Origin of the sequence: Comamonas thiooxydans (genome assembly GCF_000964545.1) — a bacterium.
Lineage (GTDB): Bacteria > Pseudomonadota > Gammaproteobacteria > Burkholderiales > Burkholderiaceae_C > Comamonas > Comamonas thiooxydans.
Map to the genome: position 1 here is coordinate 224690 of NZ_BBVD01000010.1, position 57021 is coordinate 281710.

49 protein-coding genes (1 of these 49 running past the window's edge) are annotated in these 57021 nt (G+C 61.3%); 15 read left to right on the plus strand and 34 right to left on the minus strand.

All coding sequences use genetic code 11. The features are described 5' to 3' along the window. The 3 genes from Cth01_RS17695 to kynU form a co-directional block, all read left to right on the plus strand. A protein-coding gene (locus Cth01_RS17695; RefSeq protein ID WP_034391411.1) for an amino acid permease crosses the window boundary here: on the plus strand, nt 1-977 show its 3' portion. The gene continues 403 nt to the left of window position 1, outside the view; 977 of the gene's 1380 nt are visible here — the last part of the coding sequence; its start codon lies beyond the left edge, outside the window; its stop codon occupies nt 975-977. Between the two features lie 135 nt (nt 978-1112). Further along, nucleotides 1113-1745: an arylformamidase gene (kynB, locus tag Cth01_RS17700; RefSeq protein ID WP_045839949.1), complete on the plus strand. Its 633-nt coding sequence runs from the start codon at nt 1113-1115 to the stop codon at nt 1743-1745. 163 nt (nt 1746-1908) lie between these two features. Further along, the gene (gene kynU / locus Cth01_RS17705) at nt 1909-3216 is read left to right on the plus strand and encodes a kynureninase (protein ID WP_045839950.1); all 1308 of its coding nucleotides are present in this window, start codon (nt 1909-1911) and stop codon (nt 3214-3216) included. Nucleotides 3217-3250: 34 nt separating this feature from the next. Here the strand turns inward: kynU and Cth01_RS17710 are convergent, their stop codons facing one another. After that, complete coding sequence (locus Cth01_RS17710; RefSeq protein WP_034353596.1) at nt 3251-4666, minus strand: L-lactate permease; 1416 nt, start codon at nt 4664-4666, stop codon at nt 3251-3253. Between the two features lie 97 nt (nt 4667-4763). On the opposite strand from Cth01_RS17710, the gene Cth01_RS17715 reads away from it, so the two are divergent. After that, a complete protein-coding gene (locus Cth01_RS17715; protein ID WP_034353600.1) occupies nt 4764-5339 on the plus strand; it encodes a helix-turn-helix domain-containing protein in 576 nt (191 codons plus the stop codon). A 35-nt stretch (nt 5340-5374) separates the two neighbouring features. Here the strand turns inward: Cth01_RS17715 and Cth01_RS17720 are convergent, their stop codons facing one another. Together Cth01_RS17720 and Cth01_RS17725 are read right to left on the minus strand one after the other, a co-directional pair. After that, nucleotides 5375-6367, minus strand: a complete 993-nt coding sequence (locus Cth01_RS17720) for a DNA-3-methyladenine glycosylase 2 (RefSeq protein WP_052703383.1) — start codon at nt 6365-6367, stop codon at nt 5375-5377. Nucleotides 6368-6457: 90 nt separating this feature from the next. Beyond that, nucleotides 6458-7336, minus strand: a complete 879-nt coding sequence (locus tag Cth01_RS17725) for a methylated-DNA--[protein]-cysteine S-methyltransferase (RefSeq protein ID WP_052088300.1) — start codon at nt 7334-7336, stop codon at nt 6458-6460. A gap of 155 nt (nt 7337-7491) precedes the next feature. Between Cth01_RS17725 and kynA the strand changes: the two genes are divergently transcribed. Together kynA and Cth01_RS17735 are read left to right on the plus strand one after the other, a co-directional pair. Beyond that, a complete protein-coding gene (kynA, locus tag Cth01_RS17730; RefSeq protein WP_034380659.1) occupies nt 7492-8367 on the plus strand; it encodes a tryptophan 2,3-dioxygenase in 876 nt (291 codons plus the stop codon). A 114-nt stretch (nt 8368-8481) separates the two neighbouring features. Continuing rightward, nucleotides 8482-9747, plus strand: coding sequence for an MFS transporter (locus Cth01_RS17735; RefSeq protein ID WP_045839989.1), 1266 nt, complete (start codon nt 8482-8484; stop codon nt 9745-9747). Nucleotides 9748-9808: 61 nt separating this feature from the next. On the opposite strand, the gene Cth01_RS17740 is transcribed toward Cth01_RS17735, so the two are convergent. The 3 genes from Cth01_RS17740 to Cth01_RS24360 form a co-directional block, all read right to left on the minus strand. Beyond that, nucleotides 9809-10999: an FAD-dependent monooxygenase gene (locus tag Cth01_RS17740; protein ID WP_045839951.1), complete on the minus strand. Its 1191-nt coding sequence runs from the start codon at nt 10997-10999 to the stop codon at nt 9809-9811. Nucleotides 11000-11121: 122 nt separating this feature from the next. Further along, nucleotides 11122-11412, minus strand: coding sequence for an H-NS histone family protein (locus Cth01_RS17745; protein WP_003052529.1), 291 nt, complete (start codon nt 11410-11412; stop codon nt 11122-11124). Nucleotides 11413-12231: 819 nt separating this feature from the next. Beyond that, entirely contained in the window at nt 12232-12546 is a 315-nt protein-coding gene (locus Cth01_RS24360) for a hypothetical protein (protein WP_233425218.1), read from the minus strand. Between the two features lie 273 nt (nt 12547-12819). Here Cth01_RS24360 and Cth01_RS17755 point away from each other — a divergent pair, with 273 nt between their 5' ends. After that, complete coding sequence (locus Cth01_RS17755) at nt 12820-13674, plus strand: symmetrical bis(5'-nucleosyl)-tetraphosphatase (protein WP_045839952.1); 855 nt, start codon at nt 12820-12822, stop codon at nt 13672-13674. Nucleotides 13675-13735: 61 nt separating this feature from the next. Here the strand turns inward: Cth01_RS17755 and Cth01_RS17760 are convergent, their stop codons facing one another. From Cth01_RS17760 to Cth01_RS17770, 3 genes are all read right to left on the minus strand, one after another. After that, nucleotides 13736-15157, minus strand: coding sequence for a DEAD/DEAH box helicase (locus Cth01_RS17760; RefSeq protein WP_034353612.1), 1422 nt, complete (start codon nt 15155-15157; stop codon nt 13736-13738). 211 nt (nt 15158-15368) lie between these two features. Beyond that, nucleotides 15369-16244 (minus strand): KPN_02809 family neutral zinc metallopeptidase, encoded by an 876-nt coding sequence (gene ypfJ, locus Cth01_RS17765; RefSeq protein ID WP_034353614.1) that lies wholly within the window; start codon nt 16242-16244, stop codon nt 15369-15371. A 143-nt stretch (nt 16245-16387) separates the two neighbouring features. Beyond that, the gene (locus Cth01_RS17770) at nt 16388-16717 is read right to left on the minus strand and encodes a hypothetical protein (RefSeq protein WP_034380505.1); all 330 of its coding nucleotides are present in this window, start codon (nt 16715-16717) and stop codon (nt 16388-16390) included. Nucleotides 16718-16874: 157 nt separating this feature from the next. Between Cth01_RS17770 and Cth01_RS17775 the strand changes: the two genes are divergently transcribed. From Cth01_RS17775 to nadB, 3 genes are all read left to right on the plus strand, one after another. Continuing rightward, nucleotides 16875-17834 (plus strand): delta(1)-pyrroline-2-carboxylate reductase family protein, encoded by a 960-nt coding sequence (locus Cth01_RS17775; protein WP_045839953.1) that lies wholly within the window; start codon nt 16875-16877, stop codon nt 17832-17834. 204 nt (nt 17835-18038) lie between these two features. Next, nucleotides 18039-19181 carry a quinolinate synthase NadA gene (nadA, locus tag Cth01_RS17780; protein ID WP_486701328.1) on the plus strand — a complete coding sequence of 381 codons (1143 nt, stop codon included), beginning with the start codon at nt 18039-18041 and terminating at the stop codon, nt 19179-19181. Nucleotides 19182-19196: 15 nt separating this feature from the next. After that, nucleotides 19197-20723: an L-aspartate oxidase gene (nadB, locus tag Cth01_RS17785; protein WP_045839954.1), complete on the plus strand. Its 1527-nt coding sequence runs from the start codon at nt 19197-19199 to the stop codon at nt 20721-20723. Nucleotides 20724-20800: 77 nt separating this feature from the next. On the opposite strand, the gene dcd is transcribed toward nadB, so the two are convergent. The 3 genes from dcd to Cth01_RS17800 form a co-directional block, all read right to left on the minus strand. After that, a complete protein-coding gene (gene dcd, locus Cth01_RS17790; protein WP_003052512.1) occupies nt 20801-21367 on the minus strand; it encodes a dCTP deaminase in 567 nt (188 codons plus the stop codon). 63 nt (nt 21368-21430) lie between these two features. Beyond that, a complete protein-coding gene (gene guaD, locus Cth01_RS17795; RefSeq protein WP_045839955.1) occupies nt 21431-22723 on the minus strand; it encodes a guanine deaminase in 1293 nt (430 codons plus the stop codon). 242 nt (nt 22724-22965) lie between these two features. Then, the gene (locus tag Cth01_RS17800; RefSeq protein WP_012839484.1) at nt 22966-23862 is read right to left on the minus strand and encodes a LysR family transcriptional regulator; all 897 of its coding nucleotides are present in this window, start codon (nt 23860-23862) and stop codon (nt 22966-22968) included. 104 nt (nt 23863-23966) lie between these two features. Between Cth01_RS17800 and glaH the strand changes: the two genes are divergently transcribed. The 3 genes from glaH to Cth01_RS17815 all read left to right on the plus strand — a co-directional run bounded on the left by glaH (nt 23967) and on the right by Cth01_RS17815 (nt 26725). Then, complete coding sequence (gene glaH, locus Cth01_RS17805; RefSeq protein ID WP_034353626.1) at nt 23967-24890, plus strand: glutarate dioxygenase GlaH; 924 nt, start codon at nt 23967-23969, stop codon at nt 24888-24890. Nucleotides 24891-24990: 100 nt separating this feature from the next. Further along, nucleotides 24991-26232, plus strand: coding sequence for an alpha-hydroxy acid oxidase (locus Cth01_RS17810; protein ID WP_045839956.1), 1242 nt, complete (start codon nt 24991-24993; stop codon nt 26230-26232). A 52-nt stretch (nt 26233-26284) separates the two neighbouring features. Further along, nucleotides 26285-26725 (plus strand): HIT family protein, encoded by a 441-nt coding sequence (locus Cth01_RS17815; RefSeq protein ID WP_034353633.1) that lies wholly within the window; start codon nt 26285-26287, stop codon nt 26723-26725. A 105-nt stretch (nt 26726-26830) separates the two neighbouring features. Here the strand turns inward: Cth01_RS17815 and Cth01_RS17820 are convergent, their stop codons facing one another. The 20 genes from Cth01_RS17820 to Cth01_RS17915 form a co-directional block, all read right to left on the minus strand. Beyond that, nucleotides 26831-27874 (minus strand): adenosine deaminase, encoded by a 1044-nt coding sequence (locus Cth01_RS17820; RefSeq protein WP_045839957.1) that lies wholly within the window; start codon nt 27872-27874, stop codon nt 26831-26833. A 186-nt stretch (nt 27875-28060) separates the two neighbouring features. Beyond that, complete coding sequence (locus tag Cth01_RS17825; RefSeq protein WP_045839958.1) at nt 28061-29035, minus strand: aromatic ring-hydroxylating dioxygenase subunit alpha; 975 nt, start codon at nt 29033-29035, stop codon at nt 28061-28063. Between the two features lie 181 nt (nt 29036-29216). Further along, a complete protein-coding gene (locus Cth01_RS17830; RefSeq protein ID WP_003067156.1) occupies nt 29217-30374 on the minus strand; it encodes a BMP family ABC transporter substrate-binding protein in 1158 nt (385 codons plus the stop codon). 194 nt (nt 30375-30568) lie between these two features. Then, on the minus strand, nt 30569-31714 hold the full coding sequence (locus Cth01_RS17835) for a BMP family ABC transporter substrate-binding protein (protein ID WP_003067155.1): 1146 nt from the start codon (nt 31712-31714) through the stop codon (nt 30569-30571). 52 nt (nt 31715-31766) lie between these two features. Beyond that, complete coding sequence (locus Cth01_RS17840; protein WP_003073332.1) at nt 31767-32687, minus strand: ABC transporter permease; 921 nt, start codon at nt 32685-32687, stop codon at nt 31767-31769. 3 nt (nt 32688-32690) lie between these two features. After that, nucleotides 32691-33785 (minus strand): ABC transporter permease, encoded by a 1095-nt coding sequence (locus Cth01_RS17845; RefSeq protein WP_034353645.1) that lies wholly within the window; start codon nt 33783-33785, stop codon nt 32691-32693. Beyond that, nucleotides 33778-35337, minus strand: coding sequence for an ABC transporter ATP-binding protein (locus tag Cth01_RS17850; RefSeq protein WP_034380525.1), 1560 nt, complete (start codon nt 35335-35337; stop codon nt 33778-33780). The genes Cth01_RS17845 and Cth01_RS17850 overlap by 8 nt, the downstream gene beginning before the upstream one ends. Before the next feature lie 76 nt (nt 35338-35413). Further along, a complete protein-coding gene (locus Cth01_RS17855; RefSeq protein WP_045839959.1) occupies nt 35414-36346 on the minus strand; it encodes a LysR family transcriptional regulator in 933 nt (310 codons plus the stop codon). Between the two features lie 155 nt (nt 36347-36501). Beyond that, nucleotides 36502-38577 (minus strand): sensor domain-containing diguanylate cyclase, encoded by a 2076-nt coding sequence (locus Cth01_RS17860; RefSeq protein WP_034409605.1) that lies wholly within the window; start codon nt 38575-38577, stop codon nt 36502-36504. A 248-nt stretch (nt 38578-38825) separates the two neighbouring features. Continuing rightward, nucleotides 38826-39464, minus strand: a complete 639-nt coding sequence (locus Cth01_RS17865; protein WP_034353656.1) for a Crp/Fnr family transcriptional regulator — start codon at nt 39462-39464, stop codon at nt 38826-38828. Between the two features lie 165 nt (nt 39465-39629). After that, nucleotides 39630-42047: a TonB-dependent receptor gene (locus Cth01_RS17870; RefSeq protein WP_233425219.1), complete on the minus strand. Its 2418-nt coding sequence runs from the start codon at nt 42045-42047 to the stop codon at nt 39630-39632. A gap of 266 nt (nt 42048-42313) precedes the next feature. Continuing rightward, entirely contained in the window at nt 42314-43267 is a 954-nt protein-coding gene (locus Cth01_RS17875; protein WP_045839960.1) for a FecR domain-containing protein, read from the minus strand. Between the two features lies 1 nt (nt 43268). Next, the gene (locus tag Cth01_RS17880; RefSeq protein WP_045839992.1) at nt 43269-43748 is read right to left on the minus strand and encodes a sigma-70 family RNA polymerase sigma factor; all 480 of its coding nucleotides are present in this window, start codon (nt 43746-43748) and stop codon (nt 43269-43271) included. A gap of 313 nt (nt 43749-44061) precedes the next feature. Next, entirely contained in the window at nt 44062-46266 is a 2205-nt protein-coding gene (locus tag Cth01_RS17885) for a TonB-dependent receptor (protein WP_045839961.1), read from the minus strand. A 98-nt stretch (nt 46267-46364) separates the two neighbouring features. Further along, nucleotides 46365-47306, minus strand: coding sequence for a siderophore ABC transporter substrate-binding protein (locus tag Cth01_RS17890; protein ID WP_045839962.1), 942 nt, complete (start codon nt 47304-47306; stop codon nt 46365-46367). After that, a complete protein-coding gene (locus Cth01_RS17895) occupies nt 47303-48079 on the minus strand; it encodes an iron ABC transporter ATP-binding protein (protein WP_045839963.1) in 777 nt (258 codons plus the stop codon). Before Cth01_RS17895 ends, Cth01_RS17890 begins: the two co-directional genes overlap by 4 nt. After that, nucleotides 48076-49032 carry an iron chelate uptake ABC transporter family permease subunit gene (locus Cth01_RS17900; RefSeq protein ID WP_045839964.1) on the minus strand — a complete coding sequence of 319 codons (957 nt, stop codon included), beginning with the start codon at nt 49030-49032 and terminating at the stop codon, nt 48076-48078. Before Cth01_RS17900 ends, Cth01_RS17895 begins: the two co-directional genes overlap by 4 nt. Next, a complete protein-coding gene (locus Cth01_RS17905) occupies nt 49032-49973 on the minus strand; it encodes an ABC transporter permease (protein ID WP_034353672.1) in 942 nt (313 codons plus the stop codon). Before Cth01_RS17905 ends, Cth01_RS17900 begins: the two co-directional genes overlap by 1 nt. Continuing rightward, nucleotides 49973-51742, minus strand: coding sequence for an ABC transporter ATP-binding protein (locus Cth01_RS17910; RefSeq protein WP_045839965.1), 1770 nt, complete (start codon nt 51740-51742; stop codon nt 49973-49975). The genes Cth01_RS17905 and Cth01_RS17910 overlap by 1 nt, the downstream gene beginning before the upstream one ends. Beyond that, the gene (locus Cth01_RS17915; protein ID WP_370688566.1) at nt 51736-53430 is read right to left on the minus strand and encodes an ABC transporter ATP-binding protein; all 1695 of its coding nucleotides are present in this window, start codon (nt 53428-53430) and stop codon (nt 51736-51738) included. The genes Cth01_RS17910 and Cth01_RS17915 overlap by 7 nt, the downstream gene beginning before the upstream one ends. A 243-nt stretch (nt 53431-53673) precedes the next feature. On the opposite strand from Cth01_RS17915, the gene Cth01_RS17920 reads away from it, so the two are divergent. Then, on the plus strand, nt 53674-54315 hold the full coding sequence (locus Cth01_RS17920) for a TetR/AcrR family transcriptional regulator (RefSeq protein ID WP_034380552.1): 642 nt from the start codon (nt 53674-53676) through the stop codon (nt 54313-54315). Between the two features lie 59 nt (nt 54316-54374). On the opposite strand, the gene Cth01_RS17925 is transcribed toward Cth01_RS17920, so the two are convergent. Further along, on the minus strand, nt 54375-55046 hold the full coding sequence (locus tag Cth01_RS17925; RefSeq protein WP_233425220.1) for a pyridoxamine 5'-phosphate oxidase family protein: 672 nt from the start codon (nt 55044-55046) through the stop codon (nt 54375-54377). Between the two features lie 94 nt (nt 55047-55140). Between Cth01_RS17925 and Cth01_RS17930 the strand changes: the two genes are divergently transcribed. After that, the gene (locus Cth01_RS17930) at nt 55141-55938 is read left to right on the plus strand and encodes an AraC family transcriptional regulator (RefSeq protein ID WP_045839967.1); all 798 of its coding nucleotides are present in this window, start codon (nt 55141-55143) and stop codon (nt 55936-55938) included. Between the two features lie 657 nt (nt 55939-56595). Here the strand turns inward: Cth01_RS17930 and Cth01_RS24190 are convergent. Beyond that, on the minus strand, nt 56596-57021 hold a 426-nt coding region (locus Cth01_RS24190; protein WP_217997472.1), incomplete at its 5' end, for a hypothetical protein.

A 57021-nucleotide genomic window follows, 5' to 3' on the forward strand; every position in this document is an offset into this window, starting at 1 on the left:
CGCTGTTCTCGGCCCTGCTGGCCGCCGTCAATGCCACCAGCGTCAAGGCCTTCGGCCAGGTCGAGTACTGGTTCTCCATGGTCAAGGTGATTGCCATCGTGGCCTTCATCCTGATCGCTGCCTATGTGGTCTTCGGCACCCGACCCGAGGGTGTGGGTTTCGACAACTACTTTGTCGATGGCGGCTTCTTCCCCAACGGCTGGTGGGGCACCTGGGTCGGCGTGATCGTGGCCATCTTCAGCTATCTGAGCCTGGAATCCATTGCCATTGCTGCCGGCGAAGCCCAGAACCCCAAGCAGGCCGTGACCCGCGCCTTCCGCACCACGGTGCTGCGCCTGGTGCTGTTCTATCTGCTATCGCTGGCACTGATGCTGGCCGTCGTGCCCTGGAGCCATGCGGGCACGGACAAGAGCCCGTTCGTCAAGGTGATGGAGATTTTGCAGATCCCCGGCGCGGCCGCGGCCCTCAACTTCGTGGTGCTGCTGGCCTCGCTGTCGGCCATGAACAGCCAGCTCTACGTCACCTCGCGCATGATGTTCAGCCTCTCGCGCGGCGGCTATGCCCCCAAGGGTCTGAGCAAGCTCAGCAAAAGCGGAGTGCCGCTGGGCGCGATTGCCGTCTCCTGCCTGGGCATGGCCGTGGCCATGGTGCTCAACGTGCTCAAACCCGAGCAGTCGCTGGAGCTGATGATGTCGATCGCCATGTTCGGCGCCATGTTTGCCTGGTTCATGGTGTTCGTGACCCATCTGTTCTTCCGCCCACGCTGGCAGCGCGAACACCCGGGCCAGAAGCTGGAGTTCCGCATGTGGGGCTTTCCCGTGCTGACCCTGGTAGGCGCCTTGCTGATGGCGGGCGTGATCGTCACCACGCTGTTTACCAAGGAGTTCCACACCACCGTGCTGGTGGGCGTGCCGTTTCTGATCGTGCTGGTGCTGGTCTATGCTCTTTGGTATAGAAAGAAGAAGGTGGCCCCCTGAGGCGCTAGCGCGCCTTCCCCCAAGGGGGACGACAGCCTTTGCTGCGGGGCGGCGCGGCCGGCCCCGGCCCTTGCTGGCTGTCCCGCACTCGGGCCTGTTATCGATCAAGAGTGACCGAACCCATTCATACACACCATGACACGCCAGATCTGGGATATTTCTCCTGCCATTCATCCTGCCGCCCCGGTGTTTCCGGGCGACACGCCCTATAGCCAGGAATGGGTAGCCAGCATTGGCCCGGGCTGCCCGGTCAATGTCAGTGCCATTCATCTCTCGCCCCATGTGGGCGCGCATGCCGATGCGCCGCTGCACTACGATCCGCAGGGCGCAGCCATCGGCGCCGTCGATCTGGACGCCTTTCTGGGCCCCTGCCGCGTGATCCACGCCATGGGCTGCGGGCCGCTGATCGAATGGCGTCACATAGCGCACGCCATCGATGCCGGCCTGCCCGCGCGCGTGCTGGTGCGCACCTACGAGAAAGCACCCACCGGCTGGGATGCCGAGTTGGCCGCCTATGCCCCCGAGACCGTGCAAAAGCTGGCCGACCTCGGCGTTAAGCTGATCGGCATAGACACTGCCAGCATAGACCCTGCCAGCAGCAAGAGCCTGGACAGCCATATGGTGATCCGCCAGCGCGGCCTGCGCGTGCTCGAGAACCTGGTGCTCGATGAAGTGAGCGAAGGCGACTATGAGCTGATCGCCTTGCCGCTCAAGCTCACCGAAGCCGATGCCTCGCCAGTGCGCGCCGTGCTGCGCAGCCTGCTCTGAAGCGCTTGGCGCAAAGAAACCGATGTCCTCGTTGCAAGGCGGCCGGGCCGACCCGGTCTCGGACACAATGGGCGAATTCGAGTCCAGCCATATTTGAATCAGAACCGGCTCTGACGTAGACACAATCATCGTCAGTAGCTATCAAAATGAGAGAAAGAAGACAATGACCACTTTGCAAGACTGCCAGGCTCTGGATGCCCAGGAGCCGCTGCGCGCGCTGCGCGAGCGCTTTGCCCTGCCCCAGGGCGTGATCTACCTGGACGGCAATTCCCTGGGCGCCCAGCCCAAGGCCGCCGCCGCGCGCGCGGCCGAAGTGGTGGCGCAGGAATGGGGCCAGGACCTCATCACTTCCTGGAACAAGGCGGGCTGGATCACGCTGCCCGAGCGCCTGGGCAACCAGTTCGCCCCCTGGCTGGGCGTGGGCCAAGGCGAGCTGGTGTTCACCGACACCACCTCCATCAATCTCTACAAGGTGCTGAGCGCTGCCGCGCGCATCGCCCGCGAAGATGCGCCCGGCCGCAAAAAGCTGATCAGCGAGCGCAGCAACTTCCCGACCGATCTCTATATCGCCCAGTCCGTCTGCCAGGAATACGGCCTGGAACTGGTGCTGCTCGAACCCGAGGAAATCGCCGGCGCGCTGCAGACCGATGTGGCGATCTCCATGCTCACCCATGTCAACTACCGCACGGGTGCCATGCACGATATGGCAGCCGTCACGGCCGCCGCCCATGCCAAAGGCATTCTCTGCGTCTGGGATCTGTGCCACAGCGCAGGTGCCGTGCCCGTGGACCTCAAGGGCGCTGATGCCGACTTTGCCGTGGGCTGCAGCTACAAATACCTCAACGGCGGCCCCGGCGCGCCGGCCTTTGTCTGGGCGCATCCGCGCCTGATCAACCGTTTCTGGCAACCGCTGTCGGGCTGGTTCGGCCACGCCGAGCCCTTCAAGTTCGTGCCCGACTACCACCCCGCCCAGGGCATACAGCGCTATCTCTGCGGCACCCAGCCCATGATCAGCATGAGCGTGCTGCAATGCGGTATCGACATCTACACCGAAGCCGAGGCTTTCGGCGGCATGGCCGCGCTGCGCAAGAAATCGCTGGCGCTGACCGATCTGTTCATCCAGCTCGTGGAAGAGCGCTGCCAGGGCCACGGCCTGGGTCTGGCGACACCGCGCGAGCATGCGGCACGCGGCTCCCAGGTCTGCCTGACCCGGGAAGAAGGCCTGGGCGTGAACGGCCAGGGCAGCGGCGCCTACGCCATTGTCCAGGCGCTGATTGCACGCGGCGTGATCGGTGATTTCCGCAAGGGCGACGGCGGCACGGGCAGGCACAAGGACATTCTGCGCTTCGGCTTCACGCCGCTGTATGTGGGCTTTGCCGATGTCTGGAATGCCGTCGAGCATCTGCGCCAGGTGCTGGAATCGGGCGAATGGCAACGACCCGAGTTCAATACCGTACACGCCGTGACCTGAAGCAGGCACCGGGGGCGGGCCGGGCGAGCTCCGATCAGGCCCGCGCCCAGCTCCAATTGAGCACGCCCATCAGCGCCACGGCGGCCAGGTCCAGCATCAGCACGCTTCGCTGCACCCAGCGCCGCTGGTCAGCGCCCTGCGCCAGCAACTGCACGGCCATCTCCACCTTGCCGGGCGAAGCCATGAGCAGCAGCGAGGCACTGACGTTGTGCACCGCCATGAATGGCAGCAGCGGCGCGCCCAGCGCATGGGCGATCTCGGCCTGCGTGGCCGCAAACATGGCATTGGCCCCGGTGTTGGAGCCGGTCACGAAGCCGCCCAGCGCGCCCACAAATGGTGCGGCCAGCAGATACAGCGGCCCGCTGCGGGCCAGTGCCTGCGCCAGTTGCGCGGCCATGCCCGAAACCGCCATCAGCACGCCCAGCACAATGAACAGCGCCGTGACCGGCGCCACCTGCAGCCAGGAGCGCCAGACCTTTGCCAACGATGGGCGCGCCGGCCGGCCTCGCGTGAAAAAAACCGCCGCTACCAGCAGCCACAGTCCCGGCGAAGCCAGCCCATGCAAGGCAGCGGGCAGATCCAGGGTGCGCAGCAGCGCTGCCGCCGCCAGCACGCCGCCCAGCAGCAACGCATAGGCCGCCAGCGCTCGCCGTCCCGGTGCACTCAGGGGCGGCTTGTCCGCGTCCGCTTGCGACACGCGCAGGCGCAGGCGCAGCAGATGCCAGCCCACCACCAGCAACGCCCCCAGCGCCCCCGCGGGTGCCGTGCCGGCCAGGGTATTCATCAGAGCCACGGCCGCCGTCAGCAACAGACCCGACAGCAGGCCCTGCAGCAGAGCCGGCCAGCGACGGCCCGGCGCACTCGCCAGAGCCGCCGCCGCCATGCCGATGATGACAAACGGAATCACGCTGACCAGGGCCGAAGCCTGACCCAGCTCCTTGAACGGCAGACCCGCCATGGTAGCCGCCACCAGCGTCCCCGGCCCCATGGAGCCCCAGGGCACGGCGCAAAGGCCCAGCAGGCCGATGAGCCCCACCTTGCGCGGCGGCAAGCCGAAGTGCGCGAGCAGCGGAATGCCTATGGTCACGCCCACGCCAAAGCCGGTGACCGACTCGGCAAACGGCGTGATGCCATGCACCACCAGCAGCACGGCGCCCGTGCCGCTGCCGGCCCTGGCCAGCAGCCAGTCGGCCAGAGCCTTCTGCGCTCCCGACGCGCGCAGCACCTCGGACAGCAGCAGCCCGCCTGCCACGATCAGCAACACTTCCAGCAGCACCGGCGCCCAGTGCATGCCGGCGGCCAGCCATGCTGAAGCGGGCTGCGCAAAGGCTGCGGCAATCACCAGCAGCGCCACCGCCACGCCCAGCGCTGCGGCATGCAGCGAGCGCCAGCCCGCCAGCAGGACGGCGATGACGGTGGCCACGGGCAAGGCACTGATAAACATGTACATTGCATTCATCCTCGAAAAATAATTTCCTATACGCAAAATTATTTTCTCATAGGAAAATTTTCAACACAAGCACAGACGCCATGACAAGGAGCCAGACTTGAACTCCACCACCGCATCGCAGGCATCGGAGCAGGATGCGCTTTTCGGCGCCGCCGTCCGCGCGCGCCGCGCCCAGCTGGGCATCACACTGGATCAGCTGGCCCAGGCCAGCGGTGTTTCGCCGGGTGCGCTGTCGCGCGTGGAGCGCGGCCTGCTGGCCACCAGCCTGCGCAATGCCATGGCGATTGCACAGGGCCTGGGCTGCGAGCTGGGCGAGTTGGTGCAAAGCGCGCCCAGCGCGCAGGTCACGCGCGCCGGCGAGAATCTGCGCTTTGTCGACGAGGCCAGCGGCGTGGAGCGCCTGGCCCTGGCCAGCCCCAGCGCAGGCGTGAATCTCGTGCATTACCGCTTTCCGCCGCATGCGGTCTCCAGCCATTTCGCGGCCCATCGCGCAGGCACGCGCGAGGTCTTTCACGTGCTCGAAGGCAGCATCGAAGTCTTCACCGCCCAGGAGCAGGTGCTGCTGCATGCGGGCGACACGGCCACTCTGGTGGTGGACAGCGAGCACCGGCTGGCCAACGCCTCGGGCCAGCCCGCACGCCTGCTGCTGCTGGTGCTGTCGCCGCCGCTCTGAAGCGCTGCCGCCTGTCGCCTCTTGCCTGTCGCCTCTTAATAGGCGCTGTCGGCCAGCGAGGCCCAGAGGTGCGCGGCCACCAGCGCGCGCCAGGGCTTGAACTGTTCCAGCCAGTCGCTGGCGGCACGCGCATCGGGTTTGTCGCCACCCGTGAGCAAGCCTATGGCCCGGCGCACCGCCACATCGCCGTGCAAGCTGCCGTCGGGCCAGCCATAGCCGCGCAGCAAGGTGTAGTTCACCGTCCACGGCCCGATGCCCTTGACCTCCAACAATTGCGCCGAGGCAGCGGCCACATCCTCCTCGCTCCAGCGCCCGGCGGCGCTGCGGGCGGCCCAGTCGTCCAGCGGCAGCCGGCCTTCGGCAACGGCCTGGGCCACGGCCAGCAGGGTCTGGGCCTTGGCCTGGGAAAAGCCCGCGCCGCGCAGTGCGTCCAGCCCCAAGGCCGCCACGCGCTGTGCATTGGGATAGGCGTGCAGGGCCGGCATGTCCCCGTCTTGCGCCAGCGGCTCGCCCGCCAGCGCGATCAGCTTGCGCCGCAGCGAAACGGCCACGGCCACCGTGATCTGCTGGCCGGTGATGGCCCAGGTCAGCGCCTCGAAGGGTGTGGGCGAGCCGGGCACATGCAGGCCGGCCTGGCGCGACAGCAGCGCGCCCAGCTCGGGGTGGTCGCCATGCGCCAACTCCAACTGGTCGGGCGCGTAGATCAGCCCCAGCATGCGTTTCACCATGGCCTGCAGCGCGGCCCGGTCTGCCTCGGCCGGCTCTGCGTGCGGCGCATGCAGGCTGGCCTGCACCTGTCCGGTCTGCCATTGCAGCTGCAGCAAGGCGGGACTGCGCTTCCACATGATGGCCTTGTGCAGGCTGTGCGCACCGGCATCGACCCGCTCAGCCAGTTGCTGCTCGTCGCGATCATGGAAATGCACGAATTCATCGAAGCGGTAACGCGCGGGCAGGACAATGGAGACTTCAAGCAGCATGCGGTTTTCTATCACAGGGGCAACGTCGGAGCGTGCCCGCGCTTCATTCATTAAATTCATAGCTGCTATCGCCCATCAATCAACGATTTCAGATAAATATCCATCCAAAAACGCATGATTAGCATGCGATAGCAGCTCTCTTTAAGAGAGCTTGAGTTGGGCCTGCTGGGCCTCGCGCAACAGCAGCGCACGCTTGCGCTCCACACCCCAGCGATAGCCCGAGATGCTGCCATCGTTGCGCAGCACACGGTGACAGGGCACTGCCACTGCAATCGGATTGGCCGCCACCGCGCTGGCCACGGCCCGCGTTGCGCTGGGCTGGCCCAGCTGCCGGGCCAGTTCGCTGTAGCTCACGGTCTGGCCGGCCGGAATGCTCTGCAGCGCCTGCCAGACGCGCTGCTGAAACGCCGTGCCCTGAATATCCAGCGGCAGGGCCAGCCCCAGCCTGGGCTGCTCCATCAGGGCCACCACCTGGGCCACGGTCTGTTCATACTGGGCGTCGGCCCCGATCAGTTGCGCCGCCGCAAAACGCTGCTGCAGATCGTCCACCAGCGCATGGGGATCATCGCCCAGCAGCACGCAGCACACGCCCTTGTCGGTGCTGGCCACCAGCAGGCTGCCCAGCGAGCATTCGGCCAGGGCAAAGCGGATACGCTGGTCCTGGCCGCGCCTGCGATAGGACTGCGGCGCCATGCCCAGCATGGCCGGGGCGTCCTTGTAGAAGCTGCTGCTGGCTTCATAGCCGCTCAGATAGGCCGCATCGGTGACCGACTCGCTGGCCTCCTGCGCCAGCGCGGCACGCACATGCCTGCCGCGATGGGCCTTGGCATAGGCCTTGGGCGTGAGCCCCGTGGCGCGCTTGAAGTTGCGGTGCAACTGCCAGGGACTGAGCCCGAGGCGCTGAGCCAGCTCCTCCAGCCCAGGCATGGGCTCTTCGCTCTCCAGCCAGCGGCAGCACTGGATCATGCGCTCATCTGTTTGCGAATTTGCAGTGGCGGCGAAAGGCAGAGGACTGGGCATGGCGTGAATCTCGGCTGAGTGCGTTTTCTGTCATCGGTCTGTGACTGTCCCGACTTTACGCAAAGCTATGGCAGCTTGCATCCACGTTCTTGCAGGCTTTGTGTGCCCGGATTCGGTTACGCTGCGCGCACTGACCTATCAAAGATGATTTGACCATGACGAATGAATCCTCCGGTTGCCCCCTGCATGGCGGCGCAGCCATCGTCCGCGACGAGAAAGCACAGCTCGACTTCAGCCGTGACATGAGCTATGGCGACTATCTGCATCTGGACCAGATTCTCACGGCCCAGCATCCGCTGTCGCCCGCCCATGACGAGATGCTGTTCATCGTGCAGCACCAGACCAGCGAGCTGTGGATGAAGCTGATGCTGCACGAGGTGCGCGCGGCTACGGCAGCCATTGCCAATGCATCGGGCGAGACCAAGCCCGATGCCTTCAAGATGCTGGCGCGCGTCTCGCGCATCATGGAGCAGCTGGTCAGCGCCTGGACCGTGCTGTCCACCATGACACCGCCTGAGTACTCGGCCATGCGCCCCTATCTGGCCAACTCCAGCGGCTTCCAGAGCTACCAGTACCGCTGCATCGAGTTTGCGCTGGGCAACAAGAACGCGGCCATGCTCCAGCCCCACGCCCACCGCAGCGATCTGCTGGCCCAGGTGCAGGCCGCCTACGAATCGCCATCGTTGTACGACGTGGCCCTGCAGCTGCTGGCCCGCGAAGGCATCGCCGTGCCTGCCGACCGCCTGCAGCGCGACTGGACCCAGCCCTATGAGGCCAGCGAGGGCGTGAAACAGGCATGGATCACCGTCTACCGCGATCCGCACAAGCACTGGGATCTGTACCAGCTGGGAGAAAAGCTGGCCGATATCGAGGATGCCTTCCGCCTCTGGCGCTTCCGCCACCTGACAACGGTGGAGCGCGTCATCGGCTTCAAGCGCGGCACGGGCGGCACCGGCGGCGTGAGCTACCTCAAGAAGATGCTGGACGTGGTGCTGTTCCCCGAGATCTGGAGCCTGCGCACCGAGCTGTAGGCCGGTCATCAAGGCCATCGCCATTCAGGCTGCCCCTGCTGCTCTTTCGTGACAGCGCGGGCAGCCTGAATTCTTTAGGCTCCGTGCAAAACCTAACATCGCAACAAAATGCCCATGCCCTCCGATCACAGCGCCGCCGAGGCTGCGCCGAACACCGGCCCCAAGCCCGACTCTTCCGCCTGGGCCATGCTGGTCTGCCTGCTCACTGGCTTTGCTCTGAGCCAGGCCTTCAGAACCGTCACCTCCATCATCGCCGACGGTCTGCGCACGGACTTCGGCCTGTCCGCGCAGTCGCTGGGATCGTTTGCCGGGCTGTTTGCGCTGTCCTTCGGCGTGGCCCAGCTGCTCATGGGCATAGGCATGGATATCTATGGGCTGCGCCGCACCGTGCTGCTGGCCTTTCCGCTGTCGATTGCGGGCGCCGCGCTGTCCGCACTGGCACCCAGCTATTCCTGGCTGATGCTGGGTCAGCTGCTGATCGGCGTGGGCTGCTCGCCCGCCTTTCTGGCCAGCACCATGTTCATCGCGCGCCACTTTCCGGCCGATAAATTTGCCTACCTCTCGGGCATAGGCCTTGGCCTGGGCGGGCTGGGCCTGCTGTTTACCGGCACACCCATGGCCTGGCTGGTGCAGCACATGGGCTGGCGCGCCGGCTTTGCGCTGCTGGCGGTGCTGAGTGCGCTGTCCTGGCTGCTGATTTTCTTCAAGGTGCACGAGCCCGAGCTTCCTGGGGACTCCCAGCCCAAGCCCGGCTTCATGCAGGCGCTGCAGGGTTTTGGCAGCCTGCTGCTGCTGCCCCATACCTGGGGCATTGTGCTGCTGGGCATGGTCAGCTATGCCTCGTTTCTCACCGTGCGCGGCCTCTGGCTCAGTCCCATGCTGATGGATCGCTACCAGTTTTCATTGGTCACGACCGGCAATGTGGCCCTGGCCTGCTCCGTCATTTCGCTGTTTGTGCCTTCCATGTTCGGCCGGCTGGACCCCGGTCCGGCCAGGCGTCGCCAGCGCATTGCACGCTTTGCGCTGCTCATGGCAGCCGTTTTTGTAGCACTGGCCCTGCTCCACCAATCCGTAGGCAGCGTGCTGCTGCTGCTGGTCATGAGCGTGCTGTCGGGCTACGGCACGCTGATCTATGCCGATGTGCGCTCATCCTACCCACCGGCCACGACGGGACGCGCACTGTCCATCTTCACCATGGCCATGTTTCTCGGAGCCGCGCTCATGCAGTGGCTGTCCGGTCTGGTCGCAGGCGTTGCGGAACGCCAGAATGCCGACATCTATCAAGCCGTGATGCTGATGATTGCCGCCATGCTGGGCAGCGGCGTGCTGGCTTACCAGCTCATCAAACCTTCGCCGCTGCTGCACAAGGCCAGCAATTGAAGCTGTCTATCTGCCAAGCAGGCAGCGGCGCGAAAACCATTCCGGTTATGGCAACCGGTTGCTAGAGCGCGCCCTCATAGAGCCAGGGCACATCCATGATGCGCCCGCCCAGGGCGCGCAGCGACAGATCGCGCCCCCAGCGAACAGGCCCTGTCGCATGGAAGATCCGGCCATTGCGCAGCGAGCGTTCCTGCACCCTGGCATTGCGCTGCCAGCGATTCAGCGCATAGCGGCGCAGCCGCAGACTGACATCCAGATCATGCATGGACAGAGCACTCTGCAACTCGGCTGCATCCTCGATGGCCATGCCCGCACCCTGCGCCAGATAGGGACGCATGGGATGGGCCGCATCGCCCAGCAGGGCTACAAGGCCCTGCGCCATCTGGGCCTCTGACGACACCGGCTGCCGGTCGGCCACCGGCCACAAACGCCATTCGCCGCCCACATCGGGAACATGTTGAACCAGATCCTGCAGGTAAGCGCATGCGCCCTGAAGATGCTGGAGCAGATCAGGCAGATTGGCCGAGTGATCCCAGCTGTCCAGATCCTCGGGGGCCGGCCCCTGCACAATGACCACCAGATTCTGCAGCTCGCCCCGGCGCACGGGATACTGAATGGCGTGCAATTGCGGCCCCAGCCAGGCCGTGACCTCGCTGGTGCGCAAGCGCTTGGGCAGATTGGCCTGATGCACCAGGGCACGGTAAGCCAGGTGCCCGGTCACACGCGGCGGGCCATCACCCAGCATCTGTGCACGCACTGCACTGCGCACGCCATCAGCGCCGATCAGGGCATCGCCCTCGATGAGCTTGCCGGTACTGGTGCGAATGGTGACCACGCCGTCCTGCTGGCTATAGCTGCTGACGAACTGGTCGAGGTTGAGGTGAGCCTCTGGCAGAGCCTGCAAGGCCTCCAGCAGAATCTGGTGCAGGTCGGCGCGATGAATGGTGAGGTAGCTGGCTCCATAGCGCTGCACCATATCTGCGCCCAGGGGCAATCGCCCCAGCTCTTGCCCTGTCACGGCACTGCAGGCTCGCAAGGACAAAGGACAGGCCACGACCTGCTGCAATGATCGCTGCAGCCCCCATGCCTGAAGACAGCGCACCACATTGGGTCCCAACTGAATACCGGCTCCGACTTCGGAAAACTGCGCTGCACGCTCGAACAGGCGCACATCCCAGTCAGCCCGCACCGCCGCAATGGCTGCTGCCAGACCGCCAATACCGCCCCCCGCAATCAACACCTGCTTGTTCATGGACTCTTATTGTGCCGCGTAGTCACCAGCATCGAAGAGAACTCTTGTTTGCGCTGCCGCAAACCTTGCAGCCATGAAAAAAGCCCGCCAAGGCGGGCTCTTTCAACGTGCGCAAAAGCAGATCAAATGGCGAACTTTTCGCGATCCTGGTCTGCAATCCACTTTGGTGGCTTGCCGCGGCCGGTCCAGGTCTGACCCGTTGCAGGATCACGATACTTGGGAGCCACCTTGGCGCCAGCATTGGCGGAAGAGCGCGCGCGAGCGGGAGGGAAAACATCTTCAGCAGTCAAGCCGTACTCGGCAATCAGGCCGCGAACCTTGCTCACGGCTTCGGCCAGTTCACGCGAACGGGCTTCGTTGATTTGCTGTTCCAGCTCTTCTCTCTGCTTCAGGAGTTCCTTGTAAGTGCTCATGATTTGCGCTTCTTGGTTGATTAAAGTGGATTCATTATAAATGCCGGAATTTCAAATTCATAATTTTCTGAGTAAGCAAAAACCACAATTCAGAATATTTATAAAATGCAACTACGTGTTAATAAATAGCTATTCAGCCTCCGGAGCTGCCAATATCTTGTCGATACGCTTTCATCCAAACCACTCCAGACCGGGCAAATGGCTGCTGTGGCAGGGAATAACCCGGCCGGCGTTTTATGGCGCCCCCAGCCTTCGCCTGGCAATACTCAAATAGTCAGCCCGGCCTTCAATTCTGAATAGGCACCAGCACCTTGAGCAGTCAGAATCCGTCTTCTCTGCGAGTTGCCCAGACCTCAGCCTCCTCCAAGGAGCAAAGCTCTCTGGCACTGACTTAGAGCCAACCATGCGGTGTCGTGATGCCCTGCTCCGCCCCATATTCCTCGACGACCAACACCCCGCTCCCTGCATTGGCACGCAGTTGATCCAGCAGCCTCATCTCACATCAAGTCTCAGGAAAAAATTTCAAAGCCAGCGCCTGCTCTCCTTGCAAGTCTTGTGATTTCTCAGCGACTACCGACCTATTGGGCACGCCGATGATGCCTTGCATCTCATCCAGCTGGCTTCGGCATGCAGTAACCAGGATGTCTTCCCAGCTCTCCATCCGGGCAACAGCCAGGCACAGGCCTGCAGAACCTGACGCATCGCCATTTCGCCACCAAGTCAATACATATCGGCGTAAATAACATTGAATACGTCAAATAAATATCGTCTAAATGAAATACGCTTACGCCGCCTGATGTTCATGCACCTCCATCAAACCTAGCTGAAGCCCTGCTCCAAACCAGTTGCGATTTCTTCCTCGGTCATTGCTGCACAGGCGAACTCACTAATCCGCAGCAAAGTCAATATGAGATGCGTTGAAAATGACAACAAACGCACAAAGGACTTTGCGATAGATGCAACCCAGGCCATGGAGCGCCTTGCCATGCCGAAACCAGCTCTGAATAGGGCTGCCCGATACGCTTTTGAGCCAGCTCTCCAAAGATAATCGTTATAAATGTAATAGCAGTTACGACGATAGTCGTTGCCGAAATGGTTGCTCTCTTTTCCGATATTCCCGGAGATATCAGCCAAACGGCCAATCCATCGCTGATCGCAACCCCACCCCAATACCGTTGAGCGTCCGATGGAGGTAATTCCAAGCTGCACGAAAGACAGAAACTGCGTGGACTCTCAAGCAACTCCAGCACAGCTTGGGCGTCCTTGCTCACGAACTTTGCCAAAGCCGGCAATCCTGCCCTGCAATCGGAAGGCCAATGCCAGTTTCGAGATTACAAACACCCTGTTAAGCAGTGTCAGCAATGCAAACAGCAGAAAATCCCTGACTCGTCCACCAGAAAGAAGACCATGGCACTTTACTGTATCGGGGACATCCAGGGCTGCGATGACGCTTTCGAGCGCTTATTGCAAACCGTGGATTTTTCCGCAAGTCGGGACACACTTTACGTGCTCGGCGACCTTGTCAATCGCGGCCCCAAATCCGCCGAGGTATTGCGCCGCTGCATGCAGGGCGGCGATGCCATTCGCCCTCTGCTCGGCAATCACGACCTGCACCTGCTGGCCGCAGCCCGGGGCCTTCGCCGTCAAAGCAAGCGCGACACTCTGGCCCAGGTTCTGAGCGCACCCGATTGCGATGCCCTGCTGCACTGGCTGCGCCAGCAGCCTCTGGCTCGCCTGCACACCAATGCGCTGGGTGAGAACCTTCTCATGGTGCATGCCGGCGTGCTTCCTCAATGGAATGTGCAGGATGCCGTGGCCTTGAGCACCGAAGTTCAGGCCGTGCTTCAGCATGCCGACCATGGGCGTTTTTTGCAGAATATGTACGGCAACCAGCCCGATCGCTGGTCCACCGACCTGCAAGGCGATGACCGGCTGCGCTGCATCGTCAACGCCTTTACCCGCCTGCGTTTTTGCAGTGCCGACGGCGTCATGGATTTTGAGAGCGCGGAATCCGCCGATCACGCACCCGAAGGACTGATGCCCTGGTTCGATGTGCCGGGCCGGCTCACTGCCGATACACCCATGGCTGTTGGGCACTGGTCCACGCTGGGCCATGTCAACCGACCCGATCTGATGGCCATGGACACCGGTTGCGTCTGGGGAGGCTGCCTCAGCATGATGAGAATCGGGGAGCGCATGGACGAACGAGAGCTGATACAGCTGCAGTGCCCGCAGGCTCAGGTGCCTGGCAGCAAGGGCTGAAGCTTCAAAAAAAGAAACGCCTGCATCCGCAGGCGTTTCTTGTGGCGCGATGACCCTGTGTTCAGGAAGCCACGACGGGAGCCTTGAACAAAGCGGCAATCTTGCGCTTGGGCTTGATGCTTGTGCTCTTGACCGGGGCTGCATGCTTGCTGTCCCAGGATGCGGTCTCGCTGACGCTGCTGGCCTCATAGGGCTTGTCAAAGAACGGATCCAGATTGACAGGACGCTGGGCCATGCGCGATGGACGATGCGCATGACCGCCACGCGATGCTGCATCGAATTCGCGCTCGCGACGCGGACGATACTCCTCGTCGCTGCGGCTGCGGCGTGCGGGACGAAAATCCAGCATGGGCGCGGGCTCGACTTCGATCTTCTTCTTGGTGAGCTTTTCGATGTCGGCCACATTGCGGCTGTCATGATCGGTCACCAGAGTCACTGCCAGGCCCGATGCGCCGGCTCGGCCGGTACGGCCGATGCGGTGCACATAGTCTTCCGCATTGAAAGGCACGTCGTAGTTGAAGACTGCGGGCACATCCTTGATGTCCAGACCTCGCGCGGCCACATCGGTACAGACCAGCAGATCCACCTCGCCGGCTTTGAAGGCTTCCAGCGCCTTCAGGCGCTCGTCCTGGCTCTTGTCTCCATGCAGTGCGGCGGCACGCAGACCGTCACGCTCCAGGGCTCGCGTCAGACGCGCACAACCCAGCTTGCTGTTGGAGAAGATGAAGGCCTGGCGAATGTCGCGCTCCTTGAGCACGGAACGAATCGCGTAACGCTTGTCGTCATCCGTGACCTTGTAGAAGCGCTGCTCCACGGTGGATGCAGTCTCGTTGGGACGAGCCACCTCGATGGTCACCGGATCCTGCAGATAGCTGCCGGCCAGACGCTTGATCTCTGGCGAGAACGTGGCCGAGAACAGCAGCGTGGTGCGGCTCTTGGGCAGATAGGAGAGGATGCGCTGCAAATCGGGCAGAAAGCCGATATCCAGCATGCGGTCGGCCTCGTCCAGCACCACATACTCCACCTGATTGAGCACCACATTCTTGGCCTCGATGTGGTCCAGCAGACGACCGGGCGTGGCCACCAGCACCTCGACGCCTTTTTTCAGCTCGATGGTCTGGGGCTTCATATCCATGCCACCAAACACCACGGTGCTGCGCAGCTTGGTGTGCTTGGCGTACAGGGCAATCTGTTGTGCCACCTGGTCGGCCAGCTCACGCGTGGGCAGCAGCACCAGGGCACGCACCGGATGGCGGGCAGGCGATGCCGAGGCGTTTTCATGGCGCATCAGGCGCTGCAGCAGGGGCAGGGAGAAAGCCGCCGTCTTGCCTGTGCCGGTCTGGGCTGCGCCCATGACGTCCTTGCCGGTCAATACCACCGGAATGGCCTGCGCCTGAATCGGAGTCATGGACTCATAGCCCATGTCGGCCACTGCGCGTGCCAGGGGCTCAGCCAAGTGAAGATTGGAGAAAGAGCTTGTCATTGAGGGCGTTATTGTCGCACCGAGTGGGTTTTTCGCGTTGGCTTTGTGATTTTCTGCAGATGAAAAGCCTTCGCCCCCTCTGTTTTCACGCGTAAAAAGCCTTGCCAATATCCCGTGCAATCTATCGGGATAACCCGGATTTTCACATTCTGCCGCCCCAAAAACAAAGGCGTGTGACAGTGCACACGCCTGGTTCAGGCCAGCTTGTGGCTCAAAGCGACTGAGCTGCGAAGGTATCGCAGGCCTTGACGCTGCCGCTCTTGTAGCCCTGGGTGAACCAGCGCACACGCTGGGCGCTGGAGCCATGGGTAAAGCTGTCGGGACGCACCGTGCCCGTGGCTTCGCGCTGCAGCTTATCGTCGCCGATCTGCTGTGCGGCATTCATCGCCGACTCGATATCGCCCTGCTCCAGCCAGCTCTTGGCCTGCTGCGACTTGTTGGCCCAGATGCCGGCCAGGCAGTCGGCCTGCAGCTCCAGGCGCACGGACATGGCATTTTGCTCGCGTTCGCTGACACGGCCACGCATGCTGTCCACCTTGCCCGAGATGCCGAGCAGGTTCTGCACATGATGGCCCACTTCGTGGGCAACCACATAAGCGCGCGCGAACTCACCGGGAGCACCAAGCTGACGACTCATGGTGTTGAAGAAGTCCATGTCCAGATAGACCTTGTAGTCACCCGGGCAGTAAAACGGCCCCATGGCCGACTGTCCCGTGCCGCAGGCCGTGCGCGTCACGCCGGTGAACAGCACCAGCTTGGGGTTCTGATACTGAGCACCGCCTTCACGGAAGATCTGGGTCCAGACATCCTCGGTTGAAGCCAGCACCGTGGAGACAAACTTGGCCCCCTGATCATCGCCAGCCGGGCGATGCGCCGGAGCCTGCTGCACCTGGGGCGAGCCCCCTCCGGAGAGAACGCCAATCGTGGTCAGTGGGTTGATGCCGAACACGCCCCAGCCAATCAGCGCCAGCACCACGGTGCCGATGCCGATGCTGCGACCACCAATGGGAAAACCACCGCCACCACCACCACCGTCTCCACGGCGATCCTCGACGTTGTCCGACTCGCGGTTACCTTCCCATCTCATGGTGCTTACTCCTTAGCTGTGTTGCACGCGGCCTGCGCCGGGTGGCGATATTAAGGGCTGCGGCTCCGAATGCAGGTATCAAGCTGTGCTTTTGCCACCTCAGTCAAGCTGCAGCGCAGCATTGTTGACGTTTGGCCTGGTGTTCAGCGGCCGGCAGGCGTGGAGATCAAGGGCACGCCCGGCGCGCCAGGCATCGACTGAGGCTGGTTGCGGGCTACCTGTTCCTCCACCACATCGACCATGCTCAGAAACAGAAAGGCCACTGCCAGCAGGCCCACCACCGCCAGGGCCGCCGATACCCAGAGCTTGGCCGAAGAGGATTTGCGCGGTGCTGCCGCCTGCTGCTGGGTCGGCTCATAGCTTGCAGCCGAGCCGCCATCCCGCCAGACAGGCTCGACATGACCACGGCTGGAAGGCGCTTGTGTCCAGGTAGGGTCCTTGCGTTGCCCGGAGCGGGGAGAAAAGCCAAACATGTGTACGACAGAATCGAAGGATAAGACAGTGGCTATTGTGCGCGCTGGCAGCCTTCGCCAGAAGCGTTCGTGCTGCGAGATTCTGTCGGTCAACACCGGGCCGGGCTTGCAATTCTGTAAGCTCAGAAGCTTGTCCGCTGCCCCCATACGACTGCCCATGAATGCCCAGACCCAACCCTCGACAGCGTCTCTGGACGCCCGCGCCACTGCCGCACTGCTGCCATGGTCCGCCCTGGCCGACGAGATCGAAGCACTTTTACGCCAGCCGCAAAACAGTTGCAGTGTCTCGGTTCCGCCACGCATCGTCATGCCGACGGCTGCGGGCAATTGCCTGTTCTGCATGCCGGCCACCGATGGCCAGGTGGTCATGACCAAGCTCATCAGTTTCACGCCAGGCAATGCCCGGATGGGCAGACCTACCATTCAGGGCGATATCGTGGTTTTTGATGCAGCGACCGGAGTGCGTCAACTGATTCTGGACGGCCCCACCGTCACGGCCAGACGCACCGCAGCCGTCTCGCTGCTGGCGGCGCGCCGCCTGGCCCCCAGGCCTCAAGGCGCGCTGCTCATCGTCGGCGCCGGCGTGCAGGGCAGCGCCCATCTGCAGGCTTTTGCCCAGGGTCTTGGCACGCAGGAGGTCTGGATTCACTCGCGCAGTGCCAGCAGCGCGCAGCGGCTTGCAGACGAGGCCCACGACCTGGGTCTGCATGCGCGCATCACCGACGACCTGGAGGAGGCCGCCCGGCACTGCCCGCTGATTGTGACCTGCACGCCCGCGCAGGCCGTGGTGCTGCATGAGGCGGCAAGACCCGATGCCTTTGTCTGCGCTGTCGGCGCCTTCACGCCGCAAATGGTGGAGCTGGATCCCGAGTTGTGCCGACGCTTTCTGCACCAGGGCCAGATCGTCGTCGACACCGCCGATGCTGCGCACGAGGCCGGCGACCTGCTGCAGGCCGGCATCGAGGTCGACACCCTGCCCACGCTGGCCGCCGTGGTGCATCAGGACTGGTCGCGCTCCACGAAGCCTGTACTCTTCAAATCCTGCGGCTGGGGCGGCTGGGATCTGGCCGCCACCCGCCTGGCCCTGCGCCAGCACCTGCTCAGGCAATCCACCTGAGCATCCTCCACTTGCTCATTTTTCAGAAGCATCAAGTCATTGCTGAATAAGCGATCCATCCATGCTCTGGATTGTCTTCCCGAGCACTGACTGCGCTGAAAAGCAACGCCATCCAGCCTAATTTGTCTCCCTGATGACAAATTCAAAAAAAGCGGTTTTAATAATACTCAGATTGAGTATAAATATTTAACAGCGCAACTCAGGATGGAGACGATGACGATCAGAACCGTGGAATTCGACCAACCCGCACCGGGCAGCAGCAGCCAGTGCAGCACAGGCCAGGCCTGGGCCAGGGTGCTGCCGCAGCAAGACCGCCAGCAGCAGCGCGAGACGGCGCAGCGCATCAAGGCTCTTCTCAAGGAACGCAATGCCGTCATGGTCGCCCACTACTATGTGGACGGTGCATTGCAGGACCTCGCACGCGATACCGGCGGCTGCGTGGGCGACTCGCTGGAGATGGCGCGCTTTGGTGCCAACCATCCCGCCAAGACCCTGATCGTGGCCGGCGTGCGCTTCATGGGCGAGACCGCAAAAATCCTCAGCCCCGAGAAGACCGTGCTCATGCCCGACGGCGATGCCACCTGCTCGCTGGACCTGGGCTGCCCGGCCGACGAGTTCAGCCGCTTCTGCGACGCCCACCCCGACCGCACCGTGGTCGTCTATGCCAACACCAGCGCTGCCGTCAAAGCCCGGGCCGACTGGGTAGTCACCTCTTCGGTTGGGCAGGACATCGTGGCCGCCCTGCACGCGCGCGGCGAGAAAATCCTCTGGGCACCCGACCGCCACCTGGGCAGCCACATCCAGCAACAGACCGGTGCCGACATGCTGTTGTGGCAGGGCAGTTGCGTGGTCCATGACGAATTCAAGGCCGACGAGCTGCAGGCCCTGGCCAATGCCCACCCCGAGGCCGCGATTCTGGTTCACCCCGAATCGCCGGCCGCCGTCACTGCGCTGGCCGATGTGGTGGGCTCCACCACCCAGCTGATCGCCGCCGTGGGCAGGCTGCCCACCGACACCTTTATCGTCGCCACCGACCAGGGCATTCTTCACGACATGCGCCAGCGCTATCCGGGCAAGCGCTTTCTGCCTGCCCCGACGGCGGGCACGGGCGGCAGCTGCAAAAGCTGTGCCTTTTGCCCCTGGATGGCCATGAACAGCCTGCCGGGCGTGGAGCGGACCCTGCTGCAAGGCAGCGGTGCCATCGAGCTTGACGCGATGCTGGGCCTGGCCGCCCGCAAGCCCATACAGCGCATGCTGGATTTTGCCGCTGCCCAGCGCCAGCCGGTACGCGCCAGTGGCGAGCTGGAACGCGACGCAGCCCTGTTCCAGAACTTCGGTCCGGCCTGAGAGAGAACAAGCACCATGCCCCAATCTCAGACTTGCAGCGATGTACTCATCATCGGCTCTGGACTTGCCGGCCTGACGCTGGCACTCAGCCTGCCCAACACACTGCGCATCACCGTGCTCAGCAAAAGCAGTGCCGACGAATGCGCCAGCGCCTGGGCCCAAGGCGGCGTTGCCGCTGTGCTGGACCCCGTCGACAGCCTGGAAGCCCATGTTCAGGACACGCTGATCGCCGGCGCCGGCCTCTGCGACGAAGGCGCCGTGCGCCGCATCCTGGAGCAAGGCCCCCAGGCTATCGCCTGGCTGCAGGCCCTGGGTGTGCCCTTCAGCACCGATGCAGACGGCCGCCTGCACCTGACGCGCGAAGGCGGTCACAGCGCTCGGCGCATTGTGCATGCGGCCGACCGCACCGGGCAGGCCGTGCACCAGACCCTGCTGCAAGCCTGCCGGCATCTGAAGCACATCACCTTGCTGCAGCATTGCACCGCCATGGAACTGCTGCTGGACGTGCAGCAGCGCTGCGTGGGTGCCAACGTGCGCAATGCCGATGGCCAGCAGCAGCCTATGCTGGCCAGCCATACCGTGCTGGCCACGGGCGGCATGGGCCAGATCTACCCCAGCACCACCAACCCGGCCACGGCGACCGGCGACGGCATTGCCATGGCCTGGCGCGCGGGCTGTGTCGTGCGCGACCTGGAATTCATGCAGTTCCACCCCACGGCCTTGCAGGTGGGCGGCCGGTCCGTGGGCCTGGTCTCGGAAGCGCTGCGCGGCGAAGGAGCCTTGCTTTGCCTGCCGGACCGACAAGGCCAGCCCGGCGAGCGCTTCATGCTGCGCCACGACCCACGCGCTGAACTGGCGCCACGCGACATCGTGGCCCGCGCCATCGACCGCGAGATGCGTGCCCACCAGCTGCCCCATGTGCTGCTGGACATCACACACCGCAGCCGCGACTGGCTGGAGCAGCATTTCCCCGGCGTCATGGCACTGTGTGCTGCGTACGGCATAGACATTGCCACCCAGCCCATCCCTGTTGCGCCCTGTGCCCACTATGCCTGCGGCGGTGTACAGGCCCATGTGGACGGCCGCACTGCCGTGGCCGGGCTATGGGCGATTGGCGAGGTGGCCCGCACCGGCCTGCATGGCGCCAACCGTCTGGCCAGCAACTCCTTGCTGGAGTGCGTGGTCATGGGCAGGTCTGCCGCGCTGCGCATGGCCGAGCAGCCCTTGCACAAGCCCGCGGCTATTCCTGGCAGGCAGCGCAAGCCCGGCAAGAGCCTGAGCGCTGAAAGCCAGCAGGAGATGCGCCAATTGCTGCAGCAGCTCATGCTGCACAACGTGGGCATTGTGCGCAGCAACCATAGCCTGATTGCAGCGGCCAAGCAACTGGTGCTGTGGCGCGCTCAATGGCGCGGTGTCGACCCTGCACTGCGCAACCAGTTGGCCCTGTGCAGCCTGATGGTGGACGCGGCGCTGCAGCGCCATGCCAGCGTGGGCGCGCACTGCAATCTGGATTGGCCGGCCCTCGAAGCAGCAGCCGCCTGATCCCGCCCAGCAGCCATCCTGGAAAGCAAAAAAGCCCGCTGTATCCGCAGCGGGCTTTTTTGGCGGAGCAACAGGCCTCAGGCCTTGGGCAGGGTCACGCCATGCTGGCCCTGGTACTTGCCGTTGCGGTCCTTGTAGCTGACTTCGCATTGCTCGTCGCCCTGGAAGAACAGCACCTGGGCGCAGCCTTCGCCCGCATAGATCTTGGCCGGCAGCGGCGTGGTGTTGGAGAACTCCAGCGTCACATAGCCCTCCCACTCGGGCTCGAAGGGCGTCACGTTGACGATGATGCCGCAGCGCGCATAAGTGCTCTTGCCCAGGCAGACGGTCAGCACGTCACGGGGAATGCGGAAATACTCCACCGTGCGGGCCAGTGCAAAGCTGTTGGGCGGGATGATGCAGTAGTCGCCCTCGAAGTCGACAAAGCTCTTCTCGTCAAAATTCTTGGGGTCCACCACCGTGCTATGGATATTCGTGAAGACCTTGAATTCGCGGGCGCAGCGGATGTCGTAGCCATAGCTCGAAGTGCCGTAGCTGATGATCTTCTTGCCGTCGACCTGGCGCACCTGGCCAGGCTCGAAAGGCTCGATCATGCCGTGCTGCTCCGCCATCTGACGGATCCATTTGTCGCTCTTGATGCTCATTAGAAATCCTGTATCGCTTGATTTTTCATAGCGTTGTGCGCTCACAAATCAAGCGCAAGACCGCTATTTTGCTTGAGAAACAATGGTTTGCTCAATCAGGCGGTCATCTCCGAGGATGATCATGGCAAACAGCAGCTCGTCCAGATTGCGCGCCTGGGCCGTCTTGCGCGCCAGCAGCGGCGTGCAGCCAGGGTTGATGACGACCAGGTCGGCCTCGCAGCCGGGCTGCAGATTGCCGATCACGCCCTGCAGGCCCAGCGCACGCGCAGCGCCTGCCGTGTGCTGCCACCACAGGTTTTGCGGCGACAGGCTCTGACCCTGCTTGGCATGGCTCTCGCGCCCCACCACATAGGCGGCCTGCATGGTGCGAAACGGCGAGAAGCTCATGCCACCGCCCACATCGCTGGCCAGGCCATAGAGCATGCCTGCCTGGTCGGCCTTGAGGTAGTCGAAATAGCCGCTGGCCAGAAACTGGTTGCTGGTCGGGCTGATGGCCGCTGCCGAGCGCGTGTCATGCATGAGCTGGCGGTCGGTTTCATCGAGCCAGATGCTGTGCGCATAGACGGCGCGCTCGCGCATCAGGCCGAAGTCGTCGTAGACCGCCAGATAGCTGCGCGCGGCGGGGAACAGCTCCTTGACCCAGGCAATTTCGTCAAGGTTCTCGGCCACATGGGACTGGATCCAGACATCGCCGTACCTGGCTGCCAGCTCGCCCGCACCGCGCAGCTGCTCGGGCGTGCTGGTGGGCGCGAAGCGCGGCGTGATCGCATAGCCCAGGCGGTCCACGCCATGCCAGCGCTGGATCAGGGTTTCGGTGTCGATCAGGCCTTGCTCGGTGTCGTCGCGCACGCCGTCGGGGCTGTTGCGGTCCTGCAGCACCTTGCCGGCAATCATGCGCATGCTGCGCTTTTGCGCAGCCGTCATGATGGCATCCACCGATGCCGGATGCGAAGTTGCAAAGGCCAGCGCCGTGGTCACGCCGTTGCGCAGCAGCTCGTTCATGAAGAAATCGGCCACGCCATCGGCATATTCGCGATCGTGGAAACGCGACTCGTGCGGGAAGGTGTAGTTCTCCAGCCAGGGCAGCAGGCCCGGGGCCGGCGCGCCGATCACATCGGTCTGCGGATAGTGGATATGCAGGTCGATAAAGCCCGGTGCCAGCAGCTTGCCGGGCAGGTGAATGACTTGCACGCCTTCGCGCTCAAGGTACTGGTCGGCCAGCGCCTGCCAGCTGCCCGCAGCCACCACGCGCTGCACACCCGCGGCATCGGGAGCAATCGCCAGCAAGGCGTCGGAGTCATAAACCGCTTGGCCGTCATCGGCGAAGCGCAGCAGGGCACTACGATAGATTTTCATGGACCAGAGCTTACGCGCCCGATCTTGCCTGCGGAACACGGCAGCGCTTATAGAGGCTATACGGCTGCGCGCAGGCCAGGGCTTGCGCTATCAATAACAAAGCTTATTGCGCTTTTCATACATTGATTTCAATGCAATTCATATCCATAAACCAATATCAGCAAGCGATAGCAGCTATCACTTTAGGTAGTTAAACACCCGAAACCCTGCGCTGCAACACCGCCCTGCCCGCAGCCGCGTAACTAGGCGGCGCAGCTTCTGGCCACGGCCAGAAAGGCGCGCACCGCGGGTGAGTTCTCGCGCTCGCGGTAGGCCAGTGCCATGTGCACGTTTTCCTTGAAGTCGCGCAGCGGCCTGAAGGCCACGCCCGGCTGATTGAGCAGGCGGTTCGACTCGGGCAGCACCACAATGCCATACCCGGCAGCAGCCAGGCTGGTCGCCGTGACGAAGTCGTTGACGCGATAGGCCTCGCGAGCCGAAAACCCGGCCGTCTCGGCCAGCCGCGCCAGCACCTCGGCAAAGCCTTCGCTTTCGTTGATGAACTGCGGCGCAATAAAGGTCTGGCCGCGCAAATCGGCCACGCTGATGGATTCATGGCGTGCCAGCGGGTGGTTCTCGGCCAGTGCCACCATGAAGGGCTCGCTGTGCACGATGACCGCCTTGACGCCCTCTGGGTAGCGTCGGCGCGGCCGCAGCAGACCGGCATCGATCTCGCCCTGCTGCAGCGCCTGCAGCTGGCGCGGCGTCTCCATGGCCAGCACCTGCATGTGCACCTGCTCATGGCCGGGGCGGAACTGCGTGAGCATGCGCGCCAGCACACCCGAGGTCACGGACGAGGAGATATAGCCCAGCTTGACATGACCGCTCATGCCCTGGGCCGCCAGCTGCCCGATCTGCTGGGCCCGCTCCATATGGCGCAGCACGGCCACGGCTTCGTCATAAAGCAGCTCGCCCGCATCGGTCAGCGTGATGGGCTTGCGCTTGTTGCGCTGCAGCAGGCGCACGCCCAGCTGCTGCTCCAGTTGCTGCACCTGCACGCTGACGGCGGACTGGGCCACGCCCAGCTTGTCGGCGGCACGCGAGAAATGCAGCTCCTGGGCCACGGTGACGAAGTGCTCGAGTTGGCGGTAGCTGAGCATGGATTTAATCTGAAATTCTTATCAAAAAATGCATTTAACCCCATAGATCGTATCAAACAAGAAGTGTTCAATCACACCATTCCTGATTGAAGTACCCGCCCACCATGAACGCTACTACCCCCCAGCAACTGATTCAGCCTGCCGCCTACGAGATCGCCGCTCACCCCGAGCATCCCCGCCTGCTGAAGCTGACCCTGAACACCGAAGCCCTGAACGCCTTCCTGGCCGATGTGCGCGATATCGACGTGCAGAACCTCGAGTACGTGCCTTTCATGCGCTTTCATCTGGCACGCCGCCTGAAGGCCCACATGGGTGCCGACTTTGGCGAGACCCTGGTGAACATCATCAAGGACCGCAAGCATGGCGGCTTTGTGCTGGGTCTGGAAGGCGTTAGCCAGGATAGCGACGACTACGTGAAGTTCGGCACCGCCATCGGCCATATCCTGGGCCCGGCCAACCACGACTCCATGTCCAACAAGTACTACGCACGTTTCCTGGTCAAGCACACCGACGCCAGCGACTCCTATCTGCGCCAGGCTTACCGTCTGTTCACCATGCACACCGACGGCACCTTCGTGACCGAAGCCACCGACTGGCTGCTGATGATGAAGTTCGACGAGCAGAACGCCGTGGGCGGTGAGTCGCGCTTTCTGCACCTGGACGACTGGAGCGAGCTGGACTGCTTCGTGCAGGACCCGCTGGGCGCCAAGCCCCTGCTGTACAAGGCCCCGGGCTCCAAGAACGTGAACGAGCGCGTGGAACGCCCCGTGTTCTTCCACGGCGAGTTCGGCCTGTCGATCTCCTTCATCGACCAGTTCGTGCAGCCCGCCAACGACGCAGAAGCCGAATATCTGCAGAACCTGTCCGAATCGATGGAAAATTCGCCCGGCACCCGCACCGTCAGCCTGCCCGCTGGCGACCTGGTGGTTCTGAACAACTACTTCTATGTGCACGGTCGCGCACCGTTCGAGCGTAACGAGCAACTGCACCGCGAGCTGATGCGTCAGCGCGGTACATTCGCTCAGTAAACCTTGAACACCTGATGTTTCTGTCACGCCCCCGTGCACCGCAAGTGTGCGGGGGCGCAGCCAGTTAAACCCCTGAATTTCGCTCCCGAGGCGCCCTACCATGGCATCGTCACAAGCCCCTGCTGCAAACGCAGCCTCCGCCCCCAAAGCGCAAGCCGCCTACGGCCAACGCGCAGGGCTTCCCCGTCATCTGCAGAACATTCTGTCGCTGCATGACTTCGAGGCCGCCGCACGCAAGCACCTGCCCCGCCCCTTGTTTGGCTATGTCTCCGGCGCGGCTGAAGACTGCGTCTCGCTGCAGGCCAACCGTGACAGCTTCCAGCAATACGGCTTCAGCTCCAGGGTCATGGTGGATGTGTCGCAGCGCAACCAGAAGGTCGAGCTGTTCGGCCAGACCTGGGACTCGCCATTCGGCGTGGCCCCCGTGGGCATCAGCGCCATCAACGCCTACCGAGGCGATCTGGTGCTGGCACAGACGGCGGCTGCCAACCGCATTCCCGCCATCATGAGCGGCACCTCGCTGATCCCCATGGAAGATGTAGCCAAGGCCGCACCGTCTACCTGGTTCCAGGCCTATCTGCCCGGCGACACCACGCGCATCGACGGCCTGATCGACCGCATCGAAGCCGCAGGCTTCGGCACCCTGGTCATCACCGTGGACATCCCCGTCTGGGCCAACCGCGAAAACAATGTGCGCACCGGTTTCTCGATGCCGCTGCGCCCCTCGCTGCGCCTGGCCTATGACGGCATCACCCGCCCGCGCTGGATGGTGGGCACCATGCTGCGCACGCTGATCAACCACGGCATGCCGCACTTCGAGAATTCGTTTGCCACGCGCGGCGCGCCTTTGCTGTCGGGCACTGCCATCCGCGACACCTCGGGCCGTGACCACCTGAACTGGAAGAACATCGAACGCATTCGCCAGCGCTGGAAGGGCAACCTCATCATCAAGGGCATCCTCAACGAAGACGATGCCGTGATGGCCACCGATATCGGTGCGCAAGGCATCGTGGTCTCCAACCACGGCGGCCGCCAGCTCGACGGCGTGGTCGCGCCGCTGCAGATGCTGCCCTATGTGGTGGACCGCGTGGGCCACCGCACGGCCGTGATGATGGACAGCGGCATTCGCCGCGGCAGCGATGTGCTCAAGGCCGTGGCCCTGGGCGCGCGCATGGTGTTTCTGGGCCGCCCCTTCATGTACGCCGCCGCAGTTGGCGGTGCGCAGGGCGTTCATCACGCCATCACCTTGCTGCGTGACGAGGTGGACCGCAATATGGCCATGCTGGGCGCGACATCCATGGCCGAGATCACCCCAAGCTGCCTGCGCGCGACGCGGGCCTGAAACCGCTCAGCCTCTAAGATAGAACGCTTGAACCATAAAAAAGGAGAGCGTCATGCCCATGTTTGTAGACCACTCGCCCCCTGGCGAGTGCATTTTCTGCAAGCTCGTCAAAGGGGAGATTCCATCGGCCAAGGTCTATGAGGACGATCTGACCATCGCCTTCATGGACATCGGCCAGGCCACACGAGGCCATGTGCTGGTAGCCAGCAAGCGCCATGCCGTCAATCTGCTGGAGCTGACGCCCGAGGAAGCCGGCGCCGTGATGCAGACGGCCCAGCGCGTGGCGGCTGCGGTGAACAAGGCTTTCGATCCCGACGGCATCAACATCTTCCAGGCCAATGGCGCGCCTGCGGGGCAGACGGTGTTTCACTTTCATCTGCATGTGCTGCCGCGCTTCGAGGGCGATGGCCTGTCCGTGGTCTGGAAGCGCGAGGAGCCGGGCTTTGCGGCACTGGGAGAGTTGGCTGAGCGCATCAAGGCCCAGCTTTCCTGAAGCAAGCCACTGATAAAAAAAGAGCTGTCAGCGATTGATATTCATAGATTTCAGATAGAAAACCATCTGAAATCCACATATAGCAAGCGCTGGAAGCTCCTATTTTTAAGCCGCAAATTGCGCGAATATTGCATCCAGCTTTGCAATCCACTCGGCCTTCTGCGCCTCAGCGGCAAAACTCGCTTCCAGGCTGTTGCGCGCCAGCTGGTAGGCCTCGGGCGCGCCCATGCCCGTGGCAGCAAATAGCTGGGTGTAGTTTTCGTTGACATAGCCGCCGAAATAGGCAGGGTCGTCCGAGTTGATCATGACCTTGAGCCCGGCCGCCAGCAGGCGCGGCAAATTGTGATCGGCCAGGTCCTTGATCACGCAGAGCTTGAGATTGGACAAAGGGCAGACCGTCAGCGGTATCTGCTCCTTGACCAGCCTCTGCATCAGCAGCGCATCCTGCTCTGACTGCACGCCATGGTCGATGCGCTCCACATTCAGCACATCCAGAGCACCCCAGATATAGGCAGGCGGCCCCTCCTCCCCGGCATGGGCCACCAGGTGCAGGCCCAGTTGCTTGCAGCGCGCAAAAACGCGGGCGAACTTTTCGGGCGGATTGACCAGCTCGCTGCTGTCCAGCCCCACGCCGATGAAGCGGTCACGCAGCGGCAGCGCGGCCTCCAGCGTCTGCAGGGCGCTTTCTTCGCTCAGATGGCGCAGAAAGCTCAGGATCAGCGAGGAGGAAATGCCCTGCTCGATCTGCGCATCGCGGCAGGCGCGGTAAAGACCGTTGATGACGGTCTCCATGGCCACGCCGCGCTCGGTGTGGGTCTGCGGGTCAAAGAAGATTTCCGTGTGCACCACATTGTCGGCCACGACGCGATCCAGATAGGCACGCGCCATGTCGTAGAAGTCCTGCTCGTGCAGCAGCACGCTGGCACCCGCGTAATAGATGTCCAGAAAGCTCTGCAGATCGGTGAAGGCATAGGCCGCGCGCAGAGCTTCCACGCTGTCATAGGCCAGAGCCACCTTGTTGCGCTGCGCCAGCGCAAAAATCAGTTCGGGCTCCAGCGAACCCTCGATATGCATATGCAGCTCGGCCTTGGGCATGGCTCGCAGCAGCTCCGGCAGACGGGAAACATCTACGGCAGGCACGGTGTTCATCTTTATTCTCCTTGGCGCTACGCGCCATTCAATGTCTAGCCTATCAAACCGGCGCAGCTCAAGCCATATGGCCAGCCCCGACCAGTCTGTGACTTCGGCCTGGCGGCCACAAGCCCTTGGTGCGGCCTCCCGGCGAGCCGCATGGACGCCAAGCCGGGGCAGGCGGCAAAGCCTCTCAGGCCTGTCTCAGCAGGTTCCGAAGGCGATCTCCTGGGCCTTCAGGAAACGGCGATAAGCCGACGACATGCGGTCGGCCGCCGAGTGCATTTCTGCGCGCGGATCCAGCGGCAGGGCCTTGGGCAGCTGCGACTCCAGCACAGGCTGGTCCTGCACAAAGATGGTGTGCTGGAAGGTCTGCAACTGCTCATCGGTCGATTCGAAGTCCGCGACCGCCAGACGGAACCAGACGCGGCTGGTTTCGGGGGTGACGGGGCAGATGAACAGGCCGATCTGCTCGCGCCAGCCCTGCTTGGAGCTGCCCTCTTCGGGAATCTTGGTCAGCACGGCGGTGTAGGCGGCGGTCACCTCGTAGGTGTACTCCACCTCGGCCGCCTGGGTGGAGTGCAGATTGGACTGGGGCTGCACGGCCTTGCAGCCCGTCGCCAGCACGCCGGTGGAGGTGCTCTCCACCTTGTAGGTGGCAATGGCCGTGGCGTCACGGCTGCCCAGCCAGCCTTCGTGCACAAAGCCGAAGTGGGACATGTCGAGGAAGTTCTCGATGATGCGCGGCGCACTGGCTGCCACATCGTAAGGCCCGCAGTTCACCTTGCGCAGATGCTCGTCCGTCTCGGCCGCGAACACGGGCAGCTGGCTGTCGGAAGACTCCAGGCGCACCCAGATCAGCCCATAGGCTTCCTGCACCTCGAAGGCCTGCACGCGCTGCGATGCGGGGGGAGTGAAATCGGGCACGGCGGGCACTTTCACGCATTGGCCACCGGAGGAGAATTGCCAGCCGTGATAGGGGCACTCCAGATGTCCTTTCTCCACGCGCCCCATGGACAGGCGTGCACCGCGATGCGGGCAGCGATCCACAAAGGACTGCACCAGTCCCTCGGTATTGCGCCACAGCACCAGCGGCTGTTCCAGCAGCAGCACGGAAAACGGCGCGCTCACCACCTCGGAGGATTGGGCAACAGGATGCCAGAGGGTACGTTCAGTCATGGGGATACTCGTCATTATCGAAATACAAAGGGCCGCTCTGCGGCGGCCCTGTCGCTGCAAGTCGTGTCTGGACGACTGCTAACAGCCAACACTACCCGGCAAACCCGGGGTCTGCCTTGAAGACATGCGCCACAGGCCGCAATCGGTGCGACGAGGCGGCGCGATGCCTGATCCGCAGTGCTTACTTGGCGTCGCCGCCGGGCACTTTGCCTTCCACGCCCTTGACGTAGAAATTGATGCCTTTGAGGAAACCGTCATCGGCAACCTTGTCGGCAGCGATCAGTTCCTTGCCGTCCTGGCCGGTGATAGGGCCCTTCCAGATGGTGAATGTACCTTCCTTCAGTCCCTTTTTCACGTCCTCAACCTTTGCCTTGAGGTCGGCTGGAATGTCGTCAGCCAGTGAAACGATGTCGATCACGCCTTCCTTGACGCCCCACCAGGTCTGGCGGCTGCTCCACTTTCCTTCCAGCGCGCTGCGGGTGGAGTCGATGTAGTAAGGCGCCCAGTTGATGATGGACGAGCCCAGGTGAGCCTTGGGACCATAGGCAGTCATGTCCGAATCCCAGCCGAAGGCACGCTTGCCCTTTTCCTCGGCCGTCTTCAGCACCGCCGGCGAATCGGTGTTCTGGAACAGGATGTCGGCGCCGCCGTTGATCAGGCTGGTCGCAGCTTCGGTCTCCTTGGGAGGGCTGAACCATTCGTTGACCCAGACCACCTTGGTCTTGATCTTGGGATTCACGGACTGGGCGCCCAGGGTGAAGCTGTTGATATTGCGGATCACTTCGGGAATAGGCACCGAGCCCACCACGCCCAGGGTGTTGGACTTGGTCATGCCACCGGCAATGATGCCGGCCAGATAGGCACCTTCGTAAGTGCGGCTGTCATAGGTGCTGACATTGGCGGCGGTCTTGTAGCCGGTGGCGTGTTCCCACTTCACATCGGCAAATTCGGGGGCCAGCTTCTGGATCACGTCCATATAGCCGAAGGTGGTACCGAACACCAGCTTGTTGCCCTGTGAAGCCATGTCGCGCAGCACGCGCTCGGCATCGGCACCTTCGGGCACGCTCTCCACATAGCTGGTCTTGATCTTGTCACCGAACTCTTTTTCCAGGGCTTTGCGGGCCTGGTCATGGGCAAAGGACCAACCACCGTCGCCCACCGGGCCGACATAAGCAAAAGCAATCTTCAGAGGTTCGGGAGCAGCGGCCGCAGGAGCGGCAGCGGGGGCTGCTGCCGGCGCAGCTGCTTCTTCCTTCTTGCCGCAGCCCACGAGAGCGGCCGAGGCAATAGCCGTCAGTGCGGCGACCTTGATCAATGAACGCTTGTGCAAATCAGTCATTAAAGTTTCCTTGGAACAAAGAGTGAGGTTTGAAACCGACAGGAGCGCAAGCCCATGGATACCGGTTACACCTTGGGCAATATATGCATAAACTGCGCCAAATTGCAGATAGGTATCCTGAAAACGACAGCGCAAAAAGAAAGGCCCCTAGGGGCCTTTGATCGGACGCTGGTCAGGCGCCCCGCAAACAGTGCTTATTTGGCACCGGGCACCTTGCCCTCGATACCGTTCACATAGAAATTGATGCTGCGCAGCCAGGCGTCATCGGCAACCTTGCCGGCTTCCAGCAGTTCCTTGCCGGTGTTGTCCTTGATGGGACCGGTCCAGACGGCGAAGGAGCCGTCCTTCAGGCCGGCGCGAGCCTTCTCAACCTTGTCCTTGATTTCCTGGGGCACGTCGTCAGCGATCTTCTTCAGGTCGATGGCGCCTTCCTTCACACCCCACCAGAAGTTGCCGGTCTGCCACTTGCCTGCCAGCGTGTCTTCCACCACCTTGCTGTAGTAGGGAGTCCAGTCGATCACGGCCGAGCCCAGATGAGCCTTGGGCGCGAAGCCGCTCATGTCGCCGTCCTTGCCGAAAGCACGGGCACCGCGCTCCTCGGCCGTCTTCAGCACGGCTGGAGAATTGGTGTTCTGGTACATCACGTCCACGCCGCCGTTGATCAGGCTGTTGGCGGCTTCGGATTCCTTGGGAGGAGCGAACCACTCGTTCACCCAGACCACCTTGGCCTTGATGGAGGGGTCGATGCTCTGGGCGCCCAGCACAAAGCTGTTGATGTTGCGCACCACTTCGGGGATTGGTACCGAAGCCACCACGCCCACGGTCTTGGTCTTGGTCATGGCGCCCGCCACGATGCCAGCCAGATAAGCACCTTCAAAGGTCTTGGTGTCGTACACGGCTGCGTTGTCGGCCGTCTTGTAGCCGGTGGCGTGCTCGAACTTCACATCCTTGACGTCGGCGGCGACTTTCTGCACAAAGTCCTGATAGCCGAAGCTGGTGGCGAAGACCAGCTTGTTGCCCTGACCGATCATGTCGCGCATCACGCGCTCGGCATCGGCAGACTCTGGCACGCTCTCGACCATGGAAGTCTCGATCTTGTCGCCGAACTTCTCCTGGATGGCCTTGCGGCCCAGCTCGTGCTGGTAGGTCCAGCCGCCGTCGCCGATGGGGCTCACATACATGAAGCCGATCTTGAGCTTGTCGGCAGCAGGAGCAGCCGCAGGTGCGGCGGCAGGAGCCGCTGGTGCTTCTTCCTTCTTGCCGCAAGCGGTCAGCACAGCCATGGAAACAGCCGTCAGGCCGATCATCTTGATCAGAGCGCGTTTGCCCAGAGTTGTCATCGAAGTTGTCCTCTCGTTATTTTTGAAAAGCGGATTGCACCACATTTGGGCATCACGCTCCAGGGTAGAAGGGTTTTCCCAGGGAGGCCGGCATATTGGCTCGAATCCAGGTCGGATTACGCGAGATCAGTACCAGCACCACGATGGTGGCCAGATATGGCAGCATGGACAGAATCTGGCTGGGCACCTGGACCCCCGTGGCCTGCAGATGGAACTGCAACATGGTCACGCCGCCAAACAGATAGGCGCCCAGCAGGACGCGGGCCGGTCGCCAGGTCGCGAAAGTCGTCAGCGCCAGAGCAATCCAGCCTCGACCCGACACCATGTTCTCCACCCACAGCGGCGTGTAGACCACGGAGATGAAGGCCCCCGCCAGACCGCACATGGCACCGCCAAACATCACGGCCATCAGACGGATGCGGCGCACGGGGTAGCCCAGGGCATGGGCCGACGAGGGCGACTCGCCGACCGAACGCAACACAAGACCCGCACGCGTGCGGTACAGAAACCAGACCATCAGGGCGGCCAGCACGATGGCGCCGTAGACCAGCGGGTGCAACGTGAACAAGGCCGGGCCCACGAGCGGCAGATCTGCCAGGCCCGGGATGGAGTACTTGGGCAGCTCTGGCAGCTTGGCCTGCACATAGCCCAGGCCCACGAAAGCCGAGAAGCCCGCGCCGAACAGCGACAGCGCAAGACCGGTTGCGTACTGGTTGGTGTTGAACCAGATCACCAGTCCCCCGAAGATGGCGGCCAGCAAGGCCCCTGCCAGCATGCCCGCGCCAAAGCCCATCCAGGTATTGCCGGTGTGCACGGTAGCGGCAAAACCGGCAATGGCAGCGCAGAGCATCATGCCTTCGGCACCGAGATTGACGATGCCCGATTTTTCATTGATCAGCAGGCCCAGGGCCGCCAGCGCCAGAACAGTGCCGGCGCTGAGGGTGGAGCCCAGCAGCAGTGCATAGGATTCCATGGATCAGGCTCCCTTCACTGCAGAAATGGCGCTGCCGGCTTTTTTTGCCACCCAGCGGATGCGATAGGCCACCAGCGTGTCGCAGGCCAGCAGCGCGAACAGCAGCAGTCCCTGGAAGACGCCGGTCAGCGCCTTGGGCAGGCCCAGACGCGACTGCGCCAGCTCGCCACCGATATAAAACATGCTCATGAGAATGGCCGAGAAAATCATGCCCACAGGATGCAGGCGCCCCACAAAGGCCACGATGATGGCCGCAAAGCCGTAGCCGGCGGGCACATAGGGCGTGAGCTGACCCAGAGGGCCAGCGACTTCCAGTGCCCCCGCCAGACCGGCGGTGGCGCCGGAGATCAGCAGCGCCGTCCACAGCGCCTTGCGCGAGGAAAAACCGGCATAGCGTGCCGCCGACGGCGCCAGGCCACCGACCTGCAGGGCAAAACCTGCACGCGTGCGAAACAGAAATGCCCACAGCAGACCGGCCCCCACCAGCGAGATGATGACGCCGATATTCATGCGCATGCCCTGCACCAGCCGAGGAATCTGCGTGACGCGCTCAAAGCTCTTGGTCTGCGGGAAGTTGTAGCCCATGGGGTCCTTCCAGGGACCATAGACCAGATAGCCCAGTACCAGCGTGGCCACATAGACCAGCATCAGGCTGACCAGAATCTCGTTGGCGTTGAAGCGGTCACGCAGCAAGGCGACTATGCCCGCCCAGAGCATGCCGCCCAGCATGCCGGCGATCAGGATGGCCGGCACGATCCAGGGACCGGTGGTCTTGTCGGCCAGCAAGGCAATGCCGCCCGCAGCCACCGCCCCGATGACGAACTGGCCTTCGGCACCGATATTCCAGACATTGGAGCGAAAGCATACGGCCAGCCCCAGCGCGATCAGCAGCAAAGGCGTGGCCTTCACGGCCAGCTCGCCCAGGGCATAGCCCGATTTGATGGGTTCCCAGAAAAAGGCCTGCAAGCCCTTGACCGGATCCTTGCCCAGCAGGGCAAACAGGCAGACCCCTACCAGCACGGTGATCAGCAAGGCCAGAATCGGCGAGCCATAGGTCCAGAACTTCGATGCCTGGGGGCGTTGTTCCAGCTTAAGCATGGGCACCTCCCTGCACGACTGCCGCATCCCACAGGCCGCTCATCCATTCACCAATCTGCTGCACCGTGGCAGCCGCTCTATCCACCGAAGGACTCAGGCGGCCCTTGGCCACCACATGCAGGCGGTCACAAATCTCAAACAACTCGTCCAACTCCTCACTGACCACCAGCACGGCGCAACCCTGGTCGCGCAGCTTGAGAATCTCGCCCCGAATCTGTGCCGCAGCCCCCACATCCACCCCCCAGGTGGGTTGAGAGATGATGAGCAGACGCGGTTTGGCATCAATTTCACGACCCACGATGAACTTCTGCAGATTGCCGCCCGACAGCGACTGCGCGGCCGAATTCGGGCCCCCGGCCTTGACGTTGAAGCGACCGATGATGTCCCGCGCCTGCGCCTGCAGAGCCGCCATGCGAATCCAGCCGCCCTTGCCCACCGCAGTCTTGCGCGTCAGCAACAGGTTGTGGGCCAGGCCCATGCTGGGCACGGCTCCGCGCCCCAGACGCTCTTCGGGCACAAAATGCAGGCCCATGCCACGGCGCCGACCAGGCCCCATGCGTCCCACGCCCTTGCCCAGCAACTGCACGGCCTCTGCCTCGGAACGTGTGTCCTCGCCGGACAGCGCATACATCAGCTCTTTCTGGCCGTTGCCGGAGACGCCGGCAATACCGACGACTTCGCCCGCACGCACCTGCAGAGCAATGCTCTGCAGATCGACACCAAAAGGATCCTGGCTTCTGAGCGACAGGCCCTGTACACGCAGCACGGTATCGCCGGTATTTGCACTGCGGTGCTCCAGTTCCGGCGGCTCCGAGCCGATCATCATGCGCGACAGCGAAGCATTGGTCTCGTTGGCCGGGTTGCACTCTCCCGTCACCACACCGCCGCGCAACACCGTGCAAGCCGTGCACAGCGAGCGGATTTCATGCAGCTTGTGGCTGATATAGAGGATGGAGCAACCTTCCGCGGCCAGGCGGCGCAGCACCACAAACAGCATCTCCACGGCCTGGGGCGTGAGCACCGAGGTGGGCTCGTCCAGAATCAGCACGCGGGGATTGGTCAGCAGGGCGCGGATGATTTCCACGCGCTGCATTTCGCCGACGGAAAGCGTGTGTACGGGACGATGCGGGTCCACCTCCAGCCCGTAATCGCGGGCCGTGGCCTGAATGTTCTCGATCACCTTGGCCAGTGCAATGCTCTTGTCCAGGCCCAGCCAGACGTTCTCGGCCACGGTCAGCGTGTCGAACAGGCTGAAATGCTGGAACACCATGGCAATGCCCAGTGCCCGGGCTTCCTGCGGATTGCGGATCTGCACCGGCTTGCCGTCGACCAGGATGGCTCCCTCATCAGGCTTGACCGCACCGTAGATGATCTTCATCAGCGTGGACTTGCCAGCGCCGTTTTCGCCCAGGATGGCGTGGATCTCGCCGGGCTTAACTTTCAGCGATACCTTGCTGTTTGCAACCACAGCCGGGTACCGCTTGGTAATACCCTCCAGCTGCAAACGCGCAGGTGCACTCGCAGATGGGGAATGTGTCGGGGGGGGATTCATCGCTGGATTGTCTCTCAATTCAAATAACAAATTGACTCAAACAGGCTCTATGCGCTGAACAGGAATACGATACAAGCTATTGATTTCGCAGCGTTAGTGCAACGTTGCGAACCACCTCTCGCAGCCAGCGTGTGGCGGCTCCGGCATGCGAACGCGCATGCCAGAGCTGGTAATAGACCAACGGAGGGAATTCCACGGGGCAAGGCAGTATGGCCAGGGACAGACGTTCGCTGAAACGCTCACAGAACAATCTGCCCGAGGTCATGACAAGCAAGCTTGATGCCACCATGTCGGGAATCAGACTGAAATGCGCGCAGCGTGCCACCACCTGGCGGCTCAAGCCCATGTCTGCCAATTGTTCGTCTATCACGCCCAGGGCACCGGGATAGGCCGGGGTTGGCGCAATATGCTCGGCCTGCAGCCATTGCTGTACATCCCAACCCCTGCGCACTGCCGGATGCTTGGGACTGACCAGACAGACCACCTCGTCCTCGAACAGCTTGGCCATGTGCAGGCCTTCCGGTGGCTGCGGCCAGTTTCCGATGACGACGTCGATCTCGCCATCGGCCAGTTGCCCCTCGTAATGCGCCTCGGCGCTCAGCGGCAGAAAGTCCACCGGGCAATGCGGGGCCTGTGCCTTCATGGCCGACATCAGCCGCGGCAGGAACTGGGGATCCAGATAGTCGCTGGCCGCAATGCGGAAGGTACGAGTCGAGGTGCGCGGGTCAAACTGCCGCGCATCGCTGAACAGCCCCTCGGCCGCACGCAGAATGTCTGCCGAGGGTTGCACCATGCGCAGCCCCACATCGGTAGGCTGCATCTGTGCCCCGGAGCGCACCAGCAAAGGGTCGCCAGCGAGCTCGCGCAGACGCCGCAGTGCTGCAGACACCGCCGGCTGGTGCATGCCCAATCGCAGCGCTGCCCTGGAAACGCTGCGCTCCGTCAGCACCGTGTGCAGCACCCTGATCAGGTGCAAATCTATCTTGTCGAACAAGGTCTGGTCACGCATAGGTCACGGCCATCCGGGCGCTTTGGCACGGCCAGCCTCATCCATTTTGTATACAAAGCAGCCGCAGAGCGTAACTCAGTCAGCCCCTTTGAGCAGCCAAGGGATTGCCCTCTAGGCTGTCATATCTGCCTTGAATTCAGCATGCGCAATCCGGCTCAGACCGCAGCCGTCATCACTTCCACACGGTTGCGCCCTTTGCGCTTGGCGGCGTAGCAGGCCATATCGGCCCCCTTAAAGGCGCTGGCCGCCGTGTGGTAGCTGGCATCCAGCAACAGCATGCCGATGCTGGCACTCAGCATATAGCGCTGCCCCTGGTAGGAGCCCTCCCAGTCCTGGATGGCCATGCACAGCAGCTGCGCATGGCGCATTCCCTCTTCCCGGCTGATTCCGGCCATGAGAATGGCAAATTCATCGCCCCCTACCCTGGCCACCCAGCCATGAGGGCGTACCGTTGATTCGATCAATCGGGCGATATGGCCGAGCACCTCGTCACCCACTTCACGCCCGCCCTGGCGATTGACCTGGGAGAAGTGGTCCAGGTCCACATACAGCACGATGCCATGCGCCTTGGGCTCGCTCTGCGAACGGGCGATCACATTCGCGCCGCCCAGGCTCTCCAGATAGTCTGGAGTCGTATATTCGCGCAGCCATTCCTTGAGCCGCAGAGCAAACGCCGTTCGGTTGGGCAGACGGGTCAAGGGATCGTGCATGGCTTTCCAGCTCGATTGCTCGCGCAACTGCCGCTGCGTGGTCACATCCTCCAGCTCCCAGACCAGGTATTGACCATCCAGCGCCTTGCCCGACTGCTCCCAGGCCCTGTGCATGCGCTGCATGCTCTGACCGTGAATTCGCACCCATATCGGCCTTGAATCCTTGCGTACCAAGCAGACTTCGCTATCAAATTGTCCGTAAGTATCCAGAGCCCGCCGGACCCGCCCCATCAGATCCTCATAGTCGGCATCGCTGGCACACAGATCACGCACAGCCAGGCCCTGCATTTCCTGAGGCTGATAGCCAAGTACTCTGGCTGCCTGCATGCCCACACGCTGCACTTTCGAGCCATGCGTCACGATCAAACCCACGGGGGCATAGTCCATCAAGGTCTGCAACTGCATTTGCAAATCACGCTCCAGCTCGCCATGCGCCTCATATCCACCGCCCAGGGCCTGCAAGGCAGTGCGCAGGGTCTGGGCCTCTCCCCAGTCATGATCGGACAGGCCATGCCACCAGTTGTCCCCCCGGCTGCCCAAGTCCACTTCCAACATCAGCCCGCGTCGAGAAGCCTGCTCTGCCGAGCGGAACAAGGCCGTCAGCGGATAGGCGATCAGGCAAAGCACCGCGCCAAGCAGTCCAGCCAGTATCAGAAGGGCCGTGGCCAGCCAGCCCATCATCTTGACCGAGACTCCCGGCACCCATTCCTGAACGTTGCTGACCTTCAGCAGAGTCCATTGCGCCCAAGGCAGCGGCATGGCGCTCCAGAGCTGGTTATTTCTCTGTTCACTGACCGCACCGGTCTGTGCCGTCTTGAGCCAGGCTTGATCCAGCCCGCGAGGTAGCGCAGCATCTCCCAAGGCAGGGGGCAATTGCCACTGCCCCTTGCTGCTGAGAGCCAGCGGACGCAGATCACGGTCGATCAGCAGCAACTGGCTACCCGCTTCGGCAGAGGCAACCTCCAGCGAAAACAACACCGACAAAGGCGTCCGGTAGCTGCCGCCAAGAACGCCTTGCAACTTGCCTTGCAGATCACGCACCGGCACGACATTCTGAAACTCCAGCTGCAGGCCCGCATCACCGGCACGCACCCAGGCTTGGGTGATCGGCTTGCCCTCAGCCAACGAACGCTTGAGCACTTCACGCAGCGGCTCTTCAAGCTGTTCTGCGGCCAGCGCCTGCTCCTGATGCAGATTGACCAGCAACTGCCCTTTTCCATCAGCCAGTTGAAGTTGCTCATACTGCTGTGCCATGGATGTGGGCTGCTTGAGCATGGCCTGCAGTGACTCCGGAGAATCATGCATATGGCCCGCCAGCACAGAGGACAGACTATGCAGGGGCTTTTGCTGCTGCTCGACTCTGAAGGCCAGCGAACGAGCCGCGTATTCCAACGCCTTGGTCTGCGCCGGCAGCGCTCCGTCCATGACCGCCCGGCGCAGTGAATAAGCCACCCAGCCCGCAGCGCCAGCTCCAGCCAGCAGCACTGCAATCATGGCAACAAGCACCATGCTGCGCAGCATGGGGCCTGGGCCTCTGCGTATTCGCCCAGACTGTGGCGCGGCAGCAACCTCCTCTGGCTGCGACGGCGCAACCCATGGCGGCTCTGCTTGCAGGGAGAAGACAGCATCTGACATGGGCCTCAATATAGAGAGCCGATGTCTGCAACCCAACGAGAGGAAACCCCGGAGATTGTCGACAAATGCTACGCCGCAAGCTCCTGCTCAGAGCAGAAGCCAAGCGCTGCATGGCCTGCAACCCGGCCCGGTATTTACCCCAGCGCCAGCACCTCCAGTGCGCCGGGCTTGGGCAATTCAATGACATTGCCTCGCCCGGCAATCAGCCCATGCTCTCGCAACTGTCGGAGCACGCGCGAGAATGTTTCCGGCGCAATACCCAGTTGCGCTGCAATCAGGCGTTTGCGTGCCTTGAGGGTGACATGCAGGGCATTGTCATTTCCTCCCGGGCTCGCATGGTTCAGCAGCCACTGGGCGCAGCGAGCTTCGGCGTCCTGAGCCAGGCGGCTGACCGCCAGCTCGGTCTGCGAGCAATAGGCCCTGGCCAGATCTTTGAGCAAGTGCTGCACGGCGGGTGCAAGCTCCGCCACAGAGCTTAGAAAGCGCGCCAGAGGAATGATGTAGATGCGCCCGGCCGTCTGCGCCTGCATATCGAGGCAGGAAGGACGCTCTTGCAGCGCAAAAGCGGCATCCAGCCAGGTCGGCCCTTCCACCTGCCCCAGTTGATGGCGCATGGCCGAATCCTGCCCGACCCCGAGCATCACGCTGCCGCTTTCCAGATACAGCACCGAATCGAGGGGTTGGCGACGTTGCCTGAGCCAAGAGCCTGGAGCAAAGCTCTCAGGCTGCCCAAACGTGGAAGCGATTTGCGACATGGAGGGCATGGTGAACATATGCGCCACACTGTGCCGGGCTTTGCCCCAGCTCATATTGAGCCAAGTCAACAAGCCGGGCCGAGCAGCAAAAAGGGCCGCAGTCGAAACTGCGGCCCTTTGCACCTATCAGGCGCTGCTGTCGCAAATCATCGCCATTCGTCGATCGGCTTGTATGGCGGGCATCTACCAAGTGTGTGCGTAGCTGACTCGCAACACAGTGCCCGCTGCAGGGAGGCGGCTGGTGTTGTTGTTATTGCGAAGCAGCTGGCTGTATAGCGGGAAGTAGTTGCGGTTGAGCAGGTTTTCCACACCGAGCGATACGCGGTTCTTGGAGTCGATTTTCCATTGGCTGATCAAGTCCACTGTGGTGTAGCCTTTGGTGTCATGGCGCCCAAAGCTGGTCTTGCCATCCAGGCGGTAATCCTTGGAGGCATATGCGCTTGCCTGGATACGGTGGCTCCAGCTGGCATTGGGACGGTATTCCACATAGGCAGTCAGTTTGAGGGGCGGAATACGATAGCCCGTCATGTCCTGATAAAGGCTTGAGCCCTGCGGGAGTTCACGACCTTTCATCCAGGTAAAGCTCCCACCGCTGCTCCAGCGGTCATCATCGCTGAAGTAATCGAGGCCGCCTTCGATCCCCCTGATTTTTTCTTTGGTTCGCAGCAGCGTGAGTCCGTTGTTGAAGCTCTGCACGGCACCGAGGTCGGAGCTCGATTGAAAGGCTCCCAGGTTGGCAATGACGTTGGAAAACTTGCCGCGCCAACCGACTTCCACGGTATCTGTTTTGACGGCCTGCAGGTTGGAGTTGCCGATGTTGAAGCCCGCTGTGGCATTACGTACCACGACCCCGATATCCGGTAGCTCAAAGCCCTGGCTGTAGGACGTATAGAACTCGTGACCCTTGGTAGGCGCAAAGACCGTGCCCAGGTTGTAAGACCATGAGCCATATTTAACGGTACCGCCAGAGACGGACTGGGGACTGGGCAATTTCGATTGCGACAAAGGGGTGAAGTCGTTGAAGCTGGCCTGAGCTCGGTCGTAGCGCGCTCCGCCTTCCACAGACCACTGATCGTTGAATTTGTGTTGCAGCTGGGCAAAGGCGCCAATGCTTCGGGTCGTGACCTGGGGCATATAGATCAGGCGGCCAATCTTGTTGAACACCAGACCTTCACTGGCGTCATAGGCCTTGGGATCAAAGATATCGATCGGCATGTCGGTGCGCTCGTGATTGAAGTCCGCCCCCCAGATCAGCAAGGTGTTCCTCTCTTGTCCGAGAGGTGTTTTGATGGTCAGGCGACCACCGAACACATCGGAGTTCTGCATGGACTGATCGACGTTGGCGCCTCGCACAGGAACGGCTCGTGCATCGAAGGGCGCAAAGCGCGTATAAAAATCCCGGTAATAGAGTTGAGCCGCCACGGCGCTGCCTGCGAGATCGCGGTTCTCATAGTCAAGACCCAGCATGGTGTTCTTGATCTGGTTTTGATCTGCAAGTACCAAGCCCTTGATAGGCCTGGCGGCTGCCGTACCTGCGGGCAAGCGGGCCACTGACGGATCGGATGCATAGTCAGTGTCCTGGCTGGCGTTGTAGTGGCTCGCGGAGAATTGAAGCCGTTGATTTGCGTCCAGCTTGAAGCCGAGCTTGGCCGACGCGTTGTAGATATTGGAGTCGAACAAGTCTCCCTGGCTGGGCTCTGGTGCAATGCGGCGCCCCTTGGCGTCGAATGAGCCTCCGACATGCTTTGCGCCCAGGCTGACGGAATAGTCGACCACATCGCCGCCGCCAGAAAGATAGTGCTGGACTTCGGCTCCAAGCCCGGCACCTCTGAGTTTGGACAGCGGTGCAGATCCCGTCACTATGGTCTCTGCCTTGGTCTCGCCCGAGGGGCGTTTGGTACGCACAGAGATGATGCCGCCTGCTGCGCCGCTGCCGTAGATGGCGCTGCTGCCGCGAAGCACCTCGATCTGTTCGATGTCCGCTGGGTTGATGTTGGCGAGGTTTCTGGATGAGTCGCGATTGGTGTTCAGCGGAACGCCGTCCACGAGGACAAGCATGTTCCGGCCACGCAGAGTCTGCCCATAGTCGGTGATTGTGTGGCTGGAATCTGCCATCCCTGGGACGACTTTGCTGAGCATGGTTGCCAGACTGTCGGAGCCTTGCCGAAGTTGCTGAACTTCTTCACCTTCGAGAATACTGACCTGCCTAGACGGCGCGACGAGATTATTCTGGGTACGTGCCATCACCGTAACGGCGGCAAGCTCGGGAGAGCCTTGGTCGCTGGCGGGCACGGAAGCACTGCTCTTTTGTTCGATGGATGCCTTGGTGGTCCCCGGGACTTCCAGTGCATAGTTGCCTTCACTTAGACGACGTGCACTCAGTCCCGAGCTTTCCAGCAAATGTGCAAAACCGCCATCGACGGTGTGGAAACCGGACAGGCCGGCGGTACGCTTGTCCTTGAGTCTGCTCAGATCCACGCTGAGATTGATGCCTGCCTGAGCTGCAAAGTCCATCAGTGCGGGACCGAGCGGGCCAGCGGATACCTGATAGGACTTCTGCGCAGGGCTGGTAACCTGATCTGCAGCGTAAGCCTCTGGCATGTGCAAACCGATAGCGGCTGTGCCGACGATGGCAACAAGAACTCCTCCGACTGCCGTTGCGACCGGGCGCAGCCGCCTCGCTTTGGCGTTTCTGTTGAGTTTCCGGACGTATTTTTCAGGCATCTGCTCAATCCTCTTGGCTGTCAATAAACGGGTCTTGATGCACTTGACAGGCGAGATTGAAAAACAGGACAGCGATTTAGCAGAGTCATCGCTGCGGCCTGATTTTCGGAGGACAGCGTGCGAAAACCTGATCCCGGGAAACGTCAGGAACGCGTGAAGGTGATCCAGTAACGGGTGCGTTGCTGCCTATGGATCGGCATGGTCCGAGCCAGCAACTCGAGAATGCGATCTGTATCGCGCAAATGGAATGTGCCGGACACGAGCAGCTCAGCAGCACCCGGATCGCAGCGCAGGATCCCTTCGCGATAGCGCTGCAACTCCTCCAGGAAGTCAGCCAGGCGCATGTTCTCGGCATACAGCACACCCCGAGTCCAGGCATCGGCGTGGGGTGGCAGCGACGTGAAGGCCCCCGCCTTGTGAGCATCGAAGATCACTTGCTCGCCAGCCTGCACGACAAGCGACTGACTGGAATGGGCTGGCATTACCTGCACCGCGCCTTGCAGCACCGACAGCGTCGTGCTTCGCGCATGCTTTCGAACGATGAATTTGGTGCCCAGTGCCTGCAGCCGCCCATCGGCAGTCTGGACAACAAAGGGCAAGGTCTTGTATTCGCTCAGGTGTGCGGTTTCCACCAGAAACTCACCTGCAAGATGCTGGATCAGACGTTCTTTGCCATCGAACTGAACGCTTATTGCGGAAGCCGTATTCAACAGCACCTGACTGTTGTCAGCCAAGGTCAGTTCGCGTCGTTCGCCTGTTGCTGTCCTGAAGTCCGCATTCCAGATATGCCATGGCAGATAGCGGTAGGAGAGCCAGCCAAGCATTGGAGTTGCCAGAGCGAGTGCCGATGCACGCAGAATCTGCCGGCGATTTCCTGCGGCACGTGGACGATCCAGAACGGCCATGCCGACTGCCGAGGGAACACCATCCATTCGGAATTTCAGTTGCTCTATGCGTTGCCAGATTGCCTCGTGAGTTGCACTGCGGCTGCGCCATCGAGCAAGCTCGGCCTGCTCTGCTTCGCTGAAATCCGATGCATGCCGGCGAGCCAGCCATTGAGCGGCCTCATCGAGAATGCTTGCATCGATTGCACTCATTTCAGGCATCCAGCATCACGCGCAGGCATTGCCGGAAGCCTTGCGCCATATAGCGGGTGACCGTACGCACGCTTACTTGCATCTGCGTGGCAATCTCCTCATAAGCAAGCCCTTCGAGCTGCGAAAGCAGGAATGCAGTGCGAACTTTCGCTGGAAGCTCTCCCAGCAATGCATCCAGCTCCTCCAGAGTCTCCAGCAAGATGGCTCGAGCCTCCACCGAGAGCGCAGTGGCTTCAGGCAACAGCTGCAAGGAGGCAAGATATGCCTGTTCGAGCGAGCGGCGTTCCAGGTGATTGATCATCAATCGCCTGGCAACAGTTGTCAGATAAGCCCTGGGCTCTCTGATGTCTTCGATTGCTTGCGTTCTGGCAGTTGTCCAAATGCGCGTGAATGTGTCCTGCGCAATGTCTGCCGCATCGCAGCGGTCGCCAAGCTTGCGCTGCAGCCAGGAGATCAGCCAGCGGTTGTGCAGTGTGTACATGCTGCCAAGTGCTTCACTGGCGATGCTGTTGGCGTGGGTAGGCACCGAAGTCTCTCGTGCATTGGAAATGCAACGATTTTACATAAATGATACCCATTCTCACCTATGCAAAAGCCCCACAGCCCTCCGCCAAGCCAGACCCGGTCCGGCCAAGAGTCATAGCAGCCGCGCAGATGCATCAACTGCGCGGCCGTCGTCAAAGGATCTCGGATCCGTACCTGCTCTGAATTAGCAAGAGCGTCATCCACCTGAAGACCAGAGGCCTGGCTGCAAACTCCAGCAACCCCTCCAGCCCAGCTCCTGCACACCCGCGTCAGAAGTCAACCGTTGCCGACAGCGCCAGCGTGCGTGGCGCCCCCAGTGCCAAGCTGGACAGCAGTGGCATGCCCCAATAGGCCTTGTTGGAAACGTTCAGCACCGTCGCACGAAACGTGACTGGGTTGCCGGCGACCTTGGTTGCATAGCGTGCACCGAGGTCGTAGGTCACACGACCTGCCGCCCAAAGGCTGTTGTCCGCACTGATGTATTGCTTGGACACCGCCGTGGCATTACCCGTAACAGTCAGCCCGGCAATGGCAGGAACATCCCATTCAGCACCCAATTTTCCTTGCAGCTTGGGTACACCCGTGGCGACTTTGCCCTGATTGACGCCGGCTGCGGTCTGCGTCAGCTTGGGCGCGGTGTAGGCAATCCCGCCCATCAGGCGTACGCCACGCAGCGGCGATCCCCAGAAGCCCCATTCGACGCCGCGATTGCGCTGCTCTCCGCCGAACGAGAAGATATTGGTGACCGGGTCCGTATAGCTGCTGGGACGAGTGATCTCGAACAGACTGAGCGTGTGCGCGAATTCCCCAAGATCAAGTTTGACACCCACTTCTTTCTGCTTGGTCTTGTAAGGCGCAAACACTTCGCCCGCATTCGCCGCGGTCATTGGTGCGGTTGCGCCCTGGCTCAGGCCTTCGATGTAATTGGCATAGGCCGAAACATGCTCCGTCGCCCTGAACAGCAATGCTGCAGCAGGCGATGTGGCGCTTTGGTCATATCGCGAAGTGCGCGCCCCGGTGGTGATACTGAAGGCGTCGCTGACCACTTGCTGGCGGCGCACCCCCAGGGTGAGTTGCACACGATCTTCGGCAAATGACATGGTGTCCGCCAGGCCATAGCTGCTCAGGCGCACCTCGGTGTGCGAGATGTGCGGCGCAACAAAGGGCGCTTCCGGTCCCCAGACCGGGTTGTAGAGGTTGGTGGTCCAGTCTGCACCCGGCACGCTGCGGCGACCATAGTCATCCTGCTTGTGAGCATAGTGCGTTGCATTGAGCGCCCATTGATGCTTGATGGCTCCGGTTTGGAGCCTTCCCTTGAGACCAATTTCAGCCGAACGCTTTTTCTGCTCGAAGGCCAGTTGTCCCATGGCGGTCTTGAAATCGCCCGCTGCGTTGAGCACCTGAGCCGACATCGCACCGTTGTATTCATAGTCGGTTTTGCTGACGCCGAAGGCCGCGTAGGCCATTACCTGATCGCTCACATCGAATTCACCGCGCACCATCGCCGCCTTGTCCTGGTTGTGCACATGCGACCAGTTGGGGTTCAGCAAGGTCTCAGGCTTGGGCGGCCTGGGAATGGCCCCCCCCGGAGCCAGACTGATGCCGCGTGTCACGCCGTTCACGCGGTCATCGCTGGTGTAGAAGTCGGCGGAGATACGGGCTCGATCGCCACGCCAGTCAAGGCCCAATGATGCAAGCCTGGATTTCTTGTCCTGCTGGTTTACGGCCCCTTCACCTCCACGGTAAACACCATTGAAGCGGATGCCGAACTGCTTGTCTGCGCCAAATCTGCGCCCCAGATCAATATGGCCGCCAAACTGCGAATCCGACATATAGGTGGTAGTCAGCCGCGTGATGGGATCGCTGGTAGCGCGTTTGGGAACCAGGTTGACGGAGCCCCCCACTGATCCTCCAGGGGGCATGCCATTGAGCAATGCGGACGGTCCTTTGAGGACTTCGATGCGCTCGAACATCTCCGGCGTGGTGCGGTAGTAAGGAGCCATGCCATAGAGACCGCCCAGCGTCATGTCGGAGCTGCTCGAAGAGAAACCGCGAATCGAGTAGTTCTCGCTCCATGACGCGGCAACCCCATTGCTGAACACCGTGGGATCGGTGGCAGAGATCACATCGGTAATGGACTGTGCCTGACGATCCTGCGTGAACTTTTCCGTATAGCTGATGGTGCTGAAGGGCGTCTCCATGAAGTCCTTGTCTCCCAACAGGCCGACACGACCGCCGGAATTGACCTGGCCCCCTGCATAGGGAGCGGTGACGGGAGCGACTTTTTCTTGCACGGTGACCTGTGGCAGAGTGGCCTCGACCTCGCTGGTTGGCACTTGGGCGTGCGCCGCTCCCGCCAGCTGACTGCCCATGGCCAGTCCCAGCAGCACATAGGGGCACATCACGCTACGCCGGCGTGCAAATGGAGGAGTCGTCAGAGAGTTTTGTGAAATGAGACCTGGGTTCTTGGACATACCCGATTCCTGTCGATACATGCATGATGTTTTTGCACCGCATGCTTAATAGAACTGCTGGCTGGGTATGGACCTGGCTACGACAAATAAAGAAGCAATCAGCGCGAATAGCCCTTGAGCACATCGCTAAACAACAGCTTCAGTGAGCTTGGGCTGGCACCTGTGGTGTACCAGGCATCTGCATCGACAAACACCACGCGCCCGTTCTTCCAGGCCTTGGTCTGGCGCAGCAAGGGATTGGCAATGCCATCGGCATTGATGACGGGGCGGCGCTCCATCACCGCAGTGCGATCCACCACATAAAGGATCTCCGGATCCGCCTGCTGGATGAATTCGCTGGAGATGGGTTGCCCATGCAGACTGGTTTCCAGCGCAGAGCTTGCGGGCTTCACGCCCAGCGCGCTGAACACGAAGCCGTAACGCGATTGCAGACCGAAGGAGCTGAAAGCTCCGTTGTTGTGCAACACGATCATGGCCCGCTCCGGCCGACCTTGCGTGATGCGCCGCACCTGTTGAACCTGTGCATCCAGCTCTGCAGCCTTGGCGCTGGCAAGCCCTTCCTTGTTGAATATGCGGCCCAGGGTCAGCAGATGGTTCTTGACGACTTCGATATGTCCCTTCTCGCTGTTCTTGAAGTCCACCTCGTAGTACAAGGCGGGGGCAATTTCAGCCAGCTCCTCGTATTTGCCGGCCTGCAACGATGTCATCAGGATGAGATCCGGCCGCAGCGCGTGCACACGCTCCAGATTAGGCTGAACGATGGCGCCGAGGTCCTGCACCTTGGCGTCGCCCTTGTACTTGGCGAGGAAATGGGGAACGTAGTCCTTCACCATTCCCGCAACGGGCACGCCAAGCTGATCGAGGAAGTCCACCTCGTTCATCTCCAGCGCCGCCACACGCTGCGGCAGACGCTTGATAAGCGTGGCGCCCAGTTTGTGACGGATGGAAATAGGCTCATAGGCGTGGGCCATGCCTGGCGCGGAGGACAAAGCCGCCATGCCGGCAACAGAGAGCAGGATTTGCCTGCGCAACGAATTCATGAGTGATCTTCCCTGGATGTGAAGTAATTGCAGAAACAGCCACGCTGATTGCGCGTGATCTCGAAATCCAGCTCGTACAGATCGGCCATGCGCGTCTCGGTCACCACGTCCTGAGCCGGGCCGTGAAAGCGCAGGGCTCCGTTCTTGAGCGCGACTATGTGGTCCGAGTAATTGACCGCAAAGTTGATGTCGTGAATCACCAAAATCACGGTGCGGCCCTGCTCATCGCAGAGGCGACGCAGTGCGCGCATGATCTGTACGGCATGCCTCATGTCGAGGTTGTTGAGTGGCTCGTCGAGCAGCAGCACATCTGTCTGCTGCGCAATCGTCATTGCGAGAAATGCCATCTGCCGCTGGCCGCCGCTGATCTCATCGATGAAAGCGTGACGCAGCGACTCCAAAGACAGAAAGGCGATTGCCTCATCCATGGCTCGGCGATCCTGAACAGTCAGCGCGCCACGGCTATGCGGGAAACGTCCAAAAGCGACCAGTTCTTCCACCGTCAGGCGCATATTGAAGCCGGGGGCCTGGCGCAGCGTGGCAACATGCCGTGCGTATTCGGCAACGGGAATTCGGCTGACGTCACGTGCCTGCCACTGAATCGCACCGCTGTTGGGCTCCAGCAAGCGCGCCATCAGCATGAGCAGCGTGGACTTGCCCGCACCATTGGGTCCGATCAGCGATGTGACGCGCTGAGCAGGAAACTCCACGCTCACGTCTGACAACACCGTCCTGCCGCCATATTGCTTGGAAAGATGGTTGACACCCATCATGCTGCACCCCGTTTGCGCACAATCAGTGCCAGGAAATACACACCGCACACCAGATTCACCAGGATGCTGACGGTGGTCTTGTAGTTGAAAACATGCTCAACCAGCAGTTGAGCGGCAAGAAAAATGGCAATGGCAACCACACACCCCAGCGGCAGCGTGACGCGGTGGCGTGCATGCGGAACCAGGGCGTAGACGATGTTGGCCACAAAGATGCCCATGAAGGCTGTGGGTCCCACAAGGCTGGTGGACAGCGCCACCAAAATGGCGATCAGCGCCAGGTAGAGCTGCAAATACCGGCCATGCGGCACGCCCAGAGAAATGGCCTGCTCACGCCCCAGAGCCAGCACATCCAGCACCGCCAGCGTCTTGCGGACCACGGCACAGGCGACCGCTACCGCAATAGCTGCATAGAGCAAAGTCTGCGGCTTGGCACGATTGAAGGATGTGTAGCTCACGCCCTGAAACACTGCAAACTCGCCGGGGCTGATGCGCAGTTGCACAAACTGGGTGAACGTGCCGATCACCATGGTCAGCACCAGACCGAGCAGCAGCAGCACATAGACATCATTGCGGCCGCGGCGCAACAGCCACCATTGAAGTGCCCATGAATAGGTCAGCATCAACAGCACGGAGACGAGGAAATTCCCGTGTACGCCAAGCATGCTCAAGCCATGTGTACCCAGCAGCAACAGCAGCATGGCCTGCCACAGCAGATACACGGCCTCGTAACCCATGATGGACGGCGTCAGAATGCGGTTGTTCACCAGCGCCTGAAACACTATGGCCGACACTGCCACACAGATGCCGCCAATGACAATCGACGCAAGGCGTACAAGGCGCTTGGGGATCACATAATCCGTATCCAGTCCGGAGCCCAGCAGCACAAAAGCAAGCGCCAGGAGTGCAATCGACAGCGCTGCGAACCAGCAGGTCTTGGTCAACGACATGCGCATCAGCGAAGTCCCCGCACAATCAGCACCAGGAACATCACACCGCCCACCGCACCGGCAGTAAGGCCGATAGGCACCTCGAACGGGTACATCACCAGGCGGCCTGCAATGTCGCAGGCCAACAGCAGTGATGCACCTCCCAAAGCCACCAATGGCAATGTGCGTCGCAAGTTCTCACCACAGCGCATGGCAACCAGCTGGGGCACGACAAGGCCCACAAAAGGAATCGCCCCCACGGCAATCACCGTGGCAGAAATCGTCAATGCCACCAGCACCAAACCGATGATGGCCGTGGCTGCATAACCCAGGCCCAGACTCGTGGCGATGTCTTCGCCCATGCCCAGCACAGTGAAGCGGTGCGCATACAGATAGGCCAGCATCACTACCGGAAAAATAATGTAGAGAATCTCGTAATGGCCTTGCACCACGCGGGAAAAGTCACCCAGCAACCAGCCCTGCATGCTTTGCAGAATGTTGTGGCTGTATGCATAGAACTCGGCAATCGAGGTGAGCACGCTGCCGTACATCAGACCGACGACGGGCACCAGCACCAGATTGCGAAACTGGATACGTCGAATCACGGCAATGAACAGCAGACTTGCCATCAGGCAGAACACCAGCGCAAACAGCATCCGGCTCAGGGTTCCCGCAGCAGGCATCACGGTCAGCGCCACCAAGATACCGAGCTTGGCCGCATCCAGCCCCCCTGTGGTGCCCGGCTCCACAAACTTGTTGCGCACGATGTGCTGCAGGATCACGCCGCACACCGACAGACCCGCCCCCGTAAGCACCAGCGCCGCCAAACGCGGCAAGCGGCTTGCAGTCAGGGTGAGCCAGGCATCGCCGGAGAATGAAAGCACGTCCGACCACACCATCTGCCGCGCCCCCAGCAGCACGGACACCACGCACAGCACAGCAAACACCAGCAACCAACGCTTGCGCATCACACGGCATCCTCGGACATTTGCACTGCGTTCATGCGCCAGCCTTTGGCAGCGCGGCTCTGCGCAAGCAATTGGGCATAGCGACCCTGACTTGCCTTTAACTGCGCAGGTGATCCGCTCTCTACCACGCCGCCGCCTTCCAGCACCACAATCTGATCTGCCATGGCAATGGTGGAGAGCTGGTGCGCGATCACGATGAGCGTGCGCTGCCCCTTCAGCCGTGCAAGTGTTTGAGCGATGATGGACTGGTTCTCTGCGTCCAGCGCAGCAGTGGCTTCATCCACCAGCAGGATGGGGGACTCCTTGATCAAGGCCCGGGCAATCGCTATGCGCTGGCGTTCCCCTCCGGAAAGACGTGCGCCGTTTTCGCCCACCATTGTCAGCACCCCGTCTGGCAATCGCGCAATGACTTCATCAAGCCCGGCCTGATGCGCAGCTTGCAGAACTTGCGCATCGCTGGCGTCCGATTTGCCAATGCGGATGTTGTCGGCAATGCTGCCGCAAAGCAGATAGCTATCCTGAAAGATCTGGCTGATTTGCCCGGCCAGTTGCGCATCGCCAATGTCACGGACATCCACGCCTGCGATCAAGACCTCGCCCTGCGTGGCATCGAAGAAACGGGCGATCAGTCGCATCACCGTGGACTTGCCGGAACCAGATGCACCTATCAGCGCCGTCATGCTGCGCGGCGGCACATGCAAGCTCACACCGTGCAGCACTTCATCTGCAGACCCTGGATATTGAAACCGCACATCACGCAACTCCACGCAAGAATCGCCAACAAGTGTTGCCTGCTTCGGTTGCGGCAGCGGCTGCACGGCAAATAGCTCCTGTACTGCTTGCAGCTGCGAGCCTGCACTCCTAAGCACTTCCGCGTAGCCGGCGATTTCCTGCAAGGGCTCGATAAAACGCACCACAAGCAATAACGCAACCGTCAAGGCAATGATTTGCGCTGTGGACAAAGAGCCACCGGACGCTGCGTTCAAACCGGATATCGCGACCACCAGCTGCACGGCAAAGATCAGCTGCACGGTCCATACACAGAATACGGAGGACAGCGATGACAACACCACCAGCCGCAGTCCGGATTGACGTTGCTCGGTAATGGCCTGCTCCAGAAAGCGTGTGCTGCGGCCATCGCCGCTGAACGCGCGCAGCACGGATTGGGCCTGGGCAAACTCCACCACACGCTGACTGGCTTGGGCAAAGTCGCGCTGAAAAGCTGCATTGGCGCGCGCCGACATCGACGAGGTCAATGCGAACGATCCTGCAAGCAATGGAAGCGCAATCAGCGCAGTGAGCCCCAGGACCGGACTCACAACCAGAAGTGCCACCAACACGATCACGGCCGTGGCCGCACCACTGATGAGTGGAGTGAAAACATGCGCTGGCAATTGCGCGATGCCCATCATCCCCTGCGTCACCACATGGCCGATGCGCGCGGTATTTTTCGGCGTATACCAGCCGATGGGCAGACTCGCCATATGAAGGCCCAGGCGATGCCGTCCGCCTTGCAGAACCGCCACGCCGACACGGATGCCCGCCTGCTCCACGACACGTCTGGCAATCCATGACAGCAGCACACCCAGCAGCAGCACGCATAGCCAGCCCATGGCTGCACGCCAGTCACCTTGCAACCAATGCGTCAGCAACGGTTGCAGCACTGCCATCGTCAGACCGCACAGCACACCGTAGGCAACAGCCATCCATGTGTAGCGGTGCAGCAGGCGTGCATCATCACCCAGCAACTTCAAAAAGGTCTTCAGCATGGCAGCTCACTCTTTGGCATCGGGCTGGCATAAGCACCAAGCTGCCACAGCCGCGCATAGAGACCGTCTTCCGCCATCAGTTGCGCATGTCTGCCTTGCTCGGCAATCTCTCCATCGCGCAGCACCAGAATGCGATCCGCATGCACGATGGTGTCGAGCCGGTGTGCAATCACCAGCAAGGTGCGCCCACGTGCAAAGCGAGAAAGTGCGTCCTGAATGAAGGCTTCGCTTTCCACATCTGCAGATGCGGTAGCTTCATCCAGCACGAGAATGGGCGGATTCAGCAGCACTGCCCGGGCAATGCTCAGGCGCTGGCGCTCCCCACCGGAGAGCTGCGCATCCTCGCCAACCACGGAGTCGTAGCCACGCGGCAACGCCAGAATGCGATCGTGGATGTGGGCTGCGCGGGCTGCTGCCTCGATTTCCTCCATAGTGGCCGATGGACGGGCCAGCGCAATGTTCTCGCGCACACTGGCGTGAATCAGCTGCACTTCCTGCAGCACAAAGCCAATGCGTTGATACAGGGTTGTGCTGGTGATCTGCCGTAAATCGACTCCACCCAGAGTGATGCGCCCCTGTGCGGGATCGAAAAACCGCAACAGCAAACGTGCCAGCGTGGATTTTCCTGAACCCGAAGGGCCGACCACGGCCGTGACGGTGCCGGGATGCATGTCGAAGCTGATGCCGGACAGCACCTGATGCTCTGCCGCATACGCATAACCCACCTGCTCGAAACGCACGGCATTGCCTTCAGGATGCGATGGCTGCCCCGGCGCCGGTTGCGGCAGCACCGGAGTGTCCAGCAATGCCAGCACGCGCTGGGCCGCACCGGTTGCACCCTGCAGGTCATGCAGCAAGGTATGCAAAAGCAAAAGCGGCGCACAAATACCGGGCGCGACGAGTGCGAACGGCAATACATCAAGAGGCTGCATCCAGCCCATGGCCACAAACGCAGCGCCAGAAGCCAGCACCACACCGAGCACGGTCACAGGCGCAATCAATGCATGCGCACGAGCCATGGAGATCACCAGCGGGCGAGTGAAATCCGTAAAGGCACTGGCAAATCCATCCACGGCATCTCTGTAACCTGCGTGGACCAGGCTCGCTCCACCAAAGGCCTTGATGACCGGAATCCCGCCCGCGAACTCCACCGTAGCGCTGTTGATCCGCCCCAGTCGTGCAACGAACTCCTGCATGTGCGCATTGCTGGCTTTCATTGCGCGCTTGAGAAAAACGAAGAATCCGGGAAATGGCAGCAGCGCAAAGATCGCCATGCGCCAATCCAGCACAAACAGATAAATCACTGCAATCACGATCGCCCCGGCCGCACGCCCCACGGCGGTATAGAAATGCGCAGTCAGACTGTGCAGCGTCGCGATATCGTCCTGCAGCGCCTGCTTGACCTCCCCTGAGGCGCGGGCAGTAAACCAGCCCAAAGGCACTTGCGACAGCCGCTTGATTACAGCAAGGCGCAGATCGTAAGTGAGGCGGTTGTCTGCCAGGTGCGCGATCAGCTCGGCGACGATCACCAAACCCATGCCTACGAACATGCACAGCACTCCGACAGCGATGCTGACCCATATGCCCCCCAAGTCATCGAGCAAGGCTTGCTTGACGATATGCGCGATGACCGCCAGTGGCACCAGCGTGAACATGGTGCCAACCGCAGCGCTCAGGCCAGCAAGCATCAAGCGCCCGCGAACAGGCGCGAATATCCGGGCGATCGGCTGCGCGGGTCTGGCAGCAACTGCAAGCGATTCAGAGGTAGACATTCGATATGGAAGAAGGCCATCTCTCACAAAGATGCGAACGAGAAGCTTTACGAGAATTAGTTGCATGATGATAAACTAATTCAAAACGATTCAAGCAATAGGTCTACGACGAGTGATGTGAATCACCGACAATCTCGCCCAGAGACTGAGAACCAGCGTATGCCCCACACACCCAAGCCCTCGACTCGTGGGAGACCACGCTCCATCACCAGAGAGAAAATTGCAGACGCCGGAATTTCCATCGGCCTTCCTGGCATTACGTTCGTCGGCGTTGCCGCTGCACTGGGCGTCAGCCACATGGCGCTCTACAAGCATGTGCCAAGCCTGGAAGCACTCAAACACCTGATTGCAGAGGAAATCTTCAAGCGCTGGGAGTTGCCGCAGGCAACAAGCCCTCAGCAGATCGGGCTGGAGGAATACCTTATGGGGTTCACTGCGTCCACACGACAGTTCGTAAAAGCGCACCCCGGCGTCACTCCCTTCGTGATTCGCCGCCTGGCGGCCACACCGGCCATGCTGGAGAAGATCAGCGCCCATCAGGCCCATATTGCACAGGCCTACGGCATCACCAAGGAACAATCACGCTGGCTGCTCTCCACCGTGACCTTCTTTTGCATCTCTGCGGCCGACACGGTGTATGCCGCAGCCCGCCTGGAGCCGCTTGACGAAGCGGACGGGCAACTGCAAGAGGCAGAGATGGAGGCAGAATTGCTTGAGGGAACCCATGCCTTGATAGCAGGAGCCCTGGGGCTACTCGAAAGCAGGCCAGACCCCAAGATCGGCGCCCGCATAAACAAGTAATTCGAGTCCTGCGAGACCGCAGGGGGCATGCGGCAGAGATGGGGCGAAGCTGTGAGTGCTCAATAAAGCTCAGTTCTTACGGCACTTGAGTAGCGCTCATTTGCGTGAACGATCTGTTCTGATGTGAATTGAGCGTCACCCTGCAATTGGGCCAGGCCAGCCATCACATCTCCGACTGTAGGCAGATGATTGGGGTCCAGATGACTCTCGTCACGCCACAACCGGGCGCGATTGATGGCACGTCCACAGTGGAACAACACTTCATCGATCCGAATCACTATTGCAGTTTTTGGCACCTTGATCCCTTCTCGCAACTCTTGCATCAGGTCACCATCGGATGAAACTCGACCGCGTCCATTGATTCGCAAAAAGGTTTCCAGACCAGGGAAGAGAAACAGCATCGCCAACCGGTCGTCATTCTGAAGATTGCGCAAGGAGGCAATGCGATTGTTGCCGGGCCAGTCCGCAAAAACCAAGGTGCGTGCATCCAGTACCCGCACAAAACCGGGAGGACCTCCGCGTGGCGATGCATCCAAGCCATTCCCATCTCCCGTGGCAAGACAGAAAAACGTCGCTTTTGCCAAATACGCCTTGTGGAAATCCATCAAATGATCGAGAACCGCTTTCTGAATTCGCTCCGTTGGGTGCGCGTATAGCCGATTCAGATCAACTGCATCTGACTGACTGCTCTCGTGCAACCCTTGATCCGCCGAGTCTTTTGATAAAGGCACGTGAAACTCCTGTGTTTGAGGAAAGTTGCAAGCGTAGGCCTAGGTGATATGGCGGCTGTAGAATTTATCGGCCATTAGATAACTCAAATCCGCCATGCCTGATCTCATGCATCTGTTGGGCTCCTATATGGACTCTCCTGACGGGCCCAGTGTTGTAGCGGCCACTCAAATGCTGGAGAGTGAACTATCTTCCGAGATGCATCAGCATGCACGCGGTCAATTGTTTGGTTCAATCAAAGGCCTGATCTCGGTGCAGGTCGATGGCGGTCTCTGGGTGGTGCCGGCCATACATGCCGTTTGGCTTCCTCCCCATCATGCTCACGCTGGGCGCTCCTTCGGCCCCTACCATGGATGGAGCGCCTATGTGGCAGAAGCCGCATGCGCCAATTTGCCGACACAGCCCTGCATCATCAGGGTATCGGGCCTGCTGCGCGAAGCGGTGCTGCGTATTGCCAGCTCCATGCCGCAAGCCTCCGATCTATCGAGTCAAGCACAGTCACATATATGCGCTGTGGTTCTGGACGAGATCAGAAGCCTGCCGGTTGAGGAGTTTGGTCTGCCCATACCAGCAGATGCGCGTCTGCAACGTATCGCCAAAGCTTTGATAGCCAATCCAGCCGACGAGCGCAGCATCGATGACTGGGCAAATTTCGGAGCCATCAGCTCACGCACTCTCAGTCGCAGATTTGTCAGCGAGACAGGCTTTAATTTCACTGCCTGGCGCCAGCGCGTACGCCTATTGCGATCACTTGAGATGCTTGCAGAAGGCATAAGCATTACAGCCATTGCACTGGATCTCGGCTATGCCAGTATCAGCGCTTACATCAGCCTGTTTCGCCGGACCTTCGGTGAAACGCCGGCATGTTATCGATCACGCTTGAAAGCCGTTTAGCAGGGATCAGCTGAGTCCTCAGGCCAAGGCAGACTTCACACTTTCATTTGCTGCAGTCGTCTTGTTCAACACCGCATCACCGAAGCTTGAGTGTTGAATCTCAATAAAAAAAGCGCTCACAAGGAGCGCTTTTACGAGGAGAAGGGGTCTAGGCTTTGCTGACGCAATCTAGCTCCACGGAAGATCGCATGGAGACCAGATCGCTGCCTACGACTTCAATTACCCCGAACAGCTATTCCAACCAATTAATGTCGTAAACACTGGGCTAGGATCCATGCGGCTGCCAGGTCGCCCCTCTGTACAAGCTGCGTACTTAATGTCGTAAACACATCCCGACCAAAGAGACTAGCTCACTTTTTCTTGTTGCTGCACGGTCTAAATCGACTCGATTTTTAAATCCTCGTGCGTCCATGCCAAGGAAGTCCCAACAGACCTCAAGGCTAGCCGTAAGATTTTCCCGACGCTAATAGATCCACCTAGCATCGTGCAGGAACTATTCTCATCTCATCAATTCTCAAAAGGGAAGTCAGAAACATGTCCGTATCATTGCTCGCTATCGCTTGCAATTTGAGCTAGCACTGAACAACTCCTCCGCATGCTTGGCACGGATTGGTTAAGCGTGAATTGTCCGCCTGACTTCGATCAAAGCAGCCAACCTTATTGCATCGCAGGAATTAAGCTCTCCCCTTCGCTTAGCCACGCACCAGCTTCCACCGCACTCCATACAACCTCACTCACATCATGCGTGATCGCACCGGACCCACGTGCAACATTGGCAATCATCAACATCGCCAAGCATGGGTCATCTTCTGGAGGTGCACACAAGCGATATCTTCGACCGGATTCGGTTCTGACAACCCTCCGAGGAAGATCGATTGCACTAAGTGAGGTTGTCACTCGAAATGACCCAGAGTCCAGCTGTGCCGCAATGCGCAGCAATCCAGAGCTGAGTTGCAGGATGCGCCAGTGGTACAGGTCAACCTCGGCCTGCGACTCAACGCTTGGTGCTTGACGGCAGTTGCTAACGTAAATCAGCATGATGGCCTCCATGAAGCAGCAGAAACTTACCCCCAAATAGCCTAA

Bases quoted from the DNA above. Each gene is read 5' to 3' on its own strand.
- kynB (WP_045839949.1), top strand. From the start codon at position 1,113: ATGACACGCCAGATCTGGGATATTTCTCCTGCCATTCATCCTGCCGCC.
- kynU (WP_045839950.1), top strand. From the start codon at position 1,909: ATGACCACTTTGCAAGACTGCCAGGCTCTGGATGCCCAGGAGCCGCTG.
- Cth01_RS17710 (WP_034353596.1), bottom strand. From the start codon at position 4,666: ATGTACATGTTTATCAGTGCCTTGCCCGTGGCCACCGTCATCGCCGTC.
- Cth01_RS17720 (WP_052703383.1), bottom strand. From the start codon at position 6,367: ATGAATGAAGCGCGGGCACGCTCCGACGTTGCCCCTGTGATAGAAAAC.
- Cth01_RS17725 (WP_052088300.1), bottom strand. From the start codon at position 7,336: ATGCCCAGTCCTCTGCCTTTCGCCGCCACTGCAAATTCGCAAACAGAT.
- kynA (WP_034380659.1), top strand. From the start codon at position 7,492: ATGACGAATGAATCCTCCGGTTGCCCCCTGCATGGCGGCGCAGCCATC.
- Cth01_RS17735 (WP_045839989.1), top strand. From the start codon at position 8,482: ATGCCCTCCGATCACAGCGCCGCCGAGGCTGCGCCGAACACCGGCCCC.
- Cth01_RS17740 (WP_045839951.1), bottom strand. From the start codon at position 10,999: ATGAACAAGCAGGTGTTGATTGCGGGGGGCGGTATTGGCGGTCTGGCA.
- Cth01_RS17745 (WP_003052529.1), bottom strand. From the start codon at position 11,412: ATGAGCACTTACAAGGAACTCCTGAAGCAGAGAGAAGAGCTGGAACAG.
- Cth01_RS17755 (WP_045839952.1), top strand. From the start codon at position 12,820: ATGGCACTTTACTGTATCGGGGACATCCAGGGCTGCGATGACGCTTTC.
- Cth01_RS17760 (WP_034353612.1), bottom strand. From the start codon at position 15,157: ATGACAAGCTCTTTCTCCAATCTTCACTTGGCTGAGCCCCTGGCACGC.
- ypfJ (WP_034353614.1), bottom strand. From the start codon at position 16,244: ATGAGATGGGAAGGTAACCGCGAGTCGGACAACGTCGAGGATCGCCGT.
- Cth01_RS17770 (WP_034380505.1), bottom strand. From the start codon at position 16,717: ATGTTTGGCTTTTCTCCCCGCTCCGGGCAACGCAAGGACCCTACCTGG.
- Cth01_RS17775 (WP_045839953.1), top strand. From the start codon at position 16,875: ATGAATGCCCAGACCCAACCCTCGACAGCGTCTCTGGACGCCCGCGCC.
- nadA (WP_486701328.1), top strand. From the start codon at position 18,039: ATGGAGACGATGACGATCAGAACCGTGGAATTCGACCAACCCGCACCG.
- nadB (WP_045839954.1), top strand. From the start codon at position 19,197: ATGCCCCAATCTCAGACTTGCAGCGATGTACTCATCATCGGCTCTGGA.
- dcd (WP_003052512.1), bottom strand. From the start codon at position 21,367: ATGAGCATCAAGAGCGACAAATGGATCCGTCAGATGGCGGAGCAGCAC.
- guaD (WP_045839955.1), bottom strand. From the start codon at position 22,723: ATGAAAATCTATCGTAGTGCCCTGCTGCGCTTCGCCGATGACGGCCAA.
- Cth01_RS17800 (WP_012839484.1), bottom strand. From the start codon at position 23,862: ATGCTCAGCTACCGCCAACTCGAGCACTTCGTCACCGTGGCCCAGGAG.
- glaH (WP_034353626.1), top strand. From the start codon at position 23,967: ATGAACGCTACTACCCCCCAGCAACTGATTCAGCCTGCCGCCTACGAG.
- Cth01_RS17810 (WP_045839956.1), top strand. From the start codon at position 24,991: ATGGCATCGTCACAAGCCCCTGCTGCAAACGCAGCCTCCGCCCCCAAA.
- Cth01_RS17815 (WP_034353633.1), top strand. From the start codon at position 26,285: ATGCCCATGTTTGTAGACCACTCGCCCCCTGGCGAGTGCATTTTCTGC.
- Cth01_RS17820 (WP_045839957.1), bottom strand. From the start codon at position 27,874: ATGAACACCGTGCCTGCCGTAGATGTTTCCCGTCTGCCGGAGCTGCTG.
- Cth01_RS17825 (WP_045839958.1), bottom strand. From the start codon at position 29,035: ATGACTGAACGTACCCTCTGGCATCCTGTTGCCCAATCCTCCGAGGTG.
- Cth01_RS17830 (WP_003067156.1), bottom strand. From the start codon at position 30,374: ATGACTGATTTGCACAAGCGTTCATTGATCAAGGTCGCCGCACTGACG.
- Cth01_RS17835 (WP_003067155.1), bottom strand. From the start codon at position 31,714: ATGACAACTCTGGGCAAACGCGCTCTGATCAAGATGATCGGCCTGACG.
- Cth01_RS17840 (WP_003073332.1), bottom strand. From the start codon at position 32,687: ATGGAATCCTATGCACTGCTGCTGGGCTCCACCCTCAGCGCCGGCACT.
- Cth01_RS17845 (WP_034353645.1), bottom strand. From the start codon at position 33,785: ATGCTTAAGCTGGAACAACGCCCCCAGGCATCGAAGTTCTGGACCTAT.
- Cth01_RS17850 (WP_034380525.1), bottom strand. From the start codon at position 35,337: ATGAATCCCCCCCCGACACATTCCCCATCTGCGAGTGCACCTGCGCGT.
- Cth01_RS17855 (WP_045839959.1), bottom strand. From the start codon at position 36,346: ATGCGTGACCAGACCTTGTTCGACAAGATAGATTTGCACCTGATCAGG.
- Cth01_RS17860 (WP_034409605.1), bottom strand. From the start codon at position 38,577: ATGCTGCGCAGCATGGTGCTTGTTGCCATGATTGCAGTGCTGCTGGCT.
- Cth01_RS17865 (WP_034353656.1), bottom strand. From the start codon at position 39,464: ATGTTCACCATGCCCTCCATGTCGCAAATCGCTTCCACGTTTGGGCAG.
- Cth01_RS17870 (WP_233425219.1), bottom strand. From the start codon at position 42,047: ATGCCAGAGGCTTACGCTGCAGATCAGGTTACCAGCCCTGCGCAGAAG.
- Cth01_RS17875 (WP_045839960.1), bottom strand. From the start codon at position 43,267: ATGAGTGCAATCGATGCAAGCATTCTCGATGAGGCCGCTCAATGGCTG.
- Cth01_RS17880 (WP_045839992.1), bottom strand. From the start codon at position 43,748: ATGTACACACTGCACAACCGCTGGCTGATCTCCTGGCTGCAGCGCAAG.
- Cth01_RS17885 (WP_045839961.1), bottom strand. From the start codon at position 46,266: ATGTCCAAGAACCCAGGTCTCATTTCACAAAACTCTCTGACGACTCCT.
- Cth01_RS17890 (WP_045839962.1), bottom strand. From the start codon at position 47,306: ATGAATTCGTTGCGCAGGCAAATCCTGCTCTCTGTTGCCGGCATGGCG.
- Cth01_RS17895 (WP_045839963.1), bottom strand. From the start codon at position 48,079: ATGATGGGTGTCAACCATCTTTCCAAGCAATATGGCGGCAGGACGGTG.
- Cth01_RS17900 (WP_045839964.1), bottom strand. From the start codon at position 49,032: ATGCGCATGTCGTTGACCAAGACCTGCTGGTTCGCAGCGCTGTCGATT.
- Cth01_RS17905 (WP_034353672.1), bottom strand. From the start codon at position 49,973: ATGCGCAAGCGTTGGTTGCTGGTGTTTGCTGTGCTGTGCGTGGTGTCC.
- Cth01_RS17910 (WP_045839965.1), bottom strand. From the start codon at position 51,742: ATGCTGAAGACCTTTTTGAAGTTGCTGGGTGATGATGCACGCCTGCTG.
- Cth01_RS17915 (WP_370688566.1), bottom strand. From the start codon at position 53,430: ATGCTTGCTGGCCTGAGCGCTGCGGTTGGCACCATGTTCACGCTGGTG.
- Cth01_RS17920 (WP_034380552.1), top strand. From the start codon at position 53,674: ATGCCCCACACACCCAAGCCCTCGACTCGTGGGAGACCACGCTCCATC.
- Cth01_RS17930 (WP_045839967.1), top strand. From the start codon at position 55,141: ATGCCTGATCTCATGCATCTGTTGGGCTCCTATATGGACTCTCCTGAC.